The organism is Streptomyces sp. NPDC030165 (assembly GCF_055573595.1).
In genome coordinates this window covers 111,778-167,027 of the sequence record NZ_JBVIBD010000019.1, presented here as the reverse complement: position 1 = coordinate 167,027, position 55,250 = coordinate 111,778, and the positions used below count along the sequence as shown (strand labels likewise).

At 71.6% G+C, this 55,250-nt stretch carries 53 protein-coding genes (2 of these 53 only partly in view); 23 read left to right on the top strand and 30 right to left on the bottom strand.

All coding sequences use genetic code 11. The features are described from left to right. A protein-coding gene (locus ACZ4Z1_RS30905; protein ID WP_468489944.1) for a VOC family protein crosses the window boundary here: on the top strand, window positions 1-106 show its 3' end. The gene continues 305 nt to the left of window position 1, outside the view; 106 of the gene's 411 nt are visible here — the last part of the coding sequence; its start codon lies beyond the left edge, outside the window; it ends in the stop codon at window positions 104-106. A 45-nt stretch (window positions 107-151) separates the two neighbouring features. Here ACZ4Z1_RS30905 and ACZ4Z1_RS30900 read toward each other — a convergent pair whose 3' ends face one another. Continuing rightward, window positions 152-1,159 (bottom strand): LysR family transcriptional regulator, encoded by a 1,008-nt coding sequence (locus ACZ4Z1_RS30900; RefSeq protein WP_468489943.1) that lies wholly within the window; start codon window positions 1,157-1,159, stop codon window positions 152-154. Window positions 1,160-1,221: 62 nt separating this feature from the next. Between ACZ4Z1_RS30900 and ACZ4Z1_RS30895 the strand changes: the two genes are divergently transcribed. Next, window positions 1,222-2,556 (top strand): MFS transporter, encoded by a 1,335-nt coding sequence (locus tag ACZ4Z1_RS30895; protein WP_468489942.1) that lies wholly within the window; start codon window positions 1,222-1,224, stop codon window positions 2,554-2,556. 77 nt (window positions 2,557-2,633) lie between these two features. Here ACZ4Z1_RS30895 and ACZ4Z1_RS30890 read toward each other — a convergent pair whose 3' ends face one another. The 13 genes from ACZ4Z1_RS30890 to ACZ4Z1_RS30830 form a co-directional block, all read right to left on the bottom strand. Then, window positions 2,634-3,182: a Uma2 family endonuclease gene (locus tag ACZ4Z1_RS30890; RefSeq protein WP_468489941.1), complete on the bottom strand. Its 549-nt coding sequence runs from the start codon at window positions 3,180-3,182 to the stop codon at window positions 2,634-2,636. Between the two features lie 192 nt (window positions 3,183-3,374). Further along, window positions 3,375-3,599, bottom strand: coding sequence for a hypervirulence associated TUDOR domain-containing protein (locus ACZ4Z1_RS30885; protein ID WP_468489940.1), 225 nt, complete (start codon window positions 3,597-3,599; stop codon window positions 3,375-3,377). 110 nt (window positions 3,600-3,709) lie between these two features. Beyond that, a complete protein-coding gene (locus tag ACZ4Z1_RS30880; RefSeq protein ID WP_468489939.1) occupies window positions 3,710-4,987 on the bottom strand; it encodes a thymidine phosphorylase in 1,278 nt (425 codons plus the stop codon). 170 nt (window positions 4,988-5,157) lie between these two features. Then, window positions 5,158-5,583, bottom strand: coding sequence for a cytidine deaminase (locus ACZ4Z1_RS30875; protein WP_468489938.1), 426 nt, complete (start codon window positions 5,581-5,583; stop codon window positions 5,158-5,160). Beyond that, complete coding sequence (locus ACZ4Z1_RS30870; RefSeq protein WP_468489937.1) at window positions 5,580-6,863, bottom strand: ABC transporter permease; 1,284 nt, start codon at window positions 6,861-6,863, stop codon at window positions 5,580-5,582. The genes ACZ4Z1_RS30875 and ACZ4Z1_RS30870 overlap by 4 nt, the downstream gene beginning before the upstream one ends. After that, a complete protein-coding gene (locus ACZ4Z1_RS30865; protein WP_468489936.1) occupies window positions 6,860-7,990 on the bottom strand; it encodes an ABC transporter permease in 1,131 nt (376 codons plus the stop codon). The genes ACZ4Z1_RS30870 and ACZ4Z1_RS30865 overlap by 4 nt, the downstream gene beginning before the upstream one ends. Continuing rightward, window positions 7,987-9,498 (bottom strand): ABC transporter ATP-binding protein, encoded by a 1,512-nt coding sequence (locus ACZ4Z1_RS30860; protein WP_468489935.1) that lies wholly within the window; start codon window positions 9,496-9,498, stop codon window positions 7,987-7,989. Before ACZ4Z1_RS30860 ends, ACZ4Z1_RS30865 begins: the two co-directional genes overlap by 4 nt. 265 nt (window positions 9,499-9,763) lie before the next feature. After that, window positions 9,764-10,795, bottom strand: coding sequence for a BMP family lipoprotein (locus ACZ4Z1_RS30855; protein ID WP_468489934.1), 1,032 nt, complete (start codon window positions 10,793-10,795; stop codon window positions 9,764-9,766). Between the two features lie 845 nt (window positions 10,796-11,640). Beyond that, window positions 11,641-12,864: an amidohydrolase gene (locus tag ACZ4Z1_RS30850; RefSeq protein ID WP_468489984.1), complete on the bottom strand. Its 1,224-nt coding sequence runs from the start codon at window positions 12,862-12,864 to the stop codon at window positions 11,641-11,643. Window positions 12,865-13,037: 173 nt separating this feature from the next. Then, window positions 13,038-14,177 (bottom strand): hypothetical protein, encoded by a 1,140-nt coding sequence (locus ACZ4Z1_RS30845; protein WP_468489933.1) that lies wholly within the window; start codon window positions 14,175-14,177, stop codon window positions 13,038-13,040. 173 nt (window positions 14,178-14,350) lie between these two features. Then, window positions 14,351-15,289, bottom strand: a complete 939-nt coding sequence (locus tag ACZ4Z1_RS30840; RefSeq protein ID WP_468489932.1) for an N-acetylneuraminate synthase family protein — start codon at window positions 15,287-15,289, stop codon at window positions 14,351-14,353. A 21-nt stretch (window positions 15,290-15,310) separates the two neighbouring features. Further along, window positions 15,311-16,549: a cytidylyltransferase domain-containing protein gene (locus ACZ4Z1_RS30835; RefSeq protein WP_468489931.1), complete on the bottom strand. Its 1,239-nt coding sequence runs from the start codon at window positions 16,547-16,549 to the stop codon at window positions 15,311-15,313. 53 nt (window positions 16,550-16,602) lie between these two features. Next, window positions 16,603-17,928 carry a DUF6716 putative glycosyltransferase gene (locus tag ACZ4Z1_RS30830; protein WP_468489930.1) on the bottom strand — a complete coding sequence of 442 codons (1,326 nt, stop codon included), beginning with the start codon at window positions 17,926-17,928 and terminating at the stop codon, window positions 16,603-16,605. A 187-nt stretch (window positions 17,929-18,115) separates the two neighbouring features. Between ACZ4Z1_RS30830 and ACZ4Z1_RS30825 the strand changes: the two genes are divergently transcribed. From ACZ4Z1_RS30825 to ACZ4Z1_RS30815, 3 genes are read left to right on the top strand one after another with little or no spacing between them, the layout of a single operon-like run. Further along, window positions 18,116-19,093 carry a glycosyltransferase family 2 protein gene (locus ACZ4Z1_RS30825; RefSeq protein ID WP_468489929.1) on the top strand — a complete coding sequence of 326 codons (978 nt, stop codon included), beginning with the start codon at window positions 18,116-18,118 and terminating at the stop codon, window positions 19,091-19,093. Continuing rightward, entirely contained in the window at window positions 19,093-20,469 is a 1,377-nt protein-coding gene (locus ACZ4Z1_RS30820; protein ID WP_468489928.1) for a polysialyltransferase family glycosyltransferase, read from the top strand. The genes ACZ4Z1_RS30825 and ACZ4Z1_RS30820 overlap by 1 nt, the downstream gene beginning before the upstream one ends. Then, window positions 20,466-21,680 carry an acyltransferase family protein gene (locus tag ACZ4Z1_RS30815; protein WP_468489927.1) on the top strand — a complete coding sequence of 405 codons (1,215 nt, stop codon included), beginning with the start codon at window positions 20,466-20,468 and terminating at the stop codon, window positions 21,678-21,680. Before ACZ4Z1_RS30820 ends, ACZ4Z1_RS30815 begins: the two co-directional genes overlap by 4 nt. Window positions 21,681-21,716: 36 nt before the next feature. Here ACZ4Z1_RS30815 and ACZ4Z1_RS30810 read toward each other — a convergent pair whose 3' ends face one another. Continuing rightward, window positions 21,717-22,379: a TetR/AcrR family transcriptional regulator C-terminal domain-containing protein gene (locus tag ACZ4Z1_RS30810; protein WP_468489926.1), complete on the bottom strand. Its 663-nt coding sequence runs from the start codon at window positions 22,377-22,379 to the stop codon at window positions 21,717-21,719. Between the two features lie 39 nt (window positions 22,380-22,418). Here ACZ4Z1_RS30810 and ACZ4Z1_RS30805 point away from each other — a divergent pair, with 39 nt between their 5' ends. Then, entirely contained in the window at window positions 22,419-23,966 is a 1,548-nt protein-coding gene (locus ACZ4Z1_RS30805) for an FAD-dependent monooxygenase (protein ID WP_468489925.1), read from the top strand. On the opposite strand, the gene ACZ4Z1_RS30800 is transcribed toward ACZ4Z1_RS30805, so the two are convergent. Beyond that, entirely contained in the window at window positions 23,947-25,167 is a 1,221-nt protein-coding gene (locus tag ACZ4Z1_RS30800) for an MFS transporter (RefSeq protein WP_468489924.1), read from the bottom strand. The two genes, ACZ4Z1_RS30805 and ACZ4Z1_RS30800, sit on opposite strands and share 20 nt — an antisense overlap. Window positions 25,168-25,221: 54 nt before the next feature. Here ACZ4Z1_RS30800 and ACZ4Z1_RS30795 point away from each other — a divergent pair, with 54 nt between their 5' ends. After that, a complete protein-coding gene (locus ACZ4Z1_RS30795) occupies window positions 25,222-26,049 on the top strand; it encodes an AraC family transcriptional regulator (RefSeq protein WP_468489923.1) in 828 nt (275 codons plus the stop codon). On the opposite strand, the gene ACZ4Z1_RS30790 is transcribed toward ACZ4Z1_RS30795, so the two are convergent. Next, entirely contained in the window at window positions 25,985-27,382 is a 1,398-nt protein-coding gene (locus tag ACZ4Z1_RS30790; RefSeq protein WP_468489922.1) for a GntT/GntP/DsdX family permease, read from the bottom strand. The genes ACZ4Z1_RS30795 and ACZ4Z1_RS30790 overlap by 65 nt on opposite strands. Before the next feature lie 119 nt (window positions 27,383-27,501). Further along, window positions 27,502-28,029, bottom strand: coding sequence for a gluconokinase (locus ACZ4Z1_RS30785; protein WP_468489921.1), 528 nt, complete (start codon window positions 28,027-28,029; stop codon window positions 27,502-27,504). 135 nt (window positions 28,030-28,164) lie between these two features. Between ACZ4Z1_RS30785 and ACZ4Z1_RS30780 the strand changes: the two genes are divergently transcribed. The 5 genes from ACZ4Z1_RS30780 to ACZ4Z1_RS30760 all read left to right on the top strand — a co-directional run bounded on the left by ACZ4Z1_RS30780 (window position 28,165) and on the right by ACZ4Z1_RS30760 (window position 31,023). Further along, window positions 28,165-28,872, top strand: a complete 708-nt coding sequence (locus ACZ4Z1_RS30780) for a FadR/GntR family transcriptional regulator (protein ID WP_468489920.1) — start codon at window positions 28,165-28,167, stop codon at window positions 28,870-28,872. 267 nt (window positions 28,873-29,139) lie between these two features. Further along, a complete protein-coding gene (locus tag ACZ4Z1_RS30775) occupies window positions 29,140-29,454 on the top strand; it encodes a hypothetical protein (protein ID WP_468489919.1) in 315 nt (104 codons plus the stop codon). A 23-nt stretch (window positions 29,455-29,477) separates the two neighbouring features. Beyond that, a complete protein-coding gene (locus ACZ4Z1_RS30770) occupies window positions 29,478-30,155 on the top strand; it encodes a hypothetical protein (RefSeq protein WP_468489918.1) in 678 nt (225 codons plus the stop codon). 50 nt (window positions 30,156-30,205) lie between these two features. Beyond that, the gene (locus ACZ4Z1_RS30765; protein WP_468489917.1) at window positions 30,206-30,619 is read left to right on the top strand and encodes a hypothetical protein; all 414 of its coding nucleotides are present in this window, start codon (window positions 30,206-30,208) and stop codon (window positions 30,617-30,619) included. After that, complete coding sequence (locus tag ACZ4Z1_RS30760; protein ID WP_468489916.1) at window positions 30,616-31,023, top strand: hypothetical protein; 408 nt, start codon at window positions 30,616-30,618, stop codon at window positions 31,021-31,023. The genes ACZ4Z1_RS30765 and ACZ4Z1_RS30760 overlap by 4 nt, the downstream gene beginning before the upstream one ends. 70 nt (window positions 31,024-31,093) lie before the next feature. Here ACZ4Z1_RS30760 and ACZ4Z1_RS30755 read toward each other — a convergent pair whose 3' ends face one another. Together ACZ4Z1_RS30755 and ACZ4Z1_RS30750 are read right to left on the bottom strand one after the other, a co-directional pair. Then, window positions 31,094-34,021 carry an ATP-binding protein gene (locus tag ACZ4Z1_RS30755; RefSeq protein WP_468489915.1) on the bottom strand — a complete coding sequence of 976 codons (2,928 nt, stop codon included), beginning with the start codon at window positions 34,019-34,021 and terminating at the stop codon, window positions 31,094-31,096. A gap of 298 nt (window positions 34,022-34,319) precedes the next feature. Then, a complete protein-coding gene (locus ACZ4Z1_RS30750; RefSeq protein ID WP_468489914.1) occupies window positions 34,320-36,059 on the bottom strand; it encodes an alpha-keto acid decarboxylase family protein in 1,740 nt (579 codons plus the stop codon). Between the two features lie 71 nt (window positions 36,060-36,130). On the opposite strand from ACZ4Z1_RS30750, the gene ACZ4Z1_RS30745 reads away from it, so the two are divergent. Further along, window positions 36,131-36,622 carry a MarR family winged helix-turn-helix transcriptional regulator gene (locus ACZ4Z1_RS30745; RefSeq protein WP_468489913.1) on the top strand — a complete coding sequence of 164 codons (492 nt, stop codon included), beginning with the start codon at window positions 36,131-36,133 and terminating at the stop codon, window positions 36,620-36,622. 10 nt (window positions 36,623-36,632) lie between these two features. Here the strand turns inward: ACZ4Z1_RS30745 and ACZ4Z1_RS30740 are convergent, their stop codons facing one another. Continuing rightward, on the bottom strand, window positions 36,633-36,842 hold the full coding sequence (locus tag ACZ4Z1_RS30740) for a hypothetical protein (protein WP_365847392.1): 210 nt from the start codon (window positions 36,840-36,842) through the stop codon (window positions 36,633-36,635). A 198-nt stretch (window positions 36,843-37,040) separates the two neighbouring features. Between ACZ4Z1_RS30740 and ACZ4Z1_RS30735 the strand changes: the two genes are divergently transcribed. After that, the gene (locus ACZ4Z1_RS30735) at window positions 37,041-37,919 is read left to right on the top strand and encodes a L,D-transpeptidase family protein (protein ID WP_468489912.1); all 879 of its coding nucleotides are present in this window, start codon (window positions 37,041-37,043) and stop codon (window positions 37,917-37,919) included. A 248-nt stretch (window positions 37,920-38,167) separates the two neighbouring features. On the opposite strand, the gene ACZ4Z1_RS30730 is transcribed toward ACZ4Z1_RS30735, so the two are convergent. From ACZ4Z1_RS30730 to ACZ4Z1_RS30720, 3 genes are all read right to left on the bottom strand, one after another. Beyond that, window positions 38,168-39,283 (bottom strand): hypothetical protein, encoded by a 1,116-nt coding sequence (locus tag ACZ4Z1_RS30730; RefSeq protein WP_468489911.1) that lies wholly within the window; start codon window positions 39,281-39,283, stop codon window positions 38,168-38,170. Continuing rightward, entirely contained in the window at window positions 39,283-39,996 is a 714-nt protein-coding gene (locus ACZ4Z1_RS30725) for an RNA polymerase sigma factor (RefSeq protein WP_468489910.1), read from the bottom strand. Before ACZ4Z1_RS30725 ends, ACZ4Z1_RS30730 begins: the two co-directional genes overlap by 1 nt. A gap of 440 nt (window positions 39,997-40,436) precedes the next feature. Further along, on the bottom strand, window positions 40,437-42,062 hold the full coding sequence (locus ACZ4Z1_RS30720) for a beta-N-acetylhexosaminidase (protein ID WP_468489909.1): 1,626 nt from the start codon (window positions 42,060-42,062) through the stop codon (window positions 40,437-40,439). A gap of 242 nt (window positions 42,063-42,304) precedes the next feature. On the opposite strand from ACZ4Z1_RS30720, the gene ACZ4Z1_RS30715 reads away from it, so the two are divergent. From ACZ4Z1_RS30715 to ACZ4Z1_RS30695, 5 genes are all read left to right on the top strand, one after another. Further along, a complete protein-coding gene (locus tag ACZ4Z1_RS30715) occupies window positions 42,305-42,937 on the top strand; it encodes a 2-oxo-4-hydroxy-4-carboxy-5-ureidoimidazoline decarboxylase (RefSeq protein WP_468489908.1) in 633 nt (210 codons plus the stop codon). A 231-nt stretch (window positions 42,938-43,168) separates the two neighbouring features. Beyond that, on the top strand, window positions 43,169-43,549 hold the full coding sequence (sdhC, locus tag ACZ4Z1_RS30710; RefSeq protein ID WP_030024133.1) for a succinate dehydrogenase, cytochrome b556 subunit: 381 nt from the start codon (window positions 43,169-43,171) through the stop codon (window positions 43,547-43,549). Window positions 43,550-43,558: 9 nt separating this feature from the next. After that, entirely contained in the window at window positions 43,559-44,041 is a 483-nt protein-coding gene (locus ACZ4Z1_RS30705) for a succinate dehydrogenase hydrophobic membrane anchor subunit (protein ID WP_031002750.1), read from the top strand. A 25-nt stretch (window positions 44,042-44,066) separates the two neighbouring features. Then, the gene (gene sdhA / locus ACZ4Z1_RS30700; protein WP_361156538.1) at window positions 44,067-45,821 is read left to right on the top strand and encodes a succinate dehydrogenase flavoprotein subunit; all 1,755 of its coding nucleotides are present in this window, start codon (window positions 44,067-44,069) and stop codon (window positions 45,819-45,821) included. After that, a complete protein-coding gene (locus ACZ4Z1_RS30695; protein ID WP_398166446.1) occupies window positions 45,821-46,594 on the top strand; it encodes a succinate dehydrogenase iron-sulfur subunit in 774 nt (257 codons plus the stop codon). The genes sdhA and ACZ4Z1_RS30695 overlap by 1 nt, the downstream gene beginning before the upstream one ends. A 23-nt stretch (window positions 46,595-46,617) precedes the next feature. On the opposite strand, the gene ACZ4Z1_RS30690 is transcribed toward ACZ4Z1_RS30695, so the two are convergent. Further along, entirely contained in the window at window positions 46,618-47,472 is an 855-nt protein-coding gene (locus ACZ4Z1_RS30690) for a hypothetical protein (protein ID WP_468489907.1), read from the bottom strand. 235 nt (window positions 47,473-47,707) lie between these two features. After that, window positions 47,708-48,154: a MerR family transcriptional regulator gene (locus ACZ4Z1_RS30685; RefSeq protein ID WP_468489906.1), complete on the bottom strand. Its 447-nt coding sequence runs from the start codon at window positions 48,152-48,154 to the stop codon at window positions 47,708-47,710. Between the two features lie 80 nt (window positions 48,155-48,234). Here ACZ4Z1_RS30685 and ACZ4Z1_RS30680 point away from each other — a divergent pair, with 80 nt between their 5' ends. The 3 genes from ACZ4Z1_RS30680 to ACZ4Z1_RS30670 all read left to right on the top strand — a co-directional run bounded on the left by ACZ4Z1_RS30680 (window position 48,235) and on the right by ACZ4Z1_RS30670 (window position 50,360). Further along, window positions 48,235-49,062, top strand: a complete 828-nt coding sequence (locus ACZ4Z1_RS30680) for an alpha/beta fold hydrolase (RefSeq protein WP_468489905.1) — start codon at window positions 48,235-48,237, stop codon at window positions 49,060-49,062. A 248-nt stretch (window positions 49,063-49,310) separates the two neighbouring features. Then, window positions 49,311-50,108, top strand: a complete 798-nt coding sequence (locus tag ACZ4Z1_RS30675) for a TetR/AcrR family transcriptional regulator (RefSeq protein ID WP_468489983.1) — start codon at window positions 49,311-49,313, stop codon at window positions 50,106-50,108. Window positions 50,109-50,153: 45 nt separating this feature from the next. Continuing rightward, window positions 50,154-50,360: a hypothetical protein gene (locus ACZ4Z1_RS30670; protein WP_468489904.1), complete on the top strand. Its 207-nt coding sequence runs from the start codon at window positions 50,154-50,156 to the stop codon at window positions 50,358-50,360. Window positions 50,361-50,512: 152 nt separating this feature from the next. Here ACZ4Z1_RS30670 and ACZ4Z1_RS30665 read toward each other — a convergent pair whose 3' ends face one another. From ACZ4Z1_RS30665 to ACZ4Z1_RS30650, 4 genes are all read right to left on the bottom strand, one after another. Then, window positions 50,513-51,016 carry an FBP domain-containing protein gene (locus ACZ4Z1_RS30665; RefSeq protein WP_468489903.1) on the bottom strand — a complete coding sequence of 168 codons (504 nt, stop codon included), beginning with the start codon at window positions 51,014-51,016 and terminating at the stop codon, window positions 50,513-50,515. Between the two features lie 72 nt (window positions 51,017-51,088). After that, window positions 51,089-52,276 carry a S8 family serine peptidase gene (locus ACZ4Z1_RS30660; RefSeq protein ID WP_468489902.1) on the bottom strand — a complete coding sequence of 396 codons (1,188 nt, stop codon included), beginning with the start codon at window positions 52,274-52,276 and terminating at the stop codon, window positions 51,089-51,091. 167 nt (window positions 52,277-52,443) lie between these two features. Then, entirely contained in the window at window positions 52,444-53,910 is a 1,467-nt protein-coding gene (locus ACZ4Z1_RS30655) for a WXG100 family type VII secretion target (protein ID WP_468489901.1), read from the bottom strand. A 64-nt stretch (window positions 53,911-53,974) separates the two neighbouring features. Then, a complete protein-coding gene (locus ACZ4Z1_RS30650; RefSeq protein WP_468489900.1) occupies window positions 53,975-54,286 on the bottom strand; it encodes a hypothetical protein in 312 nt (103 codons plus the stop codon). A 420-nt stretch (window positions 54,287-54,706) separates the two neighbouring features. Between ACZ4Z1_RS30650 and ACZ4Z1_RS30645 the strand changes: the two genes are divergently transcribed. Next, a protein-coding gene (locus tag ACZ4Z1_RS30645) for a hypothetical protein (RefSeq protein WP_468489899.1) crosses the window boundary here: on the top strand, window positions 54,707-55,250 show its 5' portion. Its footprint extends 116 nt past the window's final position; 544 of the gene's 660 nt are visible here — the first part of the coding sequence; it begins with the start codon at window positions 54,707-54,709; its stop codon lies beyond the right edge, outside the window.

The window sequence follows — 55,250 nt, the reverse complement described above, 5'->3', positions numbered from 1 at the left end:
CCACTGGGGCGGCCGCGGTCTCTACGTCCTCGACCCGGGCGGCACGGTCGCCATCGAGTTCATGACCGTGACGTACGGGGACCCGGAGGACATGAGCGAAGAGTGAGGCAAGAGGGAACCTCTCCCCGTACGGGAAATCCACCGGGACCCCTCACCGGGGAATCAGCTTCCCCCGCCGTCCCAGCAGGAACTTCTTGAACGCCGCCACCGGAGGCGTGTCGGGATGGCCGTCCATCCAGGCCAGACCGATCTCGCGGACCGCGCGCGGGGCCGTGACCGCCAGCTCGGCGACGCCCGGGCGCGGCACGGCCGGCGGCGGCAGCAGCGCCACCCCGAGACCGGCGGCGACCAGGCCGCGCAGCGTCTCGGCCTCCTCCCCCTCGAACGCGATCTTCGGTGTGAACCCCGCCTCCGCGCACAGCGCGTCGGTGATGCGGCGCAGCCCGTACCCCGGCTCCAGGGTGACGAACAGCTCCCCCGCGGCCTCCGCCAGCCGCACCCGCTTACGGGCCGCCAGCCGGTGGTCGTCCGGCACCACCAGCCGCAGCTTCTGCTCGTCCAGGCGGCGCGCGACGAGATCGGGGTAGTCCGGGACCGGCGACGTCAGACAGAGGTCCAGGTCACCGGCGCGCAGCCGCTCGATCATCGCCTCGCCGTAGTTCTGGACGAGCTGGAAGCGCACCCGCGGATGGTCGGCGCGGAAGGTGCGGATCAGCCCCGGTACGGTCTCCGAGCCCATGGTGTGCAGGAAGCCGAAGGCGACCTTGCCCGCGGTGGGGTCGGTGTCGGCCCGTACGGATTCGGTGGCGCGCTCGACGTCCAGCAGCGCGCGCTCCGTGGAAGCGAGAAAGGCACGGCCCGCCGGAGTCAGCGAGAGGGTCCGGCCGTGCCGGGCGAAAAGGGCGACGCCAAGGTCGGCCTCCAGCCGCACGATGGCGCGGCTGAGGGTGGACTGCGGCATGCCCAGCTCGTGCGCGGCGCGCGTGACGTGCTCGTGGCGCGCGACAGCGGCGAACTGCGCGAGCCGGGGCGTCAGGGCCAGCGCCCACGAATCCACCCCGAGGTCGGCCGTCTCCGCCGGTTCACCCGCCCGCGCCCGGATGTCTTTCACGTTGCCGGTTTGCGACAGAGGCCGCCCTGAACTGCTGTGATGCGCCACAGCATCGATTATGGCGTTTCTATGCATTGGACGCATGAAACCGGCGGGCTTACGTTCGGATCATGCCTCCCGCCGATACCGGGGCGTCGGCCGCCGCGCGCGCCGACGCCTGCGCGCAGTCGTCCCCCGTCACCTCCTCCGCCCCCGCCGCCGACGCGCACCCGGCGCCCGACCCCGAGGCCGCCAAGCTGCACCCGGGCGGCCCCGGCTACCGCCGGATGAGCTTCGCCCTCTTCGCCGCGGGCGTCGCCACCTTCGCGCTCCTGTACTCGACGCAGGCGCTGCTCCCCGCGATCTCCGCCGACCTCGCCGTCACGCCCGACCAGGCCAGCTGGACCGTGTCGGCCGCGACCTTCGGCCTGGCCCTGGCCGTCATCCCGCTGAGCGCGCTGTCCGAACGCCTCGGCCGCCGCACGATGATGACCGCTTCCCTGTCGGTCGCCGCGCTGATCGCGATGCTGGTGCCGTTCGCCCCCGACCTGGGCTGGCTGGTCGCGCTGCGCGCCGTCCAGGGCGTGGCGCTGGCGGGGCTGCCGGCCTCCGCGATGGCGTTCCTCGCCGAGGAGGTACGGGCCAAGGCGCTGGTCGCCGCGATCGGACTTTTCGTGGCGGGCAACAGCATCGGCGGCATGTCGGGCCGCATCGTCACCGGCTGGGTGGCCCAGGCGTGGGGCTGGCGCGCCGCCCTCGGCGCGGTCGGACTGATGGCCGTGATCTGCGCGGTGACCTTCCGCCTCCTGGTCCCCAGGGCCCGGCACTTCTCCCCCCGCGCGGTCGGCCCGCGCGCCCTGGCCCGCACCCTCGGCGGCCACCTGTCCGACCCGCTGCTGCGCCGTCTGTACGGCATCGGCGCCCTCTTCATGATGGTCTTCGGCGCGGTCTACACGGTCATCGGTTACCGCCTGGTCGACGAACCGTTCCACCTCCCGCAGGGCATCGTCGGCTCGATCTTCCTCGTCTACCTCGTCGGTACGGTCTCCTCCGCCGCCGCGGGCCGTCTCGTCGGCCGCGTCGGCCGGCGCGGGGCCCTCTACCTCGCGGTCGGCACCACGGCGGTGGGCCTGCTGCTCACCCTCACCGCGTCGCTCGCCGCGGTCCTGCTCGGCCTGGTCCTGATCACCGCGGGCTTCTTCGCGGGCCACGCGGTGGCGTCGTCGTCCGTCAGCCGCGCCGCGAAGACGGCTCGCGCCCAGGCCTCGGCGCTCTACCAGTGCGCGTACTACATCGGCAGCAGCATCGGCGGCGCGCTGGGCGCGGCGGCGTTCCACGCGGGCGGCTGGGAGGCCACCGTCGCCCTCGGCCTGGCCGCGATGGCCGGCGCCGCGTCGATCACGCTGTACGCCACGCGGAAGGCGATGGCGGAACGCCGCGTCGTGCACGTACAGAAGGCCGCGTAACAGCCCTCGCAGCCCGAAGGGCCCACCCCGCCACCTGTCCTGGCGGGGTGGGCCCTTCGTCTGCGCCCGCGCTCCCGTCAGCCGACGGGAAACAGCGCGGTGTCCACGGTGACGTCGAACGGTGTGGGCAGCCGCAGCTCATCGCCGTACTTCACCATCTCCAGCACCCGGTACGACCCCCCTTCCGGCTCGCCGTACAGGGTCGCGGTCGGCTTGCCGGAGTGCCAGGGGTCCAGGAGGAGATAGAGAGGGACGCCGACGGCGGCGTAACCGTGCAGCTTTTCGACGCGGTCGTGGCGCGCTCCGCACCATGAGGTGACCTCGACGACGAGCCGGGCCGCTGCCCTCGCCTGCCGTCCCTTCGGGGCGACCACGAGATCCGGGATGAACAGTCCCTGTCCGGCAGGAAGCGTCAGCTCCAGAGCCTGGTAGATCCCCCAGTCGCGAGGAATGACGGTGTACAGCAGTCGCTGAAGTTCATCCACCGTGTCGTTGTGGGCACTGTCCGGCGGGGGTTGCACGACGACGAGCCCTCCGACGATCTGCACCTTGCAGCCCTCGGGCCATCGCGCCTCTCGCCGGAACCGGTCGAGGCCGTCCCACACCGCTTCCGGCAGTACATCCATGAGGTCTCCTCGAGCGACAGGCTTCGACCTCAGCACGCCTGACGGAACCGGCGATGCCCCACCGCCCCCGTTCACCCGAACGATTCATCCACCCCTCTCCCCTTCAACGGATCATGCCCCCGATTCGTCACGAGCCGGCGCCCCGACTCGTGGCCCACCGACTCCGAATCGTCCTCCGTCTTCGCCACGGCCTCAGGAACGCTTCTTCTTCAGGGCGCCGGGCTTGTGCACGGCCGAACCGCCGGACTTGTCGCTGCGCACCTTGTACTGCGGCTCGTCCGGCGAGGCGTCCACCGTCCGCCCCGCCTCCTCCGTACGCCCCGTGATCTTCTTCTCCACCTCGCCGACGGCCTCACTGCCGTGGCTCTTCCAGGTGACCTTGTCGCCCTTGCTGAAGTCGTCCTTCTTCTTCGCCATCGCCGCCCTCCTCGCCGTCACGTCCTTCCAGCACACCACCGGAGGGAACACGGCGCGCGTCGGGCGCGCCCCGGAGGGAGCGCGCCCGACGGCAGCGGTGCGGAGCCGGATCAGCCGATACGGTCCAGCACCACCGGGTTCGCGGTGAACTCCGTGCCGGGCGGGGCGATCAGGACGCCGCCGTCCAGGGCCTCGAGGGCGTAGGGGAACTTCTCGGGGGTGTCGGTGTGGAGGGTGAGGAGGGGCTGGCCCTCCTTGACCTCGTCGCCGGGCTTGGCGTGGAGTTCGATGCCCGCGCCGGCCTGGACCGGGTCCTCCTTGCGGGCGCGGCCGGCGCCCAGGCGCCAGGCGGAGACGCCCACGGCGTACGCGTCGAGGGTGGTCAGGACGCCGGAGGAGGAGGCGTTCACGGTGTGCTGTTCGCGGGCGACGGGGAGGGGCGCGTCGGGGTCGCCGCCCTGGGCCTGGATCATGCGGCGCCAGTGGTCCATGGCGGAGCCGTCGGCGAGGGCCTTGGCGGGGTCGGCCTCCTTCAGGCCGGCCGCGTCGAGCATCTCGCGGGCCAGGGCGAGGGTGAGTTCGACGACGTCGGCCGGGCCGCCGCCCGCCAGGACCTCCACCGATTCGCGTACTTCGAGGGCGTTGCCGGCGGTCAGGCCGAGCGGGGTGGACATGTCGGTGAGCAGCGCGGAGGTCCGCACGCCGTGGTCGGTGCCGAGTTCGACCATGGTGGTGGCCAGTTCGCGGGCGTCCTCGATGTTCTTCATGAAGGCGCCGGAGCCGACCTTGACGTCCAGGACGAGCGAGCCGGTGCCCTCGGCGATCTTCTTGGACATGATCGAGGAGGCGATGAGCGGGATGGCCTCGACGGTGCCGGTGACGTCGCGCAGCGCGTACAGCTTCTTGTCGGCGGGGGCCAGGCCGTCGCCCGCGGCGCAGATGACCGAGCCGACGCGGTCCAGTACGTCCATCATCTCGGCGTTGGAGAGCAGCGCGCGCCAGCCGGGGATGGCCTCCAGCTTGTCGAGGGTGCCGCCGGTGTGGCCGAGGCCGCGGCCGGAGAGCTGCGGTACGGCCGCGCCGCAGGCGGCGACGAGGGGCGCGAGCGGCAGGGTGATCTTGTCCCCGACGCCGCCGGTGGAGTGCTTGTCGGCGGTCGGGCGGGCCAGGGTGGCGAAGTTCATCCGCTCACCGGAGGCGATCATGGCGGCGGTCCAGCGGGCGATCTCCGTACGGTTCATGCCGTTGAGGAAGACGGCCATCGCCAGGGCCGACATCTGCTCGTGGGCGACCTCGCCGCGCGTGTAGGCGTCGATGACCCAGTCGATCTGCTCGGTGGTCAGCTCCTGCTTGTCGCGCTTCGCGCGGATGACCGAGATGACGTCCATCTGGGCTTCCTTTCGTGGAACGGCCGGCTCAGCCCGTCCCTGTACCCGGGAACGACGCGGCGAGCGGGCGGAAACAGTTCTACACGCATAGAGCCGGGAGATCGAGAGGCCCGCACCGCTGCGGTGGCGGTGCGGGCCGGTGGTCCCACCAGCGGGACCCGATGGTCCCGCTAGCGGGCCAGGTGCTGGGGGCCGAACGCGTCGGGGAGCAGGTCGCTGAGCCGCCGTACGCCCGCGTCCCCGCCGTCGATCAGGAGGTCCGGGCCGCCGTGCTCGTACAGCAGCTGGCGGCAGCGGCCGCACGGGACGAGCAGGTCGCCCTGGCCGTCCACGCAGGTGAAGGCGGTCAGCCGGCCGCCGCCGGTCGCGATCAGCGCGGAGACCAGGCCGCATTCGGCGCACAGGCCGAGTCCGTACGAGGCGTTCTCGACGTTGCAGCCGACGACCGTACGGCCGTCGTCCACCAGGGCCGCGGCGCCGACCGGGTAGCCCGAGTAAGGGGCGTACGCCCGGGACATCGCGTCCCGGGCCGCCTCGCGGAGCTGCTCCCAGTCGACCTGGGCCGGGCCCTCGTGCACCTGTCCATCGTGCGTCATGTGCCCTGCCCCCGCCGGTACGGCTTGCCGTTGGCCTTCGGGGGCCGCAGCCGCTGGGCGAACAGCGCCAGTACCAACAGCGTGGCGATGTACGGGCTGGCCTCGACCAGCTCCAGCGGCACCACGTCCGTGAGGAAGTACCAGAGGACGAGGAGGACCGCCGCGACGCCCGCGACCGCGGCCTGGGCGCGCTTGGCGGCGCGCAGGCGGAAGAGGGCCAGGACGGCGAGCAGCGCCGCCAGGCCGAGCAGCAGCGCGTGGACGGTCGGGCCGCCGCTGCGCAGCTGCATGGCGTCCATGAAGCCGAACAGTCCCGCGCCCATCGCGACGCCGCCGGGCCGCCAGTTGCCGAAGATCATCGTGGCCAGGCCGATGTAGCCGCGGCCACCGGTCTGCCCGTCCTGGTAGAAGTGCGTACTGATGGACAGGAACGCGCCGCCGAGTCCGGCCAGCGCGCCGGAGACCAGCACCGCCGCGTACTTGTACGTGTAGACGTTGACGCCCAGCGACTCCGCCGAGACGGGAGCCTCACCGCAGGACCGCAACCGCAGGCCGAAGGCCGAGCGCCACAGCAGGTAGAAGGTGCCGGCGAAGAGCAGTACGGCCAGCACGGTGAGCCAGGAGACGTTGGTGACCAGGCCGCCGAGGATGCCGGCCACGTCCGAGACCAGGAACCAGTGGTGGTTTTCGAGGGACTGCAACGCGTCCGACAGGCCCGGGACGGTGAACGTCGGCATGTCGGCCATCGGCGGCGACTGCTTGTCGTTGCCGCCCGCCTGCATCGCCGCGCTGCCCTCGGCACCGAACCACAGCGTGGCCAGGTACTGCGTCGCGCCCAGCGCCAGGATGTTGATCGCGACGCCGGAGACGATGTGGTCGACGCCGAAGCTGACGGTGGCGATCGCGTGCACCAGACCGCCGAGCGCGCCGCCCAGGATGCCGATGGCCGCGGCGGCCCACGGGCCGTGCTGCCAGCCGATCCAGCCGGCCGCGAACGAGCCGAGCATCATCATGCCTTCGAGGCCGATGTTGACCACGCCGGCCCGCTCGGCCCACAGGCCTCCGAGGCCGGCCAGGCCGATCGAGGTGGCGGCGGCGAGCGCCGCGCCGAACTGTCCGGCCGAGGTCAGGTCGTTGGTGCCGGTGACCGCGCGCAGCACGGACACCGCGACGATCGCCCCGGCGATGATCAGCAGGATGACGGGGTAGGTCAGCTTGCGGCGGCCGCCGCCCCGCGCGCTGGCGCCGGGCCGGGCCGCGGACTTGAGTCCGGTACTCACGCGGTCGCCTCCGCCTTGTCGTTCTCACCTGGGTTCGTACGGGCCTGGGCGGCCAGTTCCTCGCCGACCTTGCGCTGCTGGGCGCGCAGCCCGTACCGGCGCACGATCTCGTACGCGATGACCACGCACAGCACGATCACGCCCTGGATCACACCGACGATCTCCTGCGCGTACCCCTCGAACTCCAGGCGGGAGCCGGTGCGGTCGAGGAACGCCCACAGCAGCGCGCCGAACGCCATGCCCACCGGGTGGTTGCGGCCCAGCAGCGCGATGGCGATGCCGGTGAAGCCGATGCCGGCCGGGAAGTCGGTGCCGTAGTTGAAGGACTCGCCGAGCAGCGTCGGCATGCCCACCAGGCCCGCCGCGGCGCCCGAGAGCAGCATCGAGATGACGACCATCCGCTTGACGCTGACGCCGCTGGCCTCGGCGGCCGGCTCGGAGGCACCCACCGCGCGCAGGTCGAAACCGAAGCGGGTGCGGTTGAGCACGAACCAGTAGACGAAGCCGGCCAGCACCGCGATCACCACGAAGCCGTACACCGGCTTGGGGTGGGTCGGGAAGCTGAAGAAGTGGCTGGACTCCGGCAGGAACCTGGTGTGCAGCAGGTTGCCGTCCTTGACCGCGAGGCGGCCGTCCTGGAGGAAGTAGCCGATCACCGAGGCGGCGATGGCGTTCAGCATGATCGTGGTGATCACCTCGCTGACGCCGCGCGAGGTCTTCAGTACGCCCGCGATGCCCGCCCACACCGCGCCCACCAGCATGGCGATCACGATGAGCAGGATGATCTGGAGCGCGCCGGGCAGCGCGATCGCGCCGCCGGCCGCGGCGGCCGCGAAGGCCGCCAGCCGGTACTGCCCGTCCACACCGATGTTGAACAGGTTCATCCGGAAGCCGATGGCGACCGCCAGCGCCGACAGGTAGTACGGCACCGCCTTGTTGATGATCCAGACCTGGCTGTCGCTGTAGTGGCCGTAATCGGCCATGATCCCGTAGGCACGCAGCGGGTTCTCGCCCGAGGCCAGGAAGACCAGCGAACTGATGGCGAACGCGGCGGCGATGGCCAGCAGCGGCGCCGCGAGCGCCAGCAGCACCTTGTCCTTGGTGAACGACCTGGTCAGCGACTTCACTCCCGGTCACCACCCTCGCGCGTGTCAGCGTCTGCAGCGGTGAGGTGGCCGCTGGCGGCACCGGTCATGGCCGAGCCCAACTCCTCCGGGGTGATGGTCGCGGGGTCGGCGTCCGCGACCAGCCGGCCCCGGTACATCACCCGCAGGGTGTCGGAGAGCCCGATCAGCTCGTCCAGGTCAGCAGAGATCAGCAGGACCGCCAGGCCCTCCCGGCGCGCGGCACGGATCTGCTCCCAGATCTGCGCCTGCGCGCCGACGTCCACGCCCCGCGTGGGGTGGGCGGCGATCAGCAGCTTGGGGCGGTGGCTCATCTCGCGGCCGACGATCAGCTTCTGCTGGTTGCCGCCGGACAGCGAGGCCGCCGTCACCTCGATGCCGGGCGTCCGTACGTCGTACTCGGCGACGATCCGCTCGGTGTCCTCACGGGCCCCGGCCAGGTCGAGCAGCCGGCCCTTGCTGTTCGGGCGCTCGGTGACGTGGCCCAGGATGCGGTTCTCCCACAGGGGTGCTTCCAGGAGCAGGCCGTGCCGGTGCCGGTCCTCGGGCACGTACCCGATGCCGCCTTCGCGGCGCTTGCGGGTGCCGGCGGTGGACAGGTCCTGTCCGTCCAGCGTCACCACACCACCGTCCAGAGCCCGGGTGCCCATGATCGCCTCGACCAGTTCGGCCTGGCCGTTGCCCTCGACACCCGCGACGCCGAGCACCTCGCCCTTGTGGATGGTGAAGGTGATCCCGTCCAGCACGGTCCGTACGACCCCGTCGGAGTCGGTGGCCGTCAGCCGCAGGTCCTCGACACCCAGCATCGGCGTGTCCGTCACCGTCGACTCGCGCGTCTCCGGCGACGGCAGCTCACTGCCCACCATCAGCTCGGCGAGCTGCTTGGGCGTGGTCTTCGACGGCTCCACCGACGCGACCGTCGTCCCCCGCCGGATGACCGTGATGTCGTCCGCGACGGACAGCACCTCGCCCAGCTTGTGCGAGATGAAGATGACGGTCAGGCCCTCGGACTTCAGCTCGCGCAGGTTGTCGAAGAGCGCGTCGACCTCCTGCGGCACCAGGACCGCGGTCGGCTCGTCGAGGATGAGCGTACGGGCGCCGCGGTAGAGGACCTTGAGGATCTCCACCCGCTGCCGGTCGGCGACACCGAGGTCCTCCACGAGGACGTCGGGCCGGACACCGAGCCCGTACGCGTCCGAGATCTCCAGGATCTTCTTACGGGCCCTGCCGCCGATACCGTGCAGCTTCTCCGCGCCGAGGACGACGTTCTCCAGGACGGTGAGATGGTCGGCCAGCATGAAGTGCTGGTGCACCATGCCGATGCCGCGCGCGATGGCGTCCGCGGGCGTACCCAGCGCCGCCTGCTCGCCGTCGAGCGTGATGGTGCCCTCGTCCGGCTTCTGCATACCGTAAAGGATCTTCATCAGCGTCGACTTGCCCGCGCCGTTCTCACCGCACAGGGCGTGCACGGTGCCGCGGCGGACGGTCAGATCGATGTCGTGGTTGGCCACGACACCGGGGAAACGCTTGGTGATACCACGGAGTTCGACGGCTGCGGGGCCCGGCTCGGCCGGGCGGCTGATCGTGGGTGCTGCGTTGATGGCGCACTCCCCTCGGGGACTGTCCTGGGCGGACGGCGTTTTCTGGGCAGACGGCGGCCACGGTCACCGGCCGCCGTCAGGGGCGCGGATACCGGTACGGCCGGGCCGCGGGTGGATCGGGCCGTGGTGCGAAGCCGCGGCCGCGGTGGGTCGGTACGAGGCCGTACCGACCCTGCTACGGCGTCTCCTTGACCTTCACCTTGCCCTCGACGATCTTCTTCCGGGCGGCGTCGATCTGCGGCTGGATGTCCTTGATGAAGCCGCCCGACGTGGCGAGCGTGACACCCTTCTTCTTCATGTCGTACGCGTGCACGCCCGTCAACGGCTTGCCGTCCTCGACACTCTTGATCAGGTCGAAGACCGCCACGTCGACGTTCTTGACGACCGACGTCAGAATGCAGTCCTTGTACTTCGCCAGCCCCGGCTGCAGATACTGGTCGGAGTCCACCCCGATCGCCCAGGCACCCTTACGCTTGCTGATCGCCTCGATGGCGCCCGCACCCGACTGGCCGGCCGCGGAATAGATCACGTCGATGCCGCTGTCCAGCATGCCGCCGGCCTTGGCCTTGGCCGCGGCCGGGTCGTTGAACCCCTTGTCGTTGTTGGGGTACAGGTACTGCGACGTGACCTTGGTGTTCGGATCGGTGTCCCGTACACCCTGTTCGAACCCGGCCTGGAACTTCTGGATCAGCGCGTTGTTCACACCGCCGATGAAGCCGACCTTGTGGTTCTTGCTCTTGAGCGCGGCGGCGACGCCCGCCAGGTACGAGCCCTCGTGCTCCGCGAAGACCATCGCGTCCACGTTCTTGCCCTGCGGCACCGCGTCCACGACCCCGAACGTCGTCTCCGGGAAGTCCTTGGCGACGTTCTCGATGGACCGACTGTAGGCGAAACCGACACCTATGACCGGGTTGTACCCGGCCTCGGCGAACGAGGAGAGCCGCTGCTCGCGGTCCGCCTCCGTCTCACCGTTCTTCGCGGTGAGCATCTTGACGTTGACGCCCAGCTTCTCCCTGGCGTTCTCGGTACCGCGGGCGGCCGCCTCATTGAAGGAGTGGTCGTCCCGCCCACCGATGTCGAACGCGAGCCCGACACCGGCGTGGCTGGCCCGGTTCGCCTCGGCGAAGCTCTGACCGCAAGCGGTGGCGGTGACCGCGAGCAGCGCGGCGGCGCTGGCCGCGGCGGCAAACCTGGTGACCCGACGCAAGGGTCTTTCCCTTCGCTCACAGCGTCCACGTTGGCGCTGGCTTGACGGGAGATTAACGCGCGTAGACCTGGCGCAAAACCCTTCACTGCGTGGCCGTTATCTGATTGTTCCTCCCCGTCGTGCGTGCGGGGCCGCTGGCGCGGCGGGTGGCCTGGTTCGTGGGTGCGCCCCGGTGGGTGGCTGGGGCTTTGCGCTTCGCGCGAGGTTTGCGCTGTCGCGCGGATCGCATTTGTTTGTGCGGGGGGGCGGGGGTGCGCAGGGGGCCAACTCTCCCCCAGCCTTCGGCCGGGGGGACCCCCACGGCACCGTTGAGCCCTACCAGTGCGGATTCGGTGTCCGGGAACCCGGCTGCCTGCGGGGATGGCCCCCTACGCACCCCCTCAGGCCGGTTTGGCGAGTCCGGGACAGCTGGGGGGAGTCTGTCGATCACCCCGGTGCCCGCCCACCGAGGGGTGAGGTCCCTGGCGGTGGGGCGGGAAGGCAGCCCGTTGCCCGGCGCCCGGCATTGTCACGTGAGCCCGGTGGGCCGCAGCTACCCCAACACGTCCGCCGGATGGGGCTTGGCTTGTGCATGTCCCAGCCCAGATGCTCGGAAAGCCGCGAACGGCGCGGGCTCGGGGCCATACAGGGGTCTCCCCGCAGGCAGCCGGGTTCCCGGTCACCGAATCGCACTAGTAGGGCTCAACGGTGCCGTGGGGGTCCCCCCGGCCGGAGGCTGGGGGAGAGTGACCCCTGTGTGGCCCCGAGCCCCCACCCACCGGACCGGCTGCGACTATGAAGCCCGTCCGGCGTTTGAGGACACAGGAACGCGCACCCCCACACACGCACCCCCACACACGCACCCCCTACCCCAACAACGCAGCCGCCGTAAACAGCTCCACCCCCGCCCGCACCGCCCCCTCATCCGCATCGAAGTCCCCTCGGTGGAGGTCGTACCGGACCGTGCTCCCCGGAGGCCGTACGCCGAGGCGGGCCATGGCGCCCGGCACCCGTTCCAGGTACCAGGAGAAGTCCTCGCCGCCGAGTGACTGCTCGGTGCCCTCGACCGCGTGCGCCCCGCGCCGTGCGGCCATCGCATCGCGGAGGAGCTGGGTGGACACCGGCTCGTTCACGACCGGCGGGACCCCCCGCACATAGTTGATCTGGCATTTCGCCCCGTGCAACGCCGCCACCTCATCGATCGCCGCGTGCACCAGGTCCGGCGCGTCGCGCCACGCGTCCAGGTCCAGGCAGCGCACCGTCCCGGCCAGCTCCGCGTGCTGCGGGATGACGTTGCACGCGTGGCCCACGTCCAGGCGGCCCCAGGTCACGGCGAGCCCGGCGCGCGTATCGACCCGCCGTGACAGCAGCGCGGGCACGTCGACGGCGACCCGTGCGGCCGCGGTGACGAGGTCGGTGGTCAGGTGTGGTCGGGCCGTGTGGCCGCCGGGTCCGTCCAGCGAGAGTTCCAGCCGGTCACAGGCCGAGGTGATCGCCCCTGTACGCAGCCCGATGTGCCCGGCATCCACCCGCGGATCACAGTGGACGGCGAGGATGCGTCCGACCCCGTCCAGGGCCCCGGCGCCGATCGCGTCGGTGGCGCCGCCGGGCAGTACCTCCTCCGCGGGCTGGAACAGGAGCCGTACGGGCCGCGGCAGCCGTCCCTCGCGCGCCAGCTCGGCGAGGACCAGGCCCGCGCCGAGGACGACGGTGGTGTGGACGTCGTGGCCGCAGGCGTGGGCGCGGTTCGGGACGGTGGAACGGTACGGCACCGTCTTCACGTCGGGGATCGGCAGCGCGTCGATGTCGGCGCGCAGGGCGAGCAGTGGCTGGCCGCCGTCCCAGGGCGTGAGGCCGGGCGTGATGTCACAGATCAGGCCGGTGCCGATGGACAGGACGCGTGGTGTCAGGCCGGCCTGCTCCAGGCGCGCCTTGAGCGCGGCGGTGGTGCGGAACTCCTGGTTGCCGAGCTCGGGGTGCATGTGCAAGTCGCGGCGGAAGGCGATCAGTTCGGCGCACAGCTCATCCGGCAGCGCGCCGGGCAGCGGTTCCCCGGCAGGGGCGTCATCGGTTTCGGCCTCGCGGGACATCAAGTGGTTCACCTGTTGAAGGGTACGGGGGCCGTTGGGGCAACTGTCCCTCGATCAACAAAAGTTCAGCCCGTTAGGGGAAGGAAATCTAGGCCGCCCGGCGCATGGAGCAGTCATCACGGGGGTATCACTACGGGTTCCGCTTCTTTGCGGAACCACCGGCGCCGGATTCCTCACACCGACGGCGCCGCACCCGGCTCCCCACCCGTCCCCACTCCCGGCACCCCCGGCGCCGCAGGCGCCATCGGCACCCGCCGCACTCCTCGGGCCGTCCCGGTCACCCCGGACAGAAACCCTTCCGCACGAGGCGATGCCTTACTGGTCAGCCATGTCGGGTCGATGTCGCAGACGGCCACGCCGACGCCCGTTCCGGCGAGCGCCAGCGGCAACGTGTGGACCACGGTGGACGGGAAGCTCAGGACGAGGCGGCCGATGGGGCCGCGCCGTGCGATGAGTTCCAGCGGCAGGTCGGGGCGTACGACTTCCAGTCCGGTCTCGGTGGCGATCCGGTGGAGTTTGGCGGTGGACTCGCGCCGGTGGGCGAAGTAGCGGGTGGCGCCGTGGACACGGGCGAGCGAGGTGACGGCTTCCAGGTAGCGGTCGGGGTCGACGACGCCGGTCTCGACGAGGGAGGTGCCGACGATGTCCGCGCCGCGGGTCAGCCGGGGCGGTCCGAACCGCCGTCTGGTCCAGGCGAATTCGTTCGACTGTACGTGTACTCCCGGTGGTGGTTCGACCGGCATGGATGTGAAGAGTCCGACGGTGCGGCGTCGCGCCCCGGGGGTGAGCCGGCGACGGGCCGCAGCCGAGAATGGCGCGAACAGCGCGTCGCGCAGACCGCGTCCACTGCCGTGCCGGTGCCACCGTACGAGGCGTTCGCCGTTGGCCAGTTGGGTGATGAACTCCATCGTGGCCGTGCCGTCGTCGACCACGACGAGGTCGCGGGCGCGGGTGAGGGTGAGCAGGAGCTGGACGTAGCGGGAGAAGGGGTCGCCGATGACGACGCGGCCGGCCCGCCGCAGTCGGGGTGTGAGGCCGCCGATGGTGCGCAGCGGCGCGCCCGCCCCGTCGCGCGCCTCCTCCCATCGTACGGAGAAGCCTTCGTCGCGGGCGAGTTCGGCCATCCGGCGGAGCTGCCCGCGGGTCATCGGGTCGTGCGGGGCGAGGACGACGACGGTCAGGGCCGTGGCCTGTTCGCCGTATGCCCATTCCAGGACGTTCAGCAGTTGTACCGGGCTTTCGACGAAGGCGAGGGTGCCCCGCCCCTTCTCGGTCCCCGTCCCGCCCTCGGCTGCGGCCGCGGCCCGGTTCACGCCGGATCTGCGGTGGTGCTGCCGGGGTACCCCCAGGAGGCGGCGGGCGGGAGTCCCCGCCGCCTCCTGGGGCGGGCCACAGGCCCCGTCTGGTGAGCTCACGGTGTGTACGTCCCGTTCGTCAGGCGTCTGGAGCTGTGGTGCACGGGTGGTTGCGGCCGTACGGGCGGGTGTCAGGCCGAGACCGGCTCGCGGCCGGCGGCGCCGGCCTCCGCGTCGGCGACGACACCGGTGACCCGGCGCAGCTTCTTCATCGGGCCCAGCTCGCTCTCGTAGACCTTCTTGACGCCGTCGCCGAGGGAGTCCTCGATGGTGCGGATGTCGCGGACGAGCCGGGCCAGGCCCTGCGGTTCTACGGAGGCGGCCTGGTCGGAGCCCCACATGGCGCGGTCGAGGGTGATGTGGCGCTCGACGAAGGCGGCGCCGAGGGCGACGGCGGCGAGGGTGGTCTGGAGGCCGGTCTCGTGGCCGCTGTAGCCGATGGGGACGTTGGGGTATTCGGCCTGGAGGGTGTGGATCATGCGCAGGTTCAGTTCGCCGGCCTTCGCGGGGTAGGTCGAAGTGGCGTGGCAGAGCACGATGTTGTCACTGCCCAGAACCTCGACGGCGTGCCGGATCTGCTTGGGGGTGGACATGCCGGTCGAGAGGATCACCGTTCGGCCGGTGGCGCGCATGGCGCGCAGCAGTTCGTCGTCGGTGAGGGAGGCGGAGGCGACCTTGTAGCAGGGGACGTCGAACTTCTCCAGGAAGGCGACGGACTCCACGTCCCAGGGGGAGGCGAACCAGGCGATGCCGCGCTTCCTGGCGTACTCGTCGATGGCCCGGTAGCCGTCCTCGTCGAACTCCACGCGGTGGCGGTAGTCGATGTAGGTCATGCGGCCCCAGGGGGTGTCGCGCTCGATGTCCCACTGGTCGCGCGGGGTGCAGATCTCGGGGGTGCGCTTCTGGAACTTCACGGCGTCGCAGCCGGCGTCCGCGGCGGCGTCGATGAGCGCGAAGGCGTTTTCCAGGTCGCCGTTGTGGTTGATGCCGATCTCACCGGTGACGTAGACGGGGCGGCCGGGGCCGACGAGCCGGTCGCCGAGGGTGCGCAGGCGGGAGTTGCTGGTCATCTGGGTGAGTTCCTTACCTGGTCAGAGGGTCGGGCCGAGGATCCACGAGGCGATCTCGCGGATCGCGCCGCTGCCTCCGGGGGTGGAGGTGACGGCGCGGGCGGCGCCGCGTACGACGTCGTGGGCGCCGGCGACCGCCACGGGCCAGCCGACGAGGCCGAAGCACGGGAGGTCGTTGACGTCGTTGCCGACATAGAGCACGCGCTCGGGCGCGATGCCCTGTTCCTCGCACCACTGTTTGAGGGCGAGGTCCTTGCGGTCGATGCCGTGGAGCACGGGCAGGCGCAGCTTTTTCGCCCGTGCGGCGACGACCGGGTTGGTTTCCGTGGAGAGGATGAGCAGCTTCAGATCCGCCTTGCGCAGGGCGGCGATGCCGAGGCCGTCGCCGCGGTGCACGGCGACCATCTCCCGTCCTTCGGAGTCGACGAGCACCCGGTCGTCGGTCTGGGTGCCGTCGAAGTCGAGTACGACCGCGTCGATGTCGTCGCGGGTGGGCAGCGCGCCGGGACGCGCGGTGTCCAGCAGGGGCGCGAGGGCGCGGGCGCGCGCGAGGTCGTGCGGGTCGTCGATCTCCAGCACGCGGGCCGGGTCGGTGCGGACCAGTTCCGTACGGCCGAAGAAGCGGTGGCCCGCGGCGCGGAAGCCGGCCGCGTCCATGGCGTACGCGGCGCCGGTCTCCAGGAAGTCCTGGGGGCGGTCCTGGCGGCGCGGGCGGAACGATGTGTCGTGGTTGACGCCGGTACCGCCGGGGCCGGTCCCGGCGTCCGGGCCCGCCTCGACCGCCGCGTCCGCGCCCTCGCGCCACACGAAGCCGTGGAACGGCGCCACCGTCAGCGCGCTGTCCGCGCCGGTCTCGACGACCGCGGCGGCGACCGCGTCGATGTCCTCGCGGATCAGGAAGGGGCTGGTGCACTGGACGAGCAGGACCGCGTCGACGGGCCTGCCGTGCTCGGCCTCGTAGGCGTCCATGGCGTGCAGGACGGCGGCTTCGCTGGTGGCGGTGTCGCCCGCGATGTGGCCGGGGCGGCGTACGACGACGGCGCCCGCGCCGCGCGCCGCGCCGGCGATCGCGGCGTCGTCGGTCGAGACCACGACGTCGGTGACCAGCCGGGCCGCGCGGCATTCGCGGACGGCTCGGGCGATCAGCGGGACGCCGCCGACCGCGGCGAGGTTCTTGGCGGGGACGCCCTTGGAGCCGCCGCGGGCGGGTATGACGGCGACGACGGTGGGTGTGGCCGTGCGGCTCGGTGTGGTCGGCATTGCGGGCTCCTTCCGGGGGCCGTGCGGGCTCCGGGGGCGGGCGGGAGGGCGGCTCACAGCTGTCCCCAGCGGCGGATGGCGGGGGCGACGCGCTGGACGCCGTGCCGGTAGGCGCCGCGGGCGACGTCGCGCACGGTGTCGCGGGCGAGCCTGCGCAGTTTGCCGGTGCCGGCCTGCTCGGCGGCCTGGCCGGGCAGCGGCTCGCCGTTCGGGTCGAGGCCGTAGCGGGCGAGGATGCCGGGGAGGTAGCCGGGGGCGGTGCGGGGTGTGTAGTACGGGGTGAGGGGTGGCAGGCCGGCGGTGCGCAGGGCGGTGACGCAGGTACGGGCGGCGTCGAAGGCGGTGGCGTAGCGGGGCTCGGGGGCGACGCCCTGCCGGGCCAGCCAGTCCGGGTCGGGTTCGGGCCGGTGTCCGGCGTCCAGTTCGTCCCAGGAGGCGAGGCAGCCGGAGCCGAGGAAGTGGTGGTTGCCGAGGGCTTCGCGGATGCCGAGGTCGGTGAGGACGGCGGTGGGGATGCCGCGGTGCAGGGATTCCAGGGCGGCGGTGGAGCTGACGGTCACCATCAGGTCGGTGCGGTCCAGGATCTCGCCCATGTTCCCGTAGGCCAGGCGGCAGTTGGGGGGCAGTCCGCCGGGGAGGCGGGCGGCCAGCTTCTGGTACGGGAGTTCCTCGATGTGCGTGGTGTGCTCACCGGGCTTGCTGCGCAGCTTGACGAGCACTTCGCGGCCGGGGTTGCGCCGGGCGTGCTCGGCGGCGCGGCGCAGGAGGTACGTACGGTCCTCGCGGCGGTCCGGTACGGAGGGCTGGGCGGCGAAGACGACCGTGTACGGGCGATCGCCGGCGGCGGGTGCGTACGGGGCGCCGCCCAGGAAGGGCAGGGCGCACTCGACGACGCTGCCGCCGTCCGCGCCGACGCCCTCGTAGACCGCGCGGAAGCGGTCCGCGTCGTGCCGGGAGTTGGCGAGGACGACGTCCGCGCCGTGCCGCAGCAGCAGGCCGTCGGCCAGCTTCTCGTAGACGACGCCGACGTAGCCGGTGACGACGACGGGCCGCCGTGCCGCGCCCTGCCAGGCCCGGGCGAGGCCGTGCAGCATCGCCTGGACGGCGCCGCCGACGCAGGCGAGGACGACCACGTCGTACCGCGCGGTGTCCTTCAGCAGCTCCAGGAAGTCCGCGCCGCGGATCTCGCGCAGCGTGTCCGCACGGGCGCCGACCTCGTCGAGCTGGCGGACCGTGGGGGTGGCGCGGCCGCGGAGCAGGAATCCGTCCAGACGGATGTCCGATTGAATACGGTGCGCTGTCGAAGCGCCCCATTTCCATCGGGTGTCCGAATCCGCGAGCACCGCGACACGCGGCTGGGAAGTGGTACGAGTGGGCACGACGAAAACGCTAGGAAGGCGTTCCGTTCGGCGGGCCAACGGTGCCGCAACAACGGGTTAACAGCGCATCGCGGGACAGCGAACCGGCCGGCCGAATTGCCGGGTTAACCATCCCGCCGCTCTTCGTTCACCCTGGAGCCCGCGTCCCGTCAAGACGAATGCCGGGACCGCGCCTAACGTCACCCGGGTGGTTAAGCTCTCCGTCGTCGTGCCGTTCTACAACGTGCAGACATATGCGCCCGACACCCTGCGAAGCCTGGCGGCCAACGCCCGCGAGGACTTCGAATTCCTGCTGGTGGACGACTGCTCGCGGGACGAGACGCCGCAGATCCTCGCGCGCGCCGAGGCCGAGCTGCCCGGTGCACGGGTGCTGCGGCACGAGCAGAACGGCGGTCTGGCCACCGCCCGCAACACCGGCCTGGACGCGGCCAACGGCGAGTACGTGACCTTCCTGGACGGTGACGACTGGCTGGCTCCCGGGTATTACGGGCAACTCCTTGCCACCATCGAGGGGTTGGGGTGCGACTTCGTGCGTACGGATCATGTGCAGTGCACCGCGCGCGCCCGCTCCGTGCACCGTGTGCCGCACGGCCGCCGGAACACCGTGCTGGACCCGCGCGGTCTGATACTGCCCGCCGACCGCTCCACGTCCGTGGACTACGCGTTCGCCTGGGCCGGCATCTACCACCGCCGGCTGCTGGACGACGGGGTGCTGCACTTCCGGCACGGCCTGCGTACCGCGGAGGACCGGCCGTGGATCTGGCGGCTGCACCGCGAGGCGCGGTCGATGGCGGTGTCCGGGCTGCTCGGTGTCTTCTACCGGCGCGGTGTCGCGTCCTCGCTCACCCAGATCGGTGACGTTCGGCAGCTGGATTTCATCCGCGCATTTGATCAAGTAATCGAGGAAACGGCGCAGGACCGGGATGCGGACCGGTTGTTGCCGAAAGCCGTACGCACGTATTGCGCCATCATTGCCCATCACCTCGGTTCGATCGAACGATTCGAACCGCAGGTCGCCCGTAAATTGCGCGCGCTGAGCGCGGCGGCGATGAAAAGAATGCCGCAGGACGTACTGAAAGAAGCACTGGATTCGATGGACACGCAGCGCGCCTCCCGTCTGCGACGGCTGCGCCGGCGCCCGGTACCGGTGGAGGTGGCCGCCTGATGGCCCCCCGTACCGACGCACCGGCGCGGCCGCGTACGCAGATCTTCCTGGCGTCCACCCTGTACGGCGCAGCGACGCTCGCCGCCGCACTGGACGCGGACCGCTTCGCGCCGGCCGGCCGCCGGCTGCTGCTGGTCAGCAACAACGCGGCGACCCCGGAGACCGCCACGCCGGTGGACCGGATGCCCGGCTTCGAGCGGCTGCGCGGCCGCTTCGACCGGGTGCTGTCGTGGAACGAGACGATCAGCCCGTTCCACCCGGGCGGCTGGTCCCCGCGCCAGGACGACGTCCCGCTGTGGGAGCGGCATCTGCGGCTGCTGTGGGACCTGGGCGAGGACGAGATCGAGCTGGTCGTGGAGTCCATCCAGGTGCATCCGGCGCTCGCGCTGGCGCAGCTCTTCCCGGACGCGCCGGTCGACGTGTACGCGGACGGGCTGATGAGCTACGGCCCGACGCGCAACAAGCTGGACCCGCTGGTCGGCACCCGCGTGCGCCGCCTGCTGCACCTGGACCTCGTGCCGGGCCTGAAGCCGCTGCTGCTCACCGAGTTCGGGGTGGATGCGGAGACCGTGCCGTCCGACGCGTTCCGGGCGGTGCTGGCCGGCCTGGCCGCGGACTTCGACGACGACCCGGCGCTGCACGCCCTGCCGGAGGGCGCGGCGCTGCTCCTCGGGCAGTACCTGTCGGCGCTCGGCATCCTCACGCCCGAGGAAGAGGAGGAACTGCACGCCCGGATGCTGCGCGGCGTGGTCCGGCGCGGGCACCGTACGGTGGTGTTCAAGCCGCACCCGTCGGCGCCGGCCCGCTGGTCCCGGGCGCTGGAGCGGGAGGCGGAGAAGCTCGGTGCCGAGCTGACGGTGCTGGCCACGCCGGTCCTCGCCGAAGTGCTCTACCAGCGCAAACGGCCCGCGCTCGTGGTCGGCTGCTTCTCCACCGCGCTCCTGACGGCGTCCGCGTTGTACGGCCTGCCCACCGCCCGCGCCGGCACGGCCCTGCTGCTGGAGCGCCTGACCCCGTACCAGAACAGCAACCGCGTGCCGGTCACCCTGGTCGACGCGCTGGTGCCCGACCTGGCGGACGAGCCGGGGACGAAGCCGGTGCCGACGCACCTCAACGGGCTGGTCGGCGCGGTCGGTTACGCGATGCAGAACCAGATCTACCCGGACCTGCGCCCGGTCGCCGAGCGCTACCTCGCCGCCCATCTGAACGAGCGCACCTGGCGCTACTTCAAGCGCCGCCGCCTGACCGCGCTCGCGCTGCCCGGCGCGCTGCCGTCGCAGCTGTCCTTCATCCCGCGCAACGCGGCCGTACGCAGGGTCGCGCGGCGCGCGCGGGCGATGCAGCGGCGCCTGAAGAAGCGGGCCGCGTTCGGATGACCGCGCAGCTTCCCGCGGAGGCGCCGCCGCCCGCGGTGGTCCCCGGCCCGTCCGAGCCGTCCGGGCCCACGTTGGCCACCCGGCCCGTACCCGCGGCGCATGACGCACGGAACGGCACGGCCGCACCCCCCGGCAGGAGACCCCGTGGCGTCCCCCGCCTGCGCGCCCTCGACGGGCTGCGGCTGTGCGCCGCCCTCATGGTCGCGGCGTATCACCTCGGCGGCCGGGGCGGTGAGATCGCGCACGCGTGGGGCAGTTCGCCGGCGCGCCAGTTCCCGTCCCTGCACGGCGTGTTCGCGTACGGCTGTCTCGGTGTGCAGATCTTCTTCGTGATCAGCGGGTTCGTCATCTGCATGAGCGGCTGGGGCCGTTCGCTGCGCTCCTTCATCGCCTCCCGTGTCTCGCGGCTGTACCCGGCGTACTGGGTGGCGATCCTGCTGGTCACGGCCGTCTTCGCGCTGCCGTGGGTGGCGTTCGAGGCGCTGGGGCCGAGCGATGTGCTGACCAACCTGACGATGCTCCAGCAGCCGCTGGGGGCGAAGCGGGTGCTGGGCGTGTGCTGGACGCTCTGGGCCGAGATGCGGTTCTACGCGCTGTTCGCGCTGTGTGTCGTGCTGCCGGGCGCCACCCGCCGCCGGGTGGTGCTGTTCTGCGCGGGCTGGACGCTGGCGGCGGCGCTGGCGCAGGCCGCGCACGTCCCGGCGCTGAATGTCGTGCTGATGCCGCAGTATGCGCCGTTCTTCATCGGCGGCATCGGCTGTTACCTGCTGCACCGCTACGGCGGGCGCGACCCGGTGGCGTGGGCGGTGGTCGGCGTGAGCTGGCTCGTCGGCCAGCACCACGCGGTGGCCGGGCTCTGGCACCCGCCCTCCCCGAACGCCTTCTCCTACCGCTCGGCGCTCGTGATCATCGCGATCGTCACGGTGGGTTTCGCCCTCGTGGTGGCCATCGCGCTCGGGCGGATGCGGTGGGCGGACTGGCGCTGGCTGACCGTCGCCGGGGCGCTGACGTACCCGTTCTACCTGGTCCACGAGCACCTGGGCTGGGTGGTCGTGCAGGGGCTGCACGGCGGCCTGCGGCTGCCGTCGTACGTGACGTTCGCGCTGACCGTCGCGCTGATGCTGGCGCTGGCGTGGCTGCTGCACCGCTGGGTGGAGCGCCCGCTCACTCCTGTACTGAGGCGGGCGGTCGACCCGCGGCCGCGCCGCTGAGGCCGGGGCGCCCGGTGGCGGCCGGGCGCCTCCGGCCTACCGGCCGTGCAGCAGCGTGGTCTCGATCCCCGCGATGATGACCCGCAGGCCGTCCTCGAAACCGCGGCCGGTGTCGCCGAACATCTCCGCTCCGGCCGCTGCCGTCAGCGGGAAGTCGGCCCCGATGCGCCGCTCCCGTTCCTCCTGGTCGTACGCCGGGTCGCGCCGCGGGTCGCCGGGCACGGGGTGGACGGACTGCTCCTCGATGACGTAGCCGATGGTGTAGGTGTACGTGGTGAACCAGGCGCGCGCGGCCCGGTCCGTCGTGAACCCGGCGTCCCGCATGCTGACCATCAGGATCTCCATCGGCCCCAGCGGCCGCCAGTCGCGCAGCCGGGTGCCGCCGAAGACCTTGCCGCCGTCGCGGTAGTCGAGCAGCGTGTCGCGCATCATCCGGCACGCCGCGGTGAGCGTCCCCTTCCAGTCGCCGGCGCCGAAGGCGTCGCCGGCCGCGGACACCGGCTCGATCAGCCGCCGGTACAGCTCGGTGGCCATCTCGTCCAGCAGCTCCTGTTTGTTCTTGAAGTGCCAGTAGAGCGCGGGCGCCTGGACGTTCAGCTCCTTGGCGATGCGGCGCAGCGTGAGCCCTTCGAGGCCGACGTCGTTCAGCAGTTCCAGGGCGGTCCGTGCCACCAGTTCCCGGTCAAGTCTCGTAGCCACGCTTGACAACTTAACACTGTTAAGCGCACGCTCGGAAGCATGGAACTTAACAATGTTAAGGACATAGCCGCGGTCCACGCCGACGCCCTGCCGGCGCACGTGGACGTACTGATCTCCGGCGCCGGACCCACCGGCCTGGCCCTCGGCATCGACCTCGCCCGGCGCGGGGTGCGCGCCCTCGTCCTGGAACGTCAGGACCGGCTGGCGCCCGGCACCCGCGGCAGCGGCATCCAGCCGCGCACCCAGGAGGTCTACGAGGACTTCGGGGTGCTCGACGCCGTCCGGGCGGCCGGCGGCCGGTACCCGATGGCGGGCGTCTGGGAGAACGGCCGCATGGTCGACGAGCGGGTCATGATCGAGTCCGCCGACCCGACGCCCGCCGTGCCGTACGGGACCATGCTGATGATCCCGCAGTGGCGCAATCTCCAGGTCCAGTACGCGCGGCTGACCGAGCTGGGCGGCGCGGTGGCGTTCGGCGCGGAGCTGGAGTCGTTCACCCAGGACCCGGACGGCGTCCAGGCCCGCGTCGTACGCGCCGACGGCACCACCCGCACGGTCCGCGCCTCCTACCTGGTCGCGGCCGACGGCGGGCGCAGCACGACCCGCAAGGCGCTCGGCGTCACCATGACCGGCCGGTCCGTCGCGCCGTACCCGATGCTCACCGCCGACATCCGGCTCGACGGACTGGACCGGCAGCACTGGCACATGTGGGACACCTTCCGGGCCTCCGACTTCGTCGCGTTCCTCCCGGCACCACGGGACGACTACTTCCTGCTGATGGCGGGCTACAAGGACCCCGAGGCCGAGCCGGACGTCACGCCCGACGGCGTGCGCAAACTCATCGCGGAGCGCACCCACCTGACCCTGGACCAGCTGGGCGAGGTGCTGTGGGCCTCCGCCTTCCGCCCGAACGCCGCCATGGCCGACCGGTTCCGGGTGGGCCGGGTCTTCCTCGCGGGCGACGCGGCGCACGTCCACTCCCCCGCCGGCGGCCAGGGCCTGAACACCAGCGTCCAGGACGCCTACAACCTCGGCTGGAAGCTGGGCCAGGTCATCCGGCACGGTGCCCCGGACTCCCTGCTCGACAGTTACGAGGCCGAGCGGCTGCCGGTCGCCGCCCGCCTCCTGGACACCAGCACCCGGCTGCACCGCTCCGGCGACATGCGGCGCGGCAAGGACCTGCACCAGATCGACGTCGGATACCCGGACGGACCGCTCTCCGCCGAGCGGCGCACCGGTCTCGCCGACGATGCCCTGCGCGCCGGCAACCGCGCCCCGGACGCGCCCTGCACCACTCGGGACGGCACCCCGCGCCGCCTCTTCGAGGTCTTCCAGGGCCCGCACTTCACCCTGCTGGCCGTCGGGGACGCCGAACTCCCGGCTCTGGGCACCGAGATGATCCGTACGTGCCGCGTCGGCGGACCGGCCCCCGACCTGCTCGACACCGAGGGCCACGCCCGCAGCGCGTACGGCGAGGGCGTCTTCCTCGTCCGGCCCGACGGCTACGTGGCGTACGCCGCCGACGACGCGTCCGGCCTGCCGGACGAGTTGGCCCGGTACGGCGCCCTCATGGCCGCGGCACACTAGCCGCCGCCCGGCCGGCGTCCCTCTCCGAGGGCGCCGGGCCCGGGGAACCCTCCCCCGGCTCGGTCAGTGTCCGCGCGATGAGCCAGGCCACGACGCACAGCGCGATCAGCGGCAGCAGGGCGGTCCGCAGGCTCGTGGTGTCGGCGAGAGCGCCGATGACCGGGGTGGCGACGCCGCCGACACTGACGGCGAGGCCCAGGGTGACGCCGCTCGCGGTGCCCATGCGGTTCGGCAGCAAATCCTGGCCGAGCGTGATGTGCAGGGAGAACGGCATGTACAGGGCCGTCGCTGTCAGGGCGGCGAAGACGTACAGCGCGGGGCCGGGGGCGAGGACCAGCCCGGCGACGGCCGGGACGGTGGCCGCGTAGGCGATCCGTACGGTACAGACCCGGCCCCAACGGGACGCCAGCCGGCCGCCCAGCACGGTGCCCACCGCACCGCCCGCGAACAGCACGAACAGGGCCACCGAACCCGCCGTGGCGCCGCCGCCCACCCGCTGTCCGGCATAGACCGCGATGAAGGCGCTCAGGCCGACGAAGACGATGGAACGGCAGACGATGACGGCTGTCAGCCGCAGGAACTCCGGCCAGTTGTCGCGGCCCGCCGACCGCGCCGCGGCCTTGGCGACGGCCGCCCGCGGCGCAAGCGCGCGGATCACCGAAGCGGTCAGCAGGACACCCGCCACCGCGGGCACCACCAGCCACGGCGACGCGCTCAGTGAGCCGCCGGAGAGCAGCGGCCCGACGGCGGCCGGGGCGAGGGCGAAGCCGATGTTGCCGCCGAGGGAGTACCAGCCCATGGCGACATGGCTGCCGCCGCTCGCGACGCGGGCCAGCCGCGCGGACTCCGGGTGGTACGCGGCCACGCCGATGCCCGAGAGGCCGACTGCGAGGCAGGTCAGGGCGTACGAGTCACCGAGCCCCGACAGGGCGATGCCCAGGCCCGCGCAGAGGGTGCTCACCGGTATCAGCCAGGGCATCGTCCAGCGGTCGGTGAACGAGCCGAACAGGGGCTGCACGATGGAGGAGAGCAGGGTGGCGGCCAGCACGATGCCCGAGGCCGCGGCGTAACCGTAGTGGCGTTCGGCCACCAGGAAGGGCACCAGGGCCGGAACCGCGCCCTGGTAGAAATCCACCGCCGCGTGCCCGACGGACATCATCGCGACCGGCCGCCGGGGAGCGGCCATGTGCTTCGTCGTCATGTACCGATCTTGGTGGGCGCGCCCGGTGGCGGACTTCCCATAAGCTGCCACACCATGCCGGTTTTCCGCCAACACCCGCCGCACGTCACGACCATCACCCGATTCCTGCCGCAGGGCACACGGGTGTCGGCCCACGAACACGACGTCCACCAGATCGTCTACGCGGGGCGCGGCGTACTCACCGTGACCACGGACGCCGGGAGCTGGGTCACCCCGGCCACCCGCGCGATCTGGATCCCGGCCGGAACGGTGCACGAGCACCGGGCGCACGGGGACACCGACCTGCACACCGTCGGCGTACCGCCGGCCGCCGACCCGCTGGGGCCGGACCGGCCCGCCGTGCTGGCGGTCGGCCCGCTGCTGCGCGAGCTGATCATCGCGTACAGCGGTACGGACGACCGCGGTACGGCGGAGGCGCGGCGCCTGATGGCCGTCCTCCTCGACCAGCTGCGCCGCACCCCGCTCCAGGCCCTGCACCTGCCCAGCGCCCGCGACCCGCGGCTGGCGGCGGTCTGCGCGGCGCTCCGCGCGGACCCGGCCGACCCGCGCCCGCTCGCCGCACTGGGCGCCGGGGCCGGGGCGAGCGAGCGGACCCTGGCCCGCCTCTTCCGCGCCGAACTGGGCATGACCTTCCCCCAGTGGCGTACGCAGCTGCGCCTGCACCACGCGCTGGTGCTGCTGGCGCAGGACGGCCCGGCGCTGTCCGTGACCTCGATCGCGCACCGCTGCGGCTGGGCCTCGGCCAGCGCCTTCATCGATGCCTTCCGCCGGTCGTTCGGACACACGCCGGGCGCCCACCGGGCTCTGGTGGGCCCGGCTACAACACCAGGGACAGCAGCAGCACGCACACGATCCCGACGACGGAGATCAGCGTCTCCATGAGCGACCAGGTCTTGAGCGTCTGGCCGACGTTCATGCCGAAGTACTCCTTCACCATCCAGAAGCCCGCGTCGTTGACGTGGCTGAAGAACAGCGAACCGGCGCCGACGGCGAGGACCAGCAGGGCGGTGTGGGTGGTGGACATGTCCGCGGTCAGCGGCGCCACCAGGCCCGCGGCGGAGATGGTGGCCACCGTCGCCGAGCCGGTCGCCAGCCGGATCGCGACCGCGATCAGCCAGGCCAGCAGCAGCGTGGAGATGTTCCAGTCCTTGGACAGCTCCAGGATCATCTGCCCGACGCCCGCGTCCACCAGGGTCTGCTTGAAGCCGCCGCCCGCGCCCACGATCAGCAGCACACCGGCGATCGGGGCCAGGGACTTCTCGACCGTGGTGGCGATCCGGCCCTTGGTGAAACCGGCCGACCGGCCCAGCGTGAACATGCCGACGATGACGGCGGTGAGCAGCGCGATCAGCGGGGACCCGACCACGTCGAAGACGCGCTGGACCGTGGTGCCCTTGTCGTCCACGACGACGTCCACCAGGGCCTTGGCCAGCATCATCACGACGGGCAGCAGGACGGTGGCGACGGTGATCCCGAAGCCGGGGCGCTTGTCCAGCTCGCCGGAGGCCCGCTCCGGGACCATGTTCTCGGGCGGGCGGATGTCCACCCAGCGGGCGGCGTAGCGGGAGAACAGCGGACCGGCGACGATCGCGGTGGGGATGGCGACGACCACGCCGAGCGCGAGGGTGACACCCAGGTTGGCGTGCAGCGCGTCGATGGCGGCCAGCGGGCCGGGGTGCGGCGGGATCAGGCCGTGCATGACGGACAGGCCGGCCAGCGCCGGGACGCCGATGCGCATCAGGGAGAAGTTGCCGCGCTTGGCGACCAGCAGCACCACGGGGATCAGCAGCACGATGCCGACCTCGAAGAAGATCGGCAGGCCGACGATGCCGGCGATCAGCACCATCGCCCAGGGCATGACGCGCCCGCTCGCCTTCGCCAGGATCGTGTCGACGATCTGGTCGGCGCCGCCGGAGTCGGCGAGCAGTTTGCCGAGGATCGCGCCCAGCGCGATCAGGATGCCGGTGCCCGCGACCGTACTGCCCAGGCCCGACGAGAAGCTGGCGATGGCCTTGTCAAGGGGGGCGCCCGCCACCGCGCCCAGCACCAGCGAACCGATGATCAGGGACAGGAAGGCGTGCAGCTTGAACTTGGTGATGAGCAGGACGATGACGGCGATGCCCGCGAGGACGGCGATGCCGAGCTGCGCGTGACCGGCCGAGGTGATCGGCTCGGTCGCATCCGCTGCCAGCATCTCGACGCTGAGATGTGTCACGGCTGTTCCCTAAGGGGTGCTGTTGCTGGTTGTGGTGGTGGCCCAGGAGCGGTTACGGGGGGCGTGCTCGGGGGCGTACGGAGCTGTCCCCCGCGCGGTGGCGCGGAGGAGGCCCGAGGTCAGGCGGGGGCGGGCCGGCCGGTGTCGTAACGGCGCAGGGCCTCGACGGCCCGCCCGGCGATCTCCTGCGGGGTGCCGGACACGTCGACGGCGACGCCCGCCTCGTCCGCGCCGAGCGGTTCCAGGGTGGCGAACTGGGAGTCCAGCAGCGCGGTGGGCATGAAGTGGCCCTTGCGCTCGGCCATCCGGGTCTCGATCAGCGAGCGGTCGCCCGTCAGGTGCAGGAAGACGATGCCGGGCGCGGCGGACCGCAGGCGGTCGCGGTAGGCGCGCTTGAGCGCCGAGCTGCTGACGACACCGCCCTGGCCCGCGCGGCCGTGGGCCCAGGCGCCGATCGCGTCGAGCCAGGGCCACCGGTCGGCGTCCTGGAGCGGGGTACCGGCGGACATCTTGGCGATGTTGGCCGGGGGGTGGAAGTCGTCGCCCTCGGCGTAGGGGACATCAAGGTCGGCGGCCACCAGCGGCCCGATCGTCGTCTTGCCGGTGCCGGCCACGCCCATCACGACGATGACGTGGGGGGTGCTCATCCCGTGTACCTCGCTGTCCTCTTTGACCTCGGTCTGTCGTCCCACTGAAACCCATGGGATACGACGTATTCAAGCCCCTGTGACGTAAAAGTCATACTTAAAAGCGGATCCCCTCCGGGAACGTAGGCTGATCCCATGGAGAACCAGGGGGCGGGACAGGGGCTGCACGCGCGGGTACTGGAGTCCCTGGGACCCGCCATCACCGCGGGCGAGTACCCGCCGGGCACGATCTTGCGCACCGACGAGCTGGAAGAGCGCTTCGAGGTGTCCCGTACGGTCATCCGCGAGGCCATACGGGTCCTGGAATCCATGCACCTGGTGGCCTCGCGGCGCCGGGTCGGCGTGACCGTACGCCCCGCCGAGGAGTGGAACGTCTACGACCCGCGCGTCATCGGCTGGCGGCTGGACGGTCCGGACCGCCCCCGGCAGCTGCGCTCCCTGACCGTGCTGCGCTCCGCCGTCGAACCGGCCGCCGCGGGCCTGGCCGCCCGGCACGCCACCCCCGGGCAGTGCGCCGAGCTGACCGAGCACGCCATGGGCATGGTCGCCACCTCCCGCGGCCAGCAGCTCGACGCGTACCTGGTGCACGACGTGGCCTTCCACCGCGTCGTGCTGACCGCCTCCGGCAACGAGATGTTCGCCCGGCTCGGCGACGTGGTGGCCGCCGTCCTCACCGGCCGCACCCACCACCACGTCATGTTCACCGACCCCGACCCGGCCGCGGTGACCCTGCACGTGCAGGTCGCCGAAGCGGTACGGGTCGGTGACGCGGAGCGCGCCGAGGCGCTGACCCGCGAGATCACCGTGGGCGCCATGGCCGAACTGGACGTCCTCGCCCCGTAGTCCGGCCCGGCCACGGCTTCGGGCCGTGGCCGCCCCGACGGGAATTCGTGGTCGACCGCTGAATTCCCTTTCCCTACCGCAGTCCTCCGCCTTATTTCTTCCCAACGCCTGCCCGGCCGGGCATAACTGTGACGACACGGCGCGGCATCGCACCTCGATGCACTCCTTTCGCGCCGCACCACAGTTCAGAGAGAGGCCGGAACCTTGAGAACTGCCCGAAGGACGGTATTCAGCCTGGCGGCCGGCGCGGCTTTCTGCGCTTCCGCCGTGGCGCTCGCCCCGGCTGCGCACGCCGGGAGCGACAGCTACGTCAAGATCACCAACAATGCGGGAATCGTCGCCACCACCTGTTACGAGTGGATCGGCGTCAGCGGGAAGGACTACTGCCACCAGAGCTGGCCCGTGGGCCAGTCCCGGACCGCGTACTTCCCGGCGGACGCCACCTCGGCCGTGGTCGACCTGAAGCTCTCGCCCTGGGACAAGGCCGTGGACAGCGCCGCGGTCAAGGACACCGGCAGGAACCACTGCTTCGAGATCCAGGGCCTGCTCGGATCGCAGAAGCTGATCGAAACCGGTTGCTGAGTCCCCAGAAAGCGAGCAGAGCCATGAAGTACACGCGTATGGGTGTGGTGGCCGGAGCCCTCACCGCCGCCCTCGGATTCGCCACCCCGGCAGCTCTGGCCGTACCGCCCGAATACCCCGCCGTGGACGGCGCGACGGACAACTGGGTGAACGAGGCGACGCCGACGGTCGCATACAAGAACGGCATCAAGGACACCGACCCGGCCCGGGTCAAGGAAGCCCTCGACCAGTGCAACAGCCAGTCGGTCTCCTGCAAGGCGGCCACGGTCGGCACCCCGGAGAAGGTGACGCAGTGGTTCGAGGCGGGGGACGACGGCAGCAACGCCAAAGTGGTCGAGAACTGCAAGACGGACGACGGCGCGAAGGACGTGGACCAGACGGTCGGCGGAATGCACGCGTTCGCCTGGAGCTGGAACGTGGGAGGCAGCGTCGACATTCCGCTGGCCAAGGGGGTCGGTATCGGAATCAAGGGTGAGTACACCGAGACCACCACCGAGACGAAGACGGAATCCACCAAGATCACCGTGAAGCCGGGTTACCGGGGCACGCTCCAGCTCGGTCACGACATGGAACGCACCGTTTCCGACATCACCGTCCAGGGCGGAAAGTTCGGCGGCGCCAAGATTTCCGGAGTACGTACCGAGGCCCTCCTCAAGGACGGCTCCGAGCGCGTCAAGCCCGACATCGTGAAGTGCGGTTAGCGGCCGCTGCCGGACAAGTGCACCAGCGGGACCGACGAAAGGACGCGACCATGACGAACCTCAGGCGGGCGGCAGCCTGTGCCGCCACCGCGATCGGTATCGGGCTGGCCGGCGCGGTGGTGACGGCACCGCCGGCCCTCGGCGCCGGCTCGGGCCACTTCATCTCCTTCGAGAACAAGGGGTGGTTCGTGGCCAGCACCTGTTACAAGTGGACGGGCTCGGACACGTCCGACAGCTGTGACTCCGGAAAGAAGATCAACGACACCTGGCGGGTGGAGATACCGCAGGACGCGACCGGCGTGGAGCTGGACGTGAAGGCACTGGCGCAGGTCGCCGGCGGCAACATCACACCGCAGATCACCGACCTGAAGCGCGACTACTGCTACGAACTCTCCGGTACCACCTTCGATCCGAAGATCACCGAGAAGCAGTGCCAGGCCGGGGCGAAGGGAATACCAGGATGAACTCCAGAACTCACCGGATGAAGCGGGCGGGCGGATACGGCGCGGCCGTCCTCGCCGTCGTGTTCGGCGGCGGAATGCTGACGGCGCCGTCGGCCGCCGCGAGCGCGGAGCACTTCATCCAGTTCAAGAGCGACGCGGCGTACTTCGTCGACACCTGCTACGAATGGCAGGGTCCCGAGGGCATCGAGCAGAAGAACTACTGCCACAACGCCAAGGCCGTGGGGGCCACCTGGAAGGCTCACTTCCCGGAGGAGGCGACCGGGGCCACCGTCAAGGTGACCTTCGCCGGATACACGGGCGGCCCGCCGAAGACGGTCACCATCGACGACGTCGACAAGAACAACTGCTACCAGCTCAAAGGGACCTGGCCGAACTACGCCGAAGTCCTGCGCGTGAACTGCTGACCCGGCACCACTGACCCGACGCCACTGGCCCGGCACCCTGACCCGGCACTGCGGAACTGGCAGCGCCGGGTCAGCGGCTTCGGCCCAACGCCCGCAGCGCGGTCTCCAGTTCACGTCGCCCCTCGATGCGCAGCTTGCGGTAGGCCCCGGTGAGATGGGTCTCGACGGTCCGCAGGGAGACGAAGAGGTGCTCGGCGATCCGCTTGTTGCTCCACCCTTCGGCCGCCAGCACGGCGACGCGTTCCTCACCGGCCGTCAGCGGACAGCCGCCCGCTCCCCGGCTGCCGGCCCGTCCTCCCGCGTCGTGCAGCCGCTGCTGGAGGTTCCGGGCGAGGGCGGAGGCACCGCATCTGACCGCGAGGTCCAGTCCGCGCCGCAGCGCCGTACGTGCCCCTGGCTTGTCGTCGCGCCGCAGCAGCGCGCACCCCAACGTGTGCAGGGCCCGCGCCAGTTCAAGGTCGGCGGGTGTGCGCTCCAGTACGTCCACCGCCTCGGCCACGCGCTCCAGGCCGCCCGCCCCGCCGGTGACCTGCCCGGCAGTGTGCAGGGCCACGCCGACGGCGCGCGGTATCCGGCAGTGCCGTGCCCGCTCCAGCTCCTCTTCGGCAAGCGCGCGAGCGTCGTTCCCGTACCCGAGCAAGAGGCAGACCCCGGCGGCACGGGAGCGCCAGGGGGCGATTACCGGGCTCTCGGTTCCCGCTGTCTCGAAGTGGTGCCCGCACTCCCGCAGCAGCGTCAGCCCGCCACGCCGGTCGCCGAGGGCGGTGCGCAGCGCTGCCAGGCTCATCAGGAATCGGGGCCACTCCCAGGAGGCGTCGGACGGGTCCGTGGCGGAGTAGGCGGCGGCGATGCGCTCGGCTTCCTCCAGGTCGCCCTGTTCCAGCAAGGCATCGATCCGGATGGTGTCCAGCGTCATGCGGTACGGGATGTCCCGTGTTCCGCAGGCCCGTTCGGACACGGTCAGTGCCACCGCGGCGGCCTGCGCCACGTCCCCCCGGCGCAGCGCGACGGCGGACCGGTGGACCAGCAGCCAGGAGGCCAGTGGCTCCGTGACCGTGTCCCGCGTTCCGTGCAGGAGGCGGCCGCACAGTTCGGCGGCCGCGTCGAGGTCGTCCAGATACAGCAGTGCCTGGGCGACGAAGTAGTGCAGCGGGAAGAGGTCGTGCGAGAAGGCCGGGAGGTTCACTCTGGCCCGGTCCAGCAGCTCGGTGACCCGGTGGGCCGGCTCGCCCGCCCGCAAGGCCGCGAAGGCGCGGACGGCGAGCATCTGCCGCTCCCCGGGGGTGTGTCCGTTCAGGTCGGCGGCGCGCTCTTCGGCCCGGTCCGCGGCACGCACCGAAGGCCGCTCGAACTCCAGCCACTCGATCAGGGCCCGCATCCGCAGCAGCGGCTCGCGGTCACCTGACGCGGCCCCCGTGCGCGCGCTCAGCTCGGCGGCCAGCCGCGCCAGGTCGGGGCTTCCGGCGCGCCCGCCGCGCGACATGAAGTGGGAGTAGGCCAGTACCCCGACGGCCTCGGAGCGGGCGGTGGCGTCGGTGAGGTTCTCCAGCGCGGCCGTGCCGTACGAGACCGCGAGGCCGGTGTCGTAGTGGCTGGCGGCGACGGCGAGCCGGAGCAGCACCTGGGCGTGCTCCTCCGGCGTGGCCGGCTGGAAGACCGCATGCCGCAGATACGTCACGGCGGTCTCGGCCGCGCCCCGGCGCAGCGCTTCCCCGGCGGCCCGGCGCAGGACCGCCAGCGGCCAGCTGCCGGACACCGGGCCGGCCGCCATCACGTGCGCGGCCACCTCCTCGTCCGGGCGGCCGCTCAGGTGCAGTACCTGTGCCGCCCGCGCGTGCGCCGCGCCGACCTCCTGGGGCGTCCACTCCGCCAGCACGGCTTCCCGTACCACCCGGTGGACGAAGCGCGGCTCGTCCCCGGCCCCCAGCAGCCCGAGGGAGTGCAGCTCCGCACCCGCCGAACGCACCACGGCCTCACCGGTGCCGCAGTACGCCGCGAGCACCGGCCACGGCATCCCGTCCCCGAGGACCGCCAGCCCGCGCGCCAGCCCGGCCATGGCCGCGGACCCCTGGCCCAGCCGGTGCCGCACCTCGCGCAGCAGCGTGGGCAGGCCGAAGCTCCTGATCCGGTCCCGGTCCTCCTTCGTGGGCCGTACGCCGCCGCGCCGCGCGTCGCACAGCAGGGCGCGCAGGAAGAGCGGGTGCCCCTCGGTGGCGGCGTGGCAGGCGGCGCTGAACGACGGGTCCGGCCGGGGCTCGCCGAACTCCCGCGCCACCAGCTGCGCCACGTCCGCCGGCCCGAGCGGCTCCAGCGCCAGGGTGCGGCAGGCGGCGGGGTGCACGAGGGCGTCGTACAGGTCGCCGGGCGTCGGGCGCTCTCCGGTACGGGTGGTGACGGCCACCAGGATCGGATGCGCATCCGCCCGGTTGACCAGGTGCGCCAGCCACCGCAGCGACGGGGCGTCGATCCACTGGAGATCGTCGACCGCCAGCAGCAGCGGCTGCCGGCGCGACAACCGCAGCGCCAGACGGTCCAGGCCCGCCAGCGTCCCGGCGGCGTCGGCGTACGCCCCGGAGTCACCGCCCCACGGCCCCTCCGGGTCGAGGATGCGCAGCACCGTCTCCCCCATCCCTTCGAGCAGCGCCCGGCGCTCCTCCTCCCCGGCCGCCGCGACCACGGGATGCAGCAGCCGCCGCACCGTACCGAAGGCGAAGTCCTGCTGGAGCCGGTGGCAGCGCACCCGCGCGTCACGAAAGCGCGGGACACCGTCCAGCCAGTGCTCCAGCAGGGCCGTCTTCCCCATGCCGGCGTTCCCCGCCACCTGTACCACCCGCGTGTGCCCCGCCAGCACCTCGTCCGCCACCGCGTCGAGGGCGGCCAGCTCAGTGGCGCGCCCGGCCGGCGGCGGGCCTTCGCGGACCGGCCGGACGGTGCGCGGCGCACCCGTCCCGCGCGGTGCGTCCCGGCCGGCTCCGTCACCCTTGCGACCGTCGATCATCTGGCCCCTACTTCCGTCGATCGGATTGCCAGACGTCGGCTCGGGAGCCGGGGTTGCGCCGCGCCGGGGGTCTCACCATCCGGACGGACCACGAAGGACGGCCGCTCCGCCGCCGATCGCCTTACGCGGCGGGCGACTTGGGCGGAGCGGCGGCCTTTGGACCGGCCCCGCACCCGCCGCGCACCGGCCGCCTTCTCGTGGTCGGCGCCGGATGATCTCGTGGTCAGCCACAGCACGCCGCTACGGAACCGTCCGGTACCGGAACGACGCGCGCCCGGCCGGCCGCCGGGCCCGGCCGTCAGGCCCCGTACGCGTTCTGCTCCGCGAACCGCCGCGCCAGAGCCGTGAGCAGTTCCGGCGCGTCGTCGCGCGGCAGCACCGCCTCGATCAGCACCAGCTCGTCCGGCGTACGGGCGGCCAGCGCCAGCGCGTCCGCCAGCTCGGCGGGGGTCTCGGCCCGCACCGCGACCGTGCCGGGGCCCGCGCCGAAGGCGGCGGGCAGGGCGGTGTAGTCCCAGGCGGCGATGTCGTTGTACGAGGCGGTGGCGCCGTGGATGGCGCGCTCGACCGTGTAGCCGTCGTTGTTGACGACGACGACCACGGGGGCCACGCCGTACCGGGTCATGGTGCCCAGCTCCTGCGCGGTGAGCTGGAGGGACCCGTCGCCGATCACCAGCACCGGACGCCGCTCCGGCGCGGCCAGCCCGGCCCCGAGGGTGGCCGGCAGGGTGTACCCGATCGACCCCCACAGCGGCTGGCCGACGAACCGCCCGTCCGCGGGCAGCGGCACCTCCTGAGCCCCGTAGAACGCGGTGCCCTGCTCAGCGACCAGCACACTCCCCTCGGGCAGGAACGCGCTCACGGTGGACCACAAGTGACGCTGCGTCAGCCGATCACGCGCCCCCTCCTCCGTCCCCGCATCCGGGCACGGGAAGAGCCCCCCGTACCCCTCGGGTTCCGGCAGCTCCACATCGCGCAGCAGCCCGGCCAGCCCGCCGACGGCGGCCGCCATGGCGATGCCCTCGTACACCCCGCGCCCCGCCGCGGCGCGCCCCGGCCGCAGCTCGATGGTCCGCTCCGGGGTGAAGTGGTGACTGAAGCCGCCGGTCACGCTGTCCGAGACCGGGGCGCCGACCAGGATCAGGCAATCGGCGTCCTCGACGGCCGCCCGGGCCCGCTTGTCGCTGATCTCGCCGGTGTAGGCGCCGACGAATCCGGGAGCGGTCTCGTCCAGGACGCCCTTGCCGCTGGAGAACGCGGCGGCCCGGACCGGCGCGGCGGCGAGCAGGTCGCGCAGCGGGCCGCGCAGCCCGAACCGCTCGGCCTCGTGACCGGCCAGCACGGTGACGCTGCGGGCCCCGTCCAGCATCCGCGCGCAGCTCGCGAGGAAGTCCCGCAGCAGCCCCGGGTCGGCCGGCCCGTCCGGCACGGTCAGCGGGCCGTCCGGCGCCGGAACCCGGGCCGACACGACGTCCGTGGGCAGATTCAGATGCACCGGCTTGCGGTCCCGCCACATGGCGCGCAGTACGCGGTCGATCTCCGCCGGGGCGTTCTGCGCGGTCAGGTCGGCGCGGGCCACGGTCACCTCGGCGAACATCCGGCCGAAGTGCCCGTACTCGCCGTCCATCAGGGTGTGGTGCACCGGCCGGCCGGCCGCGGCGACCCCGGTGGCGGGCATGCCGGTGACGGCGACGACCGGTACGGACTCGGCGTACGCGCCGGCGACGCCGTTGACGGCCGACAGTTCGCCGACGCCGAAGGTCGTGACGAGGGCGGCGGCGCCGCGCAGCCGGGCGTATCCGTCGGCGGCGTAGGCGGCGTCGAGCTCGTTGCAGGTGCCGACCCAGGTGAGGCCGGGGAAGGCGGTCACCTGGTCGAGGAAGCCGAGGTTGTAGTCACCGGGCACGCCGAAGAGGTGTGCGACGTCCAGCTCGCGCAGGCGGCGGAGCAGGTAGTCGGCGACGGTGATGCGGGGAGTGGTGGCCTGCGGGCCGATGTCCGAGGGGGTGTCCGACATGGCGGTACCGGCTTTCTTCACGCGTAAACGTTTTAGGTCAAAGGCCTTGACCTGATTCGCGAGCGTACGGAACCCCGGGATAAAATGTCAACATGCTTGACCCTAATCGCCCGGACGCCTTCGACCGCGATTTCACCCTGTTCTACTTCGCCTACCGCGCCTTCACCGGAGCGGCCGACGCCGCCCTGGCCGAACAGGGTATGGGCCGCGCCCACCACCGCATCCTGACGTTCCTCGCGTACTCACCCGGCATGAGCGTCGGCGAACTCTGCGACGCTCTCCAACTCACCAAGCAGGCCATCAACGGCCCCCTGCGCAAGCTCGGCGACGAAGAGCTGATCCGGACGGCCCCGGGCGAACGGGACCGCCGCCGCAAGGAACTCCGCCTCACCGACCGCGGCGCCGACCTGGAACGCAAGCTCCACGAACGCCAGCGCGTGCTCTTCGCCACCGCCCTGCGAGAAGCCGGCCCGGAAGCGGCAGAGGGGTGGCGCCGGATGCTGACCCCCCTGGCCGGCCAGGACTGGGAGGCATTCACAGCGTCCGTGGAAGCCCGCCGGGCGGACGGCACCGGAAACCGGTAGCCCGGAGCCTTCAGAACAACGGCTGCTGCCCCGGAAACGGCGGCTCCTCCGGATCGAACAGGCGCTCCGCCGGAGCCATCATCGGCGCGATCCTGCGGGAGCCGGGGCACGACACCAGCTCCAGCACGGTGCGGCGGCCCGGCGGGTCGTGCCGGGCGAAGCGGCCGCCGACGACGGCGATCTCTCGGTTGCATACGGGGCACGGGCGACGCGGTGACATTTCCTCATTGTCCCTTGGAGCGCCCCACACCCCCGCGCGCGGCCCCACCGAGGCAGTCAGGGGGCGCGTCGGAAGTACACCTCGGCACCCCCTGCGCCCCTGCGCTCCCACAGCCCTTCACCCCTGCGCGCGCCCAGGTTCGGTTCTCCGCAGCCCTGGGAATCTTGGAGAGGCCGGTGTCACCGCGGGGGTGACGCCATGACAGGGACGCGGAAGGGACACGGCGTGCACAAGGGACGTGCAGTGACCGCGGGGCTGCTGATGCTGGCCGTGACGACCGGCTGCAAGACCATCACGATCACCCCGAACGGCGGACTTCCCTCGGCGTCCCCCTCCGCCCCGGCCCCACAGCGCGCGGAAGCGCTCCCCGCCCATACGGCAGACAAGGCACCCCCCAAACGCACCCGCGCCACCAAAGCCCCTCGCCGGACCGCGAAGCCCGTACTGGCGCAAGGGTCCCGGGGCCACCGGGTGCGCGGACTACAGGCCCGTCTGGCCCAGTTGTCACTCTTCCGCCGTAAGCCCACCGGCTTCTACGGCCGGCAGACCACCGCCTCCGTGTGGGCGTTCCAGCGCCGGCAGGGCCTGCGGTGCACGGGCACGCTGGACCGCGCGTCCTGGCACGCCCTGCACGCGCGGACCCGCCCGCCGACCCGCGCCGAGATGTATCCGCGCACCAAGAAGAAGGCCAAGAAGCCGGTCACCCGACGCGACCGGCGCTGCATGACGGGCCGCGTCCTGTGCATCAGCAAGCGGAGCAACTCACTCGCGTGGATGGTGGACGGCAAGGTCCGCTCGGCGATGGACGTCCGCTTCGGCGCGCAGTACACGCCGACCCGCGAGGGCACGTTCCGGATCACTTTCAAGAGCCGGCACCACGTCTCGTCGATCTACCACACCCCCATGCCGTACGCGATGTTCTTCAGCGGCGGCCAGGCCGTCCACTACTCCGCGGACTTCGCCGCCCACGGCTACAGCGGCGCCTCCCACGGCTGCGTGAACGTCCGCGACACAGCAAAACTGGCCTCCCTCTTCCAAGAGGTGAGGCCCGGCGACAAGGTAGTGATCTACAAGTAGGACACCATGCCACCCCGTCCCACCACCCCGGCAGTAACCCCAGCCATCAATTGATCCCCCGCAGGCATCAACCAGGTCCGCGAAAGCGGCGCCGGCTCAGGCGCAAAGAGGAGCGCGGGCAGGGCCGGGGGAACGTGCCCCGCCCGCGCCAGGTGCGACGAGCCGTTGGTACGGGGGGAACCCCGGCCCGCGCGCAAGCCGATGACCAGTCGGCTTCACCATGTACTGCGCCGGGGGGCCGGAAAACGTCACACCCGCGCGACGGGGGGCGCTCCGGGGATGCGCAGCGCGTCCGGTGCGGCAGGTGTGGTGGTGACGATGCTGCCGCGATCGAGGGTGGAACGGGGAAAACCGGCGGAGGGGACGTACCGGTGGCGGTCCCCGTCCTCGTCATCGCCCTTGCCGCCGTGTCCCTTGCCGTGACCGTGCCCGCGGCCGCCCTGGCCGTGGCTGCCGCGGCCGTCGCCGTCGCCGCCGTAACGGCTGTCGTCATTGCCGCCGCCCTGGGAGAGGTACTGGCGGCAGAAGGCGTGCACCTTGCCGGGGCCGCCGGCCGCGCGTTCCAGGCGGCGCAGGGTGTCCTGGTCCAGGACGGAGCGCCGGCCGGATTCGTAGGTGCGGCAGAACATGACGCCGAGCCGGTGCTTCTCCTTGGCGTCGGGGCTGCCCTTGGGACCGTCGGGGCGGCTGTCGCCGTCGCCGGTGGTGCCGCCGCCGGTGGCGTCCTGGCCGGGGGCGCTCTGTCCGGGGGCGGGGGGCGGGGTGCTGCGGGTGCCGCCGTCGTGTCCGTCGTCGGTGATCAGGGGGTCGGGCCGGTCCGTACCGGGGTTGCCCGGGTCCGGCAGCTGCGTCGCGCCGTCGGTGGCCGTGCCGGTGTCGTCGGTGGCGAGGGGGCCGGGGGATTCGGCGGCCGAGACGCTGGTGGCGGGGGCCGGTCCGGTTCCGCCGCGGAAGGGGGTGGGCAGGACGCCGGCGCCGGCGGCCACCGCGACACCGCCGAGGGCGCAGCCGGCCAGGGCCACCATGAATCCGCGGCGCAGGGGGCGTCCGAAGCGGCGGCGGGCGGCCGGTCCGGCGCCGCGGGGGGTGCGTACGGTTTCCGTCACGGCGGCGGTGACGCCGATCGCGGCAGCGGCGGAGGCCGGTGCGGCAGTGTGGCCCTGTGCCTGCCGGAAGGCGGCGACGGCGGCTTCCTCGCCGGGGAGCGGGGTGTCCCCGGCCGTGTCGCGGCCCGCCGCGGCGGCGGCGTTCAGCAACGCGGTGAGTTCCGCGGCGGCGGCGCCGTCCGGGGAACCGGCCGGTTCGCCGCGCAGCAGTCGCTCCGCGGCCTCCTCGTCGAGCCAGTTGTACCGGTCGTCGGCCATCACATGTCCTTCTGCGTTCGTGCGGCCGTTTCCGTCACACCCGGTACGTACGATTCCGCCGCGCTCTCACCGCGTCCGGTGCCCTGTGCGGGCACCCCTCCCCTCGGCCCGCCGCCCTTGGCGGGCCCGGTGTCGCCGCCGTCCTCGCCGCCGGCTCCGAGGAGGTCGGCCAGGCGCCGCAGGCCGCGGTGCGCCGCGGTCCGTACGGCGCCGGGCCGCTTGCCCAGCACTCCGGCCGCGCTCTTGGCGTCCAGGCCGACCACCACGCGCAGGACGACGGCTTCGGCCTGGTCCTGCGGGAGGCGGGAGATGAGGCGGAAGGTGTGGTGGGTGCCGAGGGCTTCCATGGCCTCGTCGGCGGTGTCCGAAGCGCCCGGTTTGTTGGCCAGTTCGGTCTCGTCGCCACCGACCGCGGGGCGGCGGCCGCGCATCCGTATGTGGTCCAGGGCGCGGTTGCGGGCTATGCGCGCGGCCCAGCCCCGGAACCGGTCGGCGTCGCCGCTGAAGCGGGACAGGTCGCGGGTGATCTGCAGCCACGCCTCGGAGGTCACGTCCTCGGCGTCCGCTTCGCCCACCAAGGTCCGTACATATCCGATCAGCCGGGGATGTACGGCGCGGTAGACGGTACGGAACGCCGCCTCGTCACCGCCCTGCGCCGCCTGTACGGCGACCGTCAGCCGGCCGTCGTCCGGCTGATTGTCGTCCCCTCGCACGGGTCCATCCTGTCGCACGCGGAAAGTCCGCCGCCCGGTCCTCGCTGATTCGCTGTTCTCGGGCACCGCGGGTACCCCTGGTAACCCGTGTGTCCCCGCTGACGGTAACCCGGCCGCCCGCGTACCGGGCACCCGGGCTGCTGCTGACCTGCCCCTCCGCGCCGGCGGGAGCGCTCCCGGCCACCGCGCCGGACGGCGCGGACCCGCACGCTACGGCCAGGGCACACCCCGCGTCCAGAACACCCGCGCACCGGGAGGGGCGCCCGGCGCGCGGTACGTGCCGTGCCCCGGTCCGCACCCCGTGTGACGCTTTCGCGGCGCCTGGCGCTGTAAGGAACAGGGGCTCGTCACCGGGCCTCCCTGGAACGACGGCCGGGGCCTCTCCTGTGGGGGGTGGCGGCCCCGGTCGTCCCCTTCTCGCCGCGTCCGGCCCTGGCCGCTCAGACCTGGTTGGCCAGTTTTTTGAAGTCCTGCCAGGAAAGGGCCGGATCGCGGCGGTCCCAGACCTTCTGCGCCAGCGCGCGCAGCGGCATCCGGATGCCGTCCGCCACCTGCTGCTGCGTCTGCTCGTCGGCCAGGTCGCACCACACCGCGAGGCGTGCCCCGACCACCCGGTCCGGGCCGGACAGCTCCTGCGGTACGGCCTTGGTGCCGCGCAGCACTCCGGGGGTCCACTGTGTGTAGATGCGTTCGCCGGTCGGGTACGGCATGTTGTTGGGCTCGCCGAGCACGTAGTAGAGGTACTCGTCGTTGAGGTTGACGACCTTGCGGTTCTCGTGCAGGTACTCGTCCGGTTCGCGGGCGCCGATCTCCTTGCCCGTCCAGTAGGCGACGGTGCGGCCGGAGTCCGGGGCGACGTCCGTGTCCCGGAAGTAGCCGTCGTTCCACGCCTCGACCTGCCGGGCGCCGGCGGCACGCACGGTCTTGTCCCGGTCGTTGAGCCAGCCGGTGGCCAGGTCCTCGATGGTGGCGCCGTCCCCGTACTTGTCCCGGGCGGCCTCGGCGAGCTGCGGATAGTTCTCGGCCGGGGCCCGGTCGGCCAGCGCGCGGTACTCGTCGCCGCCCAGGTGCCAGTGCCCGCCGGGGAAGAGCGGGGCGTACTCGCGCAGCAGGTCGTCCACGATCTCGGCGGCGCCGGGCTGTGAGATGTCCATCGCGCCGCGCTGGGTCCGGCCGTCGGCGGAGCGCAGCTGGAGGTCCGGGTGGGCGCGCAGTACGGCGCCGAGGTGGCCGGGTGAGTCGATCTCCGGGATGACGGTGACGTGCAGGCCGCGGGCGACCTCCACCAGGTGGCGCACCTGGTCCTTGGTGAGGTGGTCCGCGGAGACGATCTCGGGGTGCTTCTCGCTCTCGATGCGGAAGGCCTGGTCGTCGGAGAAGTGCAGCTGGAGCTGGTTGAGCTTGAGGCCGGCGAGGTCGCGGATGCGGTCCTCGATCCACTTGGCGTCGAAGTGCTTGCGCGCGATGTCCAGCATGAAGCCGCGCTGCGCCCGGTCGGGGCGGTCCTCGACCGTGCCTTCGGGGACGCCGCCGGAGGCCCGTACGGACTGCAGGACGGTGCGGGTGCCGTTGAAGACGCCGGTGTCCGTGGGGGCGGTGAGGGTGAGGCGGGTGCCGCGGGCGGTGAGGGTGTACGCCTCGGCGGCGGTGTCGTACACGGGGGCGTTGTCGGCGCGCCGGGCGGCGTCCTGGCCGCCGGACAGCCGCAGCTCGACGTCTCCGGGCCGTACGGGCTGTTTGCCCCAGACTGTCCGCAGGCCGCCCAGTTCCTGGGCGAACCGCCGGGCCTCGTCGGCGAGCGGACTCTTCTCGCCCGCGGGCACCACGACGCGGGCCGCCTTGGTGGGCCGCCAGCCAGGCCCGTCGGCCGCGCCGAACTTCTGTACGGCGGGCACGGTGCGGGGCGGGCCCTGTACGGGGGCCCAGGTGGGGGTGGGCGCGGCGGAGGGGCTACCGCCGTCACCCTTGGGCGGGGCGCCGCTGTCCGAGCACCCTGTGACGGCCAGTGCCGTGAGGGCGGCCGTGACTCCTGCGGTGATGCTCGCGGCCAGTTTTCCGGTCCTCATATACGCAAAACCTCCCTTTCCGGGGCGAAGGTATTGCCAGGTGACAGATGTTCACGTCTACTACGCGCGCGAAAGCTCTTTCATACGGGTGAAATTCGTGCATCCGTCGGCCAGTGATCGACAGACGTCGTTACGGTGGCGTCTCAACCCGTTCACCCCTCCCGGAGCCCACGGCCCCCGCGCATCCGCCACGGCCGCGCACTCCGGCCGCCCTGACCAGCGTTCTCCGCCCCGAGGAGCCCATGCAGTCCAGCGATATCCCGGCCGCCCCGCCGACACCGCTGCGCACTCCCCGGCCCGCCACACCCTCCCAGAAGCTCCCGCCGCTGCCGCCACCGCCTCCCGGCAGCGCCGCCCCGGCCCCTGCGACCGGCCTGGACCGCCTGAACGCCGCCCCGCCGGACGCCGCCGAGGCGGCCCTGCTGCTGTGCTGCGGCAGCCGCCGCTGGGCCCGCCGCCTGGCCGCGCACCGACCGTACCCGGACCCGGAAGCCCTGCTGGCCGCCGCCGACGAGGCCAGCTACGACCTGACCACGGACGACCTGGACGAGGCGCTGGCCGGGGAGACCGTCGCGCCGGAGCCGCTCGTCGGCGCGCGCGGCCCGGGCACGCTCGCCGCGCACACCGCGCTGCGCGCCGCGCACGCCGAGTACGAGCGCCAGTTCCGGCACGTTTTCGTGATCTGCCTGGCCGGCTTCCGCGACACCGAGCTGCTGAACCTGGTGCTCACCGCCATCCACGACCGGCTCGGCAACGAGCCCGAGGAGGAGCGGGCCATCGCTGCGGACGAGCTGCGCCGGATCGCCCGCGGCCGGCTCGCCCGGCTCGCGGCGTCCCGGGACCGAGCGGACCAGAACCGGGCGGCCCAGGACTGAGCGGCCCCGGCCGCCCGGCCCGCCCTTTACCGCGTTCCCCCGCCCGGCGTACAGGGCCGGACCGCCCCGGCGGGTAGCCCGTACGTGCCTGTTTGATCACACCTGAGGACCCCGGCGGGAGGAACCGACAGTCCGTCGCTACGATGGCCGGGGCCGGTGGACCGTACCCGGCCGGGCCAGACCGACAGAGAAGCCGGCAGGCCCCAATCCCCGCTCCCGGAGGGTTTTTCCGTGCCGGCTGGAACGCTGTACCGCGGCCGGGAAGGCATGTGGTCCTGGGTGGCTCACCGAGTCACCGGCGTCCTCATTTTCTTCTTCCTGTTCGTGCACGTCCTCGACACCGCACTCGTCCGCGTCTCCCCGGAGGCCTATGACGACGTCGTTGCCACGTACAAGACGCCCCTCGTCAACGTGATGGAGTACGGCCTCGTCGCCGCCATCCTCTTCCACGCGCTCAACGGTCTCCGTGTGATCGCCGTGGACTTCTGGTCCAAGGGACCGAAGTACCAGAAGCAGCTGCTGTGGACCGTTGTCGCCGTATGGGCCGTCCTGATGGCCGGCGCTTTCTACCCCGTGCTGCAGCACACGCTGCGCACGCTGTTCGGGAGCTGATGACGCGCGATGTCTGCTGAAACCCAATCCCCCGCAGGTCCCGCTGTGAACGACTCCGTGTCCCTGTACGACGTGGACAACCCGGCTCCCGTCATCGAGCCGCCCCGCAAGCGTACGAAGAAGACGCCCAAGACGACCCGTACGAACTTCGAGATGTACGGCTGGCTGTTCATGCGGCTGTCCGGCATCGTGCTGGTCGTCCTGGTCCTCGGCCACCTGCTGCTCCAGCTCGTGCTGGACGGCGGCGTCTCCAAGATCGGCTTCGCCTTCGTGGCCGGCCGCTGGGCCTCGCCGTTCTGGCAGGTCTGGGACCTGGTGATGCTGTGGCTGGCGATGCTGCACGGTGCCAACGGCCTGCGCACGGTCATCAACGACTACGCGCAGCGGGACAACACCCGCTTCTGGCTGAAGATGCTCCTGTACACCGCCACGGTGTTCACCGTCCTTCTGGGCACGCTGGTGATCTTCACCTTCGACCCGAACATCCGCTAGGCCCCGGGGCTGAGGTAACCGACTCATGAAGATCCACAAGTACGACACGGTCATCGTCGGCGCCGGCGGCGCGGGCATGCGCGCGGCCATCGAGGCCACCAAGCGCAGCCGCACCGCGGTCCTGACGAAGCTGTACCCCACCCGCTCCCACACCGGCGCGGCCCAGGGCGGCATGGCCGCCGCCCTCGCCAACGTCGAGGAGGACAACTGGGAGTGGCACACCTTCGACACGATCAAGGGCGGCGACTACCTGGTCGACCAGGACGCCGCCGAGATCCTGGCGAAGGAGGCCATCGACTCGGTCCTGGACCTGGAGCGGATGGGCCTGCCGTTCAACCGCACCCCGAACGGCACCATCGACCAGCGCCGCTTCGGCGGCCACTCCCGTAACCACGGTGAGGCCCCGGTCCGCCGGTCCTGCTACGCCTCGGACCGCACCGGCCACATGATCCTCCAGACGCTGTACCAGAACTGCGTCAAGGAGGGCGTCGAGTTCTTCAACGAGTTCTACGTCCTGGACCTGCTGCTCCAGGACGTCGACGGGGTGAAGAAGTCGGCCGGCGTCGTCGCGTACGAGCTGGCCACCGGCGAGATCCACGTCTTCCAGGCGAAGGCCGTGATCTTCGCGTCCGGCGGCACCGGCAAGTTCTTCAAGGTGACCTCCAACGCGCACACCCTGACCGGTGACGGCCAGGCCGCCGCGTACCGGCGCGGGCTGCCGCTGGAGGACATGGAGTTCTTCCAGTTCCACCCGACCGGCATCTGGCGGATGGGCATCCTGCTGACGGAGGGCGCCCGCGGTGAGGGCGGCATCCTCCGCAACAAGGACGGCGAGCGCTTCATGGAGAAGTACGCGCCGGTCATGAAGGACCTCGCCTCGCGTGACGTCGTCTCGCGCTCCATCTACACGGAGATCCGTGAGGGCCGCGGCTGCGGTCCCGAGGGAGACCACGTCTACCTGGACCTGACCCACCTGCCGCCGGAGCAGCTGGACGCCAAGCTGCCGGACATCACCGAGTTCGCGCGGACCTACCTCGGCATCGAGCCCTACACGGACCCGATCCCGATCCAGCCGACCGCGCACTACGCGATGGGCGGCATCCCGACCAACGTCGAGGGCGAGGTGCTGGCCGACAACACCACCGTCGTGCCGGGCCTGTACGCCGCCGGCGAGGTCGCCTGCGTGTCCGTGCACGGCGCCAACCGTCTGGGCACCAACTCGCTGCTGGACATCAACGTCTTCGGCCGCCGGGCCGGCATCGCGGCGGCGGAGTACGCGGCCACCGCGGACTTCGTCGAGCTGCCGGAGGACCCGGCGAAGATGGTCCAGGACCAGGTCGAGCGGCTGCGCTCCGCCTCGGGCAACGAGCGGGTCACCGAGATCCGCAAGGAGCTCCAGGAGACCATGGACGCCAACGTCATGGTGTTCCGTACCGAGCAGACGATCAAGACCGCGGTCGAGAAGATCGGCGAGCTGCGCGAGCGCTACCTGAACGTGTCCATCCAGGACAAGGGCAAGCGGTTCAACACCGACCTGCTGGAGGCCGTCGAGCTGGGCAACCTGCTCGACCTGGCCGAGGTGATGGCCGTGTCCGCGCTGGCCCGCAAGGAGTCCCGCGGCGGTCACTACCGCGAGGACTACCCCAACCGCGACGACGTCAACTTCATGCGGCACACCATGGCGTACCGCGAGGTGGCGGCAGACGGCTCCGAGTCGATCCGCCTCGACTACAAGCCGGTCGTCCAGACCCGCTACCAGCCGATGGAGCGTAAGTACTGATGAGCACCTCCACCCTCGAAAAGCACTCCAAGGCCCTGGACGCGGCCGAGGACGGCGCCTCGCACACCATCACCATCACGCTGCGGATCCGCCGGTTCAACCCGGAGGTCTCCGAGGACGCCACCTGGCAGGACTTCCAGCTGGAGATGGACCCCAAGGAGCGCGTCCTGGACGCCCTCCACAAGGTCAAGTGGGAGCAGGACGGCACGCTGACCTTCCGCCGTTCCTGCGCGCACGGCATCTGCGGCTCCGACGCCATGCGGATCAACGGCAAGAACCGCCTGGCCTGCAAGACGCTGCTGAAGGACATCAACCCGGAGAAGCCCATCACGGTCGAGGCCATCAAGGGCCTGACGGTCCTCAAGGACCTCGTGGTGGACATGGAGCCGTTCTTCCAGGCATACCGGGACGTGATGCCGTTCCTGATCACCACCGGCAACGAGCCGACGCGCGAGCGCCTGCAGACCGCCGAGGACCGCGAGCGCTTCGACGACACCACCAAGTGCATCCTGTGCGCCGCGTGCACCTCCTCGTGCCCGGTGTTCTGGAACGACGGCCAGTACTTCGGCCCGGCGGCGATCGTCAACGCGCACCGCTTCATCTTCGACAGCCGTGACGAGGGCGGCGAGCAGCGGCTCGAAATCCTCAACGACAAGGACGGCGTCTGGCGCTGCCGCACGACCTTCAACTGCACGGACGCCTGCCCGCGCGGTATCGAGGTCACGAAGGCGATCCAGGAGGTCAAGCGGGCGCTGATCACGCGTCGCTTCTGATCACCTTCAGGCAGCACGCCTTCTCAGAACCGGGTTCCGGTCAGCGACCCGAACCCGGTCGGGAAGCCGCGAAGGGCTCCGCTCCCGTACGTACGGAGGCGGAGCCCTTCGGCGTGTTCGGACCCGGCCCGCCCCGCCTGCGTCCCCCGCGCCGGGCGGGCCGCGGGATAGACCAGGACCGGTGGCAGTTCGGTGTCGGCGAAGGTGACCGGGCCGGTGCAGAAGTACGACGGCACGAGCAGCAGGCCCCGCCCCTCCAGGCGCAGGTCCCCGTCGCGCGGATAGCTCACCTCCAGGACGGGCCGCCGCCAGCGCATGGCCGGCCCGAAGGTCCGCAGCATGGCCTCGGCGCCGTCCTGGCGCAGCGCGTGCAGCCGCAGCGTACGGTCGGCCTCGACGCGCTGCCCGATCAGCGGCCAGCCGGGGCCGAGGGCGGTGTGGTGGTACGTGCGCAGGCCGCGGGCGAGGGCGCGCAGCGCGGCCGGTTCGCCGTCGGCGAGGGAGCGCATCCAGGAGTGCGGGGCGGCGTGCTGACCGTGCCCCGGTCTGTGCGCCTGCCCGGCCAGCAGGCCGATCTCGGTGCGCAGCCGGCGCCGGGGCGTCGTCATCACCGCTTCCAGTCCCGGCTCCACGCCGGCCGCACCGGCCGCCGGTGTGAGGAAGTCGGGGAAGTAGCCGCGCGGCGGGACGAGCGGCAGCAGCATCCGCAGGGGTCCGGGTCCGTGCCGCGCGGCGTGCTGCCGCCAGGCGGCCAGGGCCGGATCGGTACGGCTCTCGCGCAGGCGGTGCAGGCTCAGGGCGGTCTCCCACAAGGGGTCGGCCCCCTCGGCGATCCGCGTACGGTTCAGGTCCTCCGCCGTGAAGTGGACACGTAACACAACGATCCCCCGATGCAGTGAGCACACCACTGTTCCCCCGAACAACGGTGCACCCGAGGATCCGACCCGCGGGCCGCATTCCGCAACCCGTACACGCCATCGAACCCCATTTTGTTCAATGAAAAATGAATGAGAGGGCACCTGTGCTGGTCACGGCGGTGCGCTGGGCGCAGTTCAGCGGGTCCCGTCAGGGCGCGGCGCGGCGGGGGACGGGGTCCGCCCCGGCGGTGCGTCGTCAAGCAGAACGCAGCGCCATCGCGGCCAACGCCCGGTCCTGGTCCCGGCGTTGCCGCATGACATGCGCGTACGTCGCCAACGCCTCGCGCTTGCGCGCCAGTTCGGCGATCTCCGCGTCCAGCTGCGCCAGCTGCCGCTCCACCACCCCGCAGGACACCTCGCAGAAGACCAGCCCGGGACCGCCCTGGGCGCAGGGCAGCAGGTCACGGATGGCGTCGGTGCCCAGACCGGTGGCAAGCAGCTCACGGATCCGCCCGACGGTCTCCAGCGCGTCGGGGCCGTAGCGGCGGTAGCCGTTCGCGTCCCGGTCCGCGCGCAGCAGCCCCTGCTGCTCGTAGTAACGCAGCGAACGGGGACTGACCCCCGTACGCCCGGCCAGCTCACCGATGCGCAAGGAACCCTCCGTCCCCGCCCGTACCCCGCGCTCCCCCGCCGACCGTGCCATCGACTGCCTCCCCTGAGTGACCGGACCCTCGAACCGGCGACTTGACCTTCACACCGGTGTCAGGCGTCAACCTGGTGCGCATGACGAAGATTCCCGCGGCCGCACCGCGCCTTCCCGCCCTGTCCACCACCGTCACCCCCGCCGATCCGGGCACCGTCCCCGCCGCCCACGGCATCCTGCTCGCCCACGGCGCGACCGGCAGCATCGACGGCAACTACGCACCGCTCATCCCCGCCCTGGCGGCCACCGGCCACACCGTCGTCGCGCCCGACTACCCCGGCTCCGGCCGCACCCCGCGCGCCGACGGCCCCCTGGAGCTCGACGCCCTCGCCGACGCCGTCGTGGCCGAGGCCGTCACGGCGGGCGTCGAAACGTTCACCCTGATCGGCTTCTCCCTCGGTACGGCGGTGTCCGTACGGGCCGCCGCACGCCACCCGGAGCGCGTACGCGGCCTCGTACTGACCGCCGGCCTCGCCAGGCCCGACCACCGGACGAACATCTGGCTCGACCTGTGGCTGCGCCTGCTGGACCGCGGCGACTACGCGGGCTTCGCCCAGGCCCGCGCACTCGGCGGCCTCTCCCCCGAAGCCCTGAACGCCCTGCCGCCCGCCGAACTGGCCGCCGTCCTGGACGACAGCCCCGACGGCCCGCCCGCCGGCTCGGCGGAGCAGACCGCGCTGGTCAAGGAGGTGGATACCACCGGCGACCTGGCCGGCATCACCGTACCGACCCTGGTCATCGCCACCACCCGGGACCAGCTCATCCACCCCTCCCACTCGCGCTACCTGGCCGAGCACATACCCGGCGCCGAGTACGCGGAGATCGAGACCGGGCACGTGCCGATGGTGGAACGGCCGGAGGAGTGGGAGGGGCTGATCGTGAAGTTCCTGGGGGAGCGGGGGCTGTAGGAAGGCGGGAGGCACAGGGGGCGGGGATGGCGCTGGGGTGGACGCGGGCACGGGTCAGGCGTGGGTCCGGACACGTGCCGCCCCCGCGGGGGTGCGCCCCGGCAGCCGAACCGGACCGCATTAGGGTCGGTGACGTGGACGAAACGGCAAGGGCGGATGCGGACGGGGCGCGGGGCGTGGCGGACGACGGGGCACGGGACGTGCCGGGCGACGGCAAGAGCGGCGACGCGGCCGAGGCCGGCGCGGACCTGAGCACGACCGGCGCCCCTGCCGACCGCGGCACCGCGACCGGCCGCGCGCCGGAGACCCCGCGCGAACGGACCTCGCACGGCTCCCGCACCCGCACCCTCATCCTCGAAACCGCCCTCCGCCTCTTCCAGGAACGTGGTTACGACAAAACCACCATGCGGGCCATCGCCCAGGAGGCCGGCGTCTCGGTCGGCAACGCGTACTACTACTTCGCCTCGAAGGAACACCTGGTCCAGGGCTTCTACGACCGCATCGCCACGGAGCACGCGGCGGCCGTCGCCGACGTCCTGGCGACCGAGCGGGACCTGGCGGGACGGCTGCGCGGCGTACTGCTCACCTGGCTCGACATCGCCGCGCCGTACCACCGGTTCGCCGCCCAGTTCTTCAAGAACGCCGCCGACCCGGACAGCCCGCTCAGCCCCTTCTCGGACGCTTCCGAAGGGCCGCGCGAGGCCGCCATCGCGCTGCACCGGCAGGTACTGGCCGGCGCGGACACCAAGGTCGACCCGGAACTGGCGGGTCGGCTGCCTCAGTTGCTGTGGCTTCAGCAGATGGGCCTGGTCCTGTACTGGGTGTACGACCGCTCGGAGAACTGCGAGCGCAGCCGCCGCCTGGTCGAGCGGACCTCCCCCCTGGTCGCCCGCGCGGTCGCCGCGTCCCGCTTCCGGGTGGTGCGCCCACTGGTCCGTGAAGTCACCGACGTACTCAGCGAGTTCGTCCTCCCGGCAGCAGCAGGCGCCGCGGCCCGCCCCACCTCCCGTACGAACTCGAGGCCCCCGCAGCCCGAACACGACTGACCCCCACCACCTCCGCCGCGACCACCACTGCCCCGGGCACTCCGGATGTCCCGGACCGCCTCCGCCATGGCGGGCGACACCCGGGTACGCGCCGGGGCGAACCTGGACGGCTGGAAGCGCTGGCTCACCGTGACCGGCGCCACCCACTTCGCCTTCACCGACGTCCCGGCCCTCACCCAGCAGGCGAACCTGCCCGCCTTTCCGGGAACGGTCCCGGCCTACGCGGCAGCGACCTCACCCCCACCTACGTGAGCGCCTTCTTCGACCAGCACCTCCGGCATCCCGCAACCCCTGCTGAACGGCCCGGCCCCCACCACCCCGGAAGTCCTCTTCCACCCCCCTGACCGCACGCCCCCGGCTCACCGGGCCGCCCCACCGGCCCGGTACCGCCCCCTGCCTTCCCCTCACTCCCCCTCGAACACCTTCTCCAAGAACGCATCAAGGTTCATCACCATCCGGGCGATACGCTCCTCCACCGGCAAGGTCTCCTCATGCCGCCCGGCAAGCTCGGACTTCTTCTTCCCGCGCACATACAGCGAGCACGCCAGATCCGCGCAGATATACGTCCCGACAGTATTCCCCTGCCGCCCCAGCGGCCCGGCCTTCCGCGCGGCGAGCAGATTCACCCCGGACCCCGGATGCCCGGTCACACACAGCGAACACACGGTCGTCTTGGTGAAACTCCGTCGCACCCCCTGCGGCACCCGCAACGTCACCCCCACGACGCCGTCCCCCCGAGGCGCCACCAGATAACTCCGCTCCGGCGCCCCGGGATCCCGCCACCCGAGAAAGTCCAGATCCCCCCACGCCATCCCGGAAAGCCCCACCGGCATATTGATCCGGCTCGCCTCCCCCTTCGAGCAATTGACGAAGGAGGCGCGTATCTCTTTTTCACCCAACGGATCCATGGTTGGGGAAACTAACAGTCGGGTGTGGGGGGTGTCGCTTGATTTTTCCGGTGGGCTCGGGGGGGGGAGGTGTCAGTGCCAGGACTGCGGACCCGAGTTGCTGCGGCGGCGTACGAGGACGATGACCATCACAACGAGCCCGATCAGCAGGAGCCCGCCCACCGCCATACCTCCGTACTGCAGCATCTTCTTCCCGCCGATCGGCGGGTTCGGGTCCTTGCCCTTCTCGACACCCGCGTACACGGGATCCTTGGACGCCTTGCCCTGCGGCATGGGCAGCGGGCCCTCGGCGGGCCCGGCGGGGATGTCACGGGTCAGCGCCGCCCAGGGCTGGATGAAGCCGTACCCGTAGTGCACGTCGGGCAGCTTGAGGTTCTTCGCCTTCACCGACTTGGCCAGGCCGGCCGTCTTGACCATGCGGTTGGCGATCTGGCCGGGGGTGAGGTCGGGGTACTTCTCGCGCAGCAGGGCTGCGGTGGCGGAGGCGTAGGCGGTGGCCGCCGAGGTGCCGTCGCCAGTGGAGTAGCCCGTGTCGCTCTGGCCATTCGGATACGGAATTTTCACGCCGGGCGCCAGGACGTCGACCGTCTTGTTGTAGTTGCCGCCGTCCCAGGCCTTGCCGAATTCGTCCACCGCACCGACACCGATGGCACCAGGGCAGGCGGCCGGGTACCGGATCTCGGACAGGCCGTCGTTGCCGACACCGGCGAGAACGACGACGCCCTTCTCGACCGCATAGTGGATGGACGCGCACATGTCGGGGGTGTTGTCGTCCCCGACGAACGACAGGTTGATCACCTTGGCGTCGTGCTCCACCGCGTAGCGGATCGCCGCAGGAAAGTTCTTGTCGGCCGTCAGCGGCAGGATCTTCGCGCCCGGCGCCAGCCCCTTGACGCCCTCACTGCCGCCCGGGCCATGGCCGTGCCCCGCGATGAGCGCCGACATGCCGGTGCCGTGGTCGCGGATGTCCGACCCCGATGGCTCGGCCCTCCCCTTGTCGATGGAGGGGTTGGGGAAGTCCTTGCCGGGCAGGAAGGCTCCGGCCAGGTCCTGATGAGTCTTACGGAACCCGGTGTCGATGACGGCGACAGTGACGCCCTTGCCAGTCGCCTGCTTCCAGATGCTCTGTACGTCGAACGCCTGGAACGGCCACAGCGCGCTCCGCGTTTGGTCCGCCGAAGCCGTACCCGTGGCGGTGAGGAGCAGCGCTCCGGTCAGCGCGGCACCGACGGCCGCGCGCAGGGTTCGGGTGACCTTCATGCTCTGATCCTCACTGCTTCCGTTCGGGCGGACAGGGCCGGGCGGTGGCCACTGGGCGGGCGCCCGGTGGAGCGAGCGTCCCGGCTTGCGGAAAGTGCCCCGCACTGCGCGCGCGGGGCACTTCTTCGTACCACTTCATACAGCCGACGCCGACGGCACGTACATCCTTACTCGATCACGCGAGGGGACACGTTGCGCTGCGGCGTCCACGTCTCCTCGTCCTCGACAAGGTAGTCGGGACGCTCCTTCTTGGTCCGCTCCTTGTCCTTGGCACGGCCGTTCGCCGCCGCGCCGCCCGGAGCGCCCATCGCCTGCGTTCCGCCACGGCTGCGGTGCAGTCCGGCACCGCCCTGCTTGGCTCCGGCCCCCGGAGCACCCGGGGCACCGACGACTCCGCCGGGCTTACGGGCCTGGGCGCCACCGCGGCCCGCTGCGCCGCCACGCCCCGCGCCGCTGCCCACGGCACCGGCGCCACCGCCCATGCCGCCAGGCGTTCCAGGCCGTCCGGCACCCGCGCCACCGGCCCGGTTGCCGCCCAGGACGCCACCACGGCCGCCAGGGACCGAACGTCCGCCCCCGCCACCGGTGCCGCCCGTCTTGCCGTACGGCAGGGGTGTGATGAAGCCACCCGTCGGCCCGCTGCTGCCCGGGCCACCGCCAGAACCGCCGGCAGGCGGGTTGACTCCGCCTCCGCCTCCGGTGATGCCGGGGCCCACCGGGGCAACGGTGCCGCCCTGGAGACCGTCCAGACCGGTGCGTACCGGCTCGTGTGACGGCTGGATGTTCACACCGCCACCGAGGCCGTTGTAGCCGCTGCCTCCGTTTGTCCCGTGCGGGGTGACGGAGGTGGGCTTGGGCCGGGTGCCACCGACGACCGGCATGGTCACAGGCGGTACCGGCGGATAGTTGCCCGGCTGGCTCGGCCAGTCGCCTCCGTGGCGGGGCGGCTCCCCGACGTTCATGACCTTCCCGACCTGCTGCCGGTAATGGAAGGCCAGCTCCTCCATGACGATGACCGCCTCGACCTGGCGCTCCTTGCTCAGGGAGAGCTTGTCGCGGTTGGCCTCCAGCGCCATCTTGGCGTCCATCTTCGGGTTCGCCATGTCCTTGTGGAACTGGGAGTCGTCACCCGAGGAGTTGAACGCGCTCTCGACCTTGCCCGGGTCCTCGATCCCGGCCATGGTCTTCTTGGCCTGACGCAGGTTGTGCGCGATACCGGACTCCGGGCCCGTGGACCGGGTGCCGATCAGCATCGACTCGACGTTGCGGGCATGCTTGTACGTCTTGTCGATCTTCTTGAGAACCTCTGCCGCCTCACGCCGGAACGCGTCGGCGGCCTTGCCCTGCCAGTGGTTCGAGGCGTGTTCGACAGCGTCCATGAATGCCTTCCGGATGCCGCCGGCGCCATCCTGGCCGGCCAGCCGGTCGGCGGACGCGCGCCAGTGGTCGCCGGCCGTCTCCATCGCCTCCGGGTTGGCGTTCTCGATCATCGCGCGGAGCGCGTCGATTCCGTGGTGGTGGAAGTCCGAGTCCGAGACCGGCACAGGATCGTAGTTCTTGAACTGCGCGAGGTTCTCTTTGCGGTGCTTCTCGTCGATCGACTTCGCATACGCCTTGTTACCCTCGGTGTCCATCGGGCCACCGGCCATGACCTTCCCCCTCGGTCGTCGTTCTCTTCGTTCTCGTGCGTCCGGAACCTCAGCCGTTCATCGACGAACGGGCGTCCTGCTCCCGGTCCTCGTACGCCCCACGGCTGCGCTCGGCCTTCTCACCGAAGTCCTTGATGAGGTCCTGGAGGGCGTCGATGACCTGCGACATGTATTGCTGCATCCTGTCGTGCGCCGCAGCGACCTTCTCGGCCTCGTTGAAGTTGGATCCGAAGGCGTTCTTAGGAACGTTCGTACCGTATTTGACCTTCTGGCCCGGTTCGTCCATGTCGCCCTGCAGGCCTTTGAGCTTGCGCACGACACTGTCCAGCTCGTGCAGATCGACCCTGTACTGCTCGCCCATCGAAGTCCTTCCCCGTTACTTCGCACCGCCGCCGCACGGGCCCGTCACGGCCGGCATCGCGAGGCGGTCCGACCTGCGCACGCAGGCAACGCAAAGAGTGTAAAAAATAGGGGCTCCAGGGGGCGAACCGCAAGATCAGAAGTCATGATTTGCCCGATTGCGCACCAAAAATCCCCGCACTTTGCAGGTGCGTCGCTGCAACTCCCGCCACCCACCCGCGGCACCCCCCACTCACCTGCATGCCATGCCCGCTTTCGGCCCTCTCGACACCTTGCCCGCGCCAACCGCTACCGGCTCCTGAAGCCCGACGAACCTCCACATTCATGCGGTTCAGGGCGCACCACCCTCGACAGCCGACCGCAATGGGAGCGGGCACAATAGCGGGCACAATTCCGTCCGCAACTCTGACGAGGTGGCACCGTGTCCAGGACCATTTTCCATATCTCGCGGGCGCAGGAATCTCGGCAGTTCGCCGCGCCGCCCGGCTACCAGCCCTGGGGCAGCCTGCTCTCCGGAAAGTTCGCCAACGGGGAAGTGCTGGCGCGTATTCACCGCTCAGACGGAGGAGTGTCCGCGGGTCCGCTGTTCCTGCTCACCTCTCCTTCCGGAACACCCCGGACGATCTGCACGATCAGCCCACCGGCCATCAGCACCGAGCAGCAGAAGGAAAAGGAATACACCGTCCACGGACCCGCCGGTGACTACGCGGGGCGCGTGGTCCACGGGCGTTCGCCGCGAGGGGTTCGCCAGGCATGGCGGATGCACACACCAGCGGGTGCTCAGGCCGTCGCCGGCTACAAGGGCGCACTGCGCGGATGGTTCGCGTATTGGGTGACCGTGCCTCTGTGGCCCCTGTTCGCCGTGGTGGGTCTGCTTCACGACGGCGGAGGCCCCTCGACCTGGAAGTGGAGCAAGCCCGAGCGCATCACTTGGCGCTCCAGGCCGCGAGGGGTGGGCGGTGCCC

Excerpts from the sequence above, each read along its gene's own strand:
- ACZ4Z1_RS30895 (WP_468489942.1), top strand. The coding sequence starts at position 1,222 with ATGCCTCCCGCCGATACCGGGGCGTCGGCCGCCGCGCGCGCCGACGCC.
- ACZ4Z1_RS30890 (WP_468489941.1), bottom strand. The coding sequence starts at position 3,182 with ATGGATGTACTGCCGGAAGCGGTGTGGGACGGCCTCGACCGGTTCCGG.
- ACZ4Z1_RS30885 (WP_468489940.1), bottom strand. The coding sequence starts at position 3,599 with ATGGCGAAGAAGAAGGACGACTTCAGCAAGGGCGACAAGGTCACCTGG.
- ACZ4Z1_RS30880 (WP_468489939.1), bottom strand. The coding sequence starts at position 4,987 with ATGGACGTCATCTCGGTCATCCGCGCGAAGCGCGACAAGCAGGAGCTG.
- ACZ4Z1_RS30875 (WP_468489938.1), bottom strand. The coding sequence starts at position 5,583 with ATGACGCACGATGGACAGGTGCACGAGGGCCCGGCCCAGGTCGACTGG.
- ACZ4Z1_RS30850 (WP_468489984.1), bottom strand. The coding sequence starts at position 12,864 with ATGTCCCGCGAGGCCGAAACCGATGACGCCCCTGCCGGGGAACCGCTG.
- ACZ4Z1_RS30840 (WP_468489932.1), bottom strand. The coding sequence starts at position 15,289 with ATGACCAGCAACTCCCGCCTGCGCACCCTCGGCGACCGGCTCGTCGGC.
- ACZ4Z1_RS30835 (WP_468489931.1), bottom strand. The coding sequence starts at position 16,549 with ATGCCGACCACACCGAGCCGCACGGCCACACCCACCGTCGTCGCCGTC.
- ACZ4Z1_RS30820 (WP_468489928.1), top strand. The coding sequence starts at position 19,093 with ATGGCCCCCCGTACCGACGCACCGGCGCGGCCGCGTACGCAGATCTTC.
- ACZ4Z1_RS30815 (WP_468489927.1), top strand. The coding sequence starts at position 20,466 with ATGACCGCGCAGCTTCCCGCGGAGGCGCCGCCGCCCGCGGTGGTCCCC.
- ACZ4Z1_RS30805 (WP_468489925.1), top strand. The coding sequence starts at position 22,419 with ATGGAACTTAACAATGTTAAGGACATAGCCGCGGTCCACGCCGACGCC.
- ACZ4Z1_RS30800 (WP_468489924.1), bottom strand. The coding sequence starts at position 25,167 with ATGACGACGAAGCACATGGCCGCTCCCCGGCGGCCGGTCGCGATGATG.
- ACZ4Z1_RS30795 (WP_468489923.1), top strand. The coding sequence starts at position 25,222 with ATGCCGGTTTTCCGCCAACACCCGCCGCACGTCACGACCATCACCCGA.
- ACZ4Z1_RS30785 (WP_468489921.1), bottom strand. The coding sequence starts at position 28,029 with ATGAGCACCCCCCACGTCATCGTCGTGATGGGCGTGGCCGGCACCGGC.
- ACZ4Z1_RS30780 (WP_468489920.1), top strand. The coding sequence starts at position 28,165 with ATGGAGAACCAGGGGGCGGGACAGGGGCTGCACGCGCGGGTACTGGAG.
- ACZ4Z1_RS30770 (WP_468489918.1), top strand. The coding sequence starts at position 29,478 with ATGAAGTACACGCGTATGGGTGTGGTGGCCGGAGCCCTCACCGCCGCC.
- ACZ4Z1_RS30765 (WP_468489917.1), top strand. The coding sequence starts at position 30,206 with ATGACGAACCTCAGGCGGGCGGCAGCCTGTGCCGCCACCGCGATCGGT.
- ACZ4Z1_RS30760 (WP_468489916.1), top strand. The coding sequence starts at position 30,616 with ATGAACTCCAGAACTCACCGGATGAAGCGGGCGGGCGGATACGGCGCG.
- ACZ4Z1_RS30755 (WP_468489915.1), bottom strand. The coding sequence starts at position 34,021 with ATGATCGACGGTCGCAAGGGTGACGGAGCCGGCCGGGACGCACCGCGC.
- ACZ4Z1_RS30745 (WP_468489913.1), top strand. The coding sequence starts at position 36,131 with ATGCTTGACCCTAATCGCCCGGACGCCTTCGACCGCGATTTCACCCTG.
- ACZ4Z1_RS30740 (WP_365847392.1), bottom strand. The coding sequence starts at position 36,842 with ATGTCACCGCGTCGCCCGTGCCCCGTATGCAACCGAGAGATCGCCGTC.
- ACZ4Z1_RS30735 (WP_468489912.1), top strand. The coding sequence starts at position 37,041 with ATGACAGGGACGCGGAAGGGACACGGCGTGCACAAGGGACGTGCAGTG.
- ACZ4Z1_RS30730 (WP_468489911.1), bottom strand. The coding sequence starts at position 39,283 with ATGGCCGACGACCGGTACAACTGGCTCGACGAGGAGGCCGCGGAGCGA.
- ACZ4Z1_RS30720 (WP_468489909.1), bottom strand. The coding sequence starts at position 42,062 with ATGAGGACCGGAAAACTGGCCGCGAGCATCACCGCAGGAGTCACGGCC.
- ACZ4Z1_RS30715 (WP_468489908.1), top strand. The coding sequence starts at position 42,305 with ATGCAGTCCAGCGATATCCCGGCCGCCCCGCCGACACCGCTGCGCACT.
- ACZ4Z1_RS30705 (WP_031002750.1), top strand. The coding sequence starts at position 43,559 with ATGTCTGCTGAAACCCAATCCCCCGCAGGTCCCGCTGTGAACGACTCC.
- sdhA (WP_361156538.1), top strand. The coding sequence starts at position 44,067 with ATGAAGATCCACAAGTACGACACGGTCATCGTCGGCGCCGGCGGCGCG.
- ACZ4Z1_RS30695 (WP_398166446.1), top strand. The coding sequence starts at position 45,821 with ATGAGCACCTCCACCCTCGAAAAGCACTCCAAGGCCCTGGACGCGGCC.
- ACZ4Z1_RS30685 (WP_468489906.1), bottom strand. The coding sequence starts at position 48,154 with ATGGCACGGTCGGCGGGGGAGCGCGGGGTACGGGCGGGGACGGAGGGT.
- ACZ4Z1_RS30680 (WP_468489905.1), top strand. The coding sequence starts at position 48,235 with ATGACGAAGATTCCCGCGGCCGCACCGCGCCTTCCCGCCCTGTCCACC.
- ACZ4Z1_RS30670 (WP_468489904.1), top strand. The coding sequence starts at position 50,154 with ATGTCCCGGACCGCCTCCGCCATGGCGGGCGACACCCGGGTACGCGCC.
- ACZ4Z1_RS30665 (WP_468489903.1), bottom strand. The coding sequence starts at position 51,016 with ATGGATCCGTTGGGTGAAAAAGAGATACGCGCCTCCTTCGTCAATTGC.
- ACZ4Z1_RS30660 (WP_468489902.1), bottom strand. The coding sequence starts at position 52,276 with ATGAAGGTCACCCGAACCCTGCGCGCGGCCGTCGGTGCCGCGCTGACC.
- ACZ4Z1_RS30655 (WP_468489901.1), bottom strand. The coding sequence starts at position 53,910 with ATGGACACCGAGGGTAACAAGGCGTATGCGAAGTCGATCGACGAGAAG.
- ACZ4Z1_RS30650 (WP_468489900.1), bottom strand. The coding sequence starts at position 54,286 with ATGGGCGAGCAGTACAGGGTCGATCTGCACGAGCTGGACAGTGTCGTG.